This is a genomic window from Mycoplasma sp. 125, assembly GCF_051549845.1.
In the GTDB taxonomy this organism is placed as follows: domain Bacteria; phylum Bacillota_I; class Bacilli_A; order Mycoplasmatales; family Metamycoplasmataceae; genus Metamycoplasma.
Genome location: NZ_CP196079.1, coordinates 576,716 through 634,386, shown reverse-complemented (window position 1 = coordinate 634,386; position 57,671 = coordinate 576,716). Strand labels below are relative to the sequence as shown.

Here is a 57,671-nt window from a genome sequence, read left to right as displayed (position 1 = left end):
TAATTGCTTCAGCAGTCCCCTGCACATCGGTTTTAATAATTATGTTTAAGGTTTTTTGTCCATCTTTTATAGTGAAGGAATTTCTTTCACTTAATTCTTTTTGTTTATTAATAAAAGATTTTTCTTCTGCTAGCTTCTTAGCAAATTTTTCATCACTAATTACAATAAATCTATCACCTGATGAGGGATTCTTATTGAGACCTGTAATTATGCAAGGTGTGCCTGGTAAGACTTTTTGCAATGGTTTTCCCTCGGTTGAGGTTAAGCTTCTAATGTTTCCATATTGACCACCAGCGACAATAAAATCTCGAGGCATAAGAGTACCATTTTCAACAATAACCGTTGACACTACCCCTCTACCTTTATCAATCTTTGATTCAATAATAGTTCCAAAAGGATCGCGATTCAGATTAGCCTTTAGGTCTAGTAAATCAGCTTGAAGAAAAATGGATTCTAATAAAGCATCAATATTATTATTCATCATTGCTGAACCATAAATGAATTGGTTTTCGCCTCCTCATTCTTCACAAATAATATTATGCTCACTTAGTTGGCTTTTAATTTTCTCAGGATCTGCATTTGACTTATCCATCTTATTAACAAAGATAATAATTGGCACATTGGCAGCTTTCGCATGATCGATGGCTTCAATAGTTTGCGGTTTAACTCCGTCATCTGCAGCTACAACAATAATAACAATATCAGTTACCCTAGCCCCTCTCGAACGCATTTCAGTAAACGCTTCGTGTCCAGGGGTGTCAAGAAAGGTAATTTTTCTACCATTATATTCAACTTGATATGCACCAGTATGTTGGGTAATCCCGCCAAATTCTGTTGAAAGAATGTTACTTTTTCTAATTTGGTCAATTAGTGTTGTTTTACCGTGGTCAACATGGCCCATAATTGTCACAATGGGAGGGCGTGTTGAAAGGTCGTTTGGATCATTAATAACTTCAAGTTTATCAAATAAATTTTCAGCATCAACTGATTCTTCTTTTTGAAAATCAAGATTATAATGTAAACATATTTCCGCAATTTCTTCTTCATTTAAAAAGGTGTTAATATTTTTCATTATTCCTTTTTTAAAGAAGTAGGTTAAAATTTGCGCAGCAGTTTGGTTAATTTTTTGGCTAAATTCACAAACTGTTAGTGGGCCTGTAAAAATAAATACACCATTTTTGACTTTTGCCTCTACAACGTTTAATTTTTCTTTAATATTGTCTACATTTGAAATTCTTTTGTTACATTTTTGCTTAGCCATATATTCACCTCATTTCATAATTTTTTATAAATACAATCATCAATATTTTGTCTAAATGCTTTATTTAGTAAATGCTTTTTAAAAAGGGTTTCGATTTGTTCCTCATTATCTAAACAGTATGTTCCTCGACCACCTAGTTCAATGTTTGGATCAAAATAAAATTCATTATTAATTTTTGCAAATCTAACTAAGTTTTTTATAGGATAAATTTTTCCATCAACAATAGATTTACGACTATATTTTTTATCAATCTTCATCATTTAAATCACCTAAATCTAAATTCTCTAAACCAGCACTTAGGTCATCATCTTTTTTGAAGTCCTTCATTTTTGTTTGAGTTATTTTTTCATAGTCGGCTTCGATTTTTGCTTTGTCTTTAATTTCATTTTGTTTAGTGTTACCTGAGTATACATCTAAATCTTCCATTTCTTCGTTTTCTAATTCATTTTGCATATCAATTCATGTTCTTTCTATTTCCTCATCAGAAATAGATTCATATAATTGTTTTTCAAAAATATGATCTGTTTGTTGTGCTTTTTGTCTAAGCTCAGCTAGGTCTTGGTCAAATTCTGATATGTTGAATGTATTATCAAAGAATGATTCATTGGATTTCTTAGAATTTCTATGATTGCTAATTGGTTTTAGATTTAACTTTTGACCTACATATTTTAATTTAGCTTCTTCTTCAGTAATATTTGCATTTTTAAATGAATATTTTATTTGGAGTTGGTCGGCTTGCGCTTGGCTAATTATGTCCAAGCGGCTTCTTGTTAATTCTGAGGCAAGTCGAACATTTTGCCCTTTTTTACCAATTGCTAAAGTATGTTGAGCATTAGGAACAATAACAATAAAACTATTGAACTGTGGAGTCGAATCTTCTTTTTCGACAATATCAATAACTCTTGAAGGACTAACAGCATTCATTACAAATTTCTTTTTGTCCTCATCATATAATACAACATCAATTTTTTCGTGGTTTAGTTGTTTCGAAATAGCTTCAATTCTAGCTGAATCTGTTCCGATTACTGTGCCTAATTCTTCGAGAGCAAAAGGTGCTTTTTCTGTTTTTCTTATAGCAACTTTTGCTCTTTCCCCTGGTATTCTAACAACCTTAATAATTTCAATAAATCCCTCAGCAATTTCTGGTATTTCTTGTTCGAATAATTTATTTATTAATTTAGATTCAACTGAGGATACTAATATTTGTGCATTTTTAGATTCAGGTTTTACTTCTTCAATATAAACATCTAACAAATCGCCGGCTTTTAGATTGGATAATAATCTTAAATTGCTTGTAGATGGTGGCATATAAGCAACAGTTCCATCACGAAATTCCATGAGTGTACCAGTTTTGGTAATATTTGTTATTTTAGCTTTAACTATAGTACCTATTAAGCTACTATATTTATTAAAGGTTAATTGTTTTTCCAATTCTCTAATTTGTTGGTTGAAGATACTTAGAATTTTTTGATAATCACGTTTATGGAATAATTCGAAATCTATTTCCTCGGCAATGATATCGCCCTCCTTAATATCTGCATTAATTTTTTTAGCATCGCTTAAAGCGATTTCAATGCAAGGGCAAAAATTATCTTTGTCTTCATATGTTATAGGGTCATTAGTAACGATTTTTGTATGGTTTATTATTTTAAACTGTTTCTTATCTTTATCAATGATAAATTCTAATTCAGCATCAGGATCATATTGACTAAAAATCACTTGTTCAACAGCTTTTTTAAATAAATCAACTACTGCTTCTTCATCAATATTTTTGATCTGTGAAACATTATATATAGCACTAAAAATTTGTGTTGCTTTTAGTTCCGAATCAAAAGTTTTGGTATTCATTTTTATCTCCTTTTTTATATCTTATAATTACAAAAAGGATCGGCCTATGGCCAACCCTTTTTAATCTTAATTAAAAACAGTATAATAAAATTTTAATACATTAATTTATTTTCAAATAATTTTTCCTTGAATTTTTGAGTTTACTTTATCAATATCAATAATTTTTATATTTATGTTATCGCCAATTGAAACTAGTTCATTAGGATGGTTGATATATTGGGAATTTTCCTTCTTCATATTGCGAATATGAATCAAAACATTTTCCTTTAGGCCAATATAGGCAAATACACCGAAGTTGGTAATATTTTGAACCTGGCCAATAATTTCTTGGCCCAGTTGGATATCACTAAATTTTAAAATTTTGTCATTAACAATATATCCTGGTTTATCATCCCTTATGTCCTTTCCGGGTGCTAATAAAGAATCAATAATTAGGTCAATGTCATATTGATTTGCGCCTAGGTTTTTAGCTAATTCATCTTTATTAGTTGAAAGCAATATTTCCTTATCGATATTTTTTAAATCAATAGCTAATTCTTTTATTATTCTATCGGCAAGTTCATATAAGTCAGGGTGTATATTTGTCTTATCATAAAATACATTAGAATCATAAATTCGTAGAAAACCAACTGATTGTTCATAAGCTTTAGGGCCTAAACCTTTAACCTTTTTAAGATCAGTTCTTGATTTAAATAAGCCGTTCTCATTACGATAATCAACAATATTTTGTGCTAATGATTTCGAAAGGCCAGAAACATACTCTAATATATATTTGGTTGCGGTGTTTAAATCAATTCCAACCATATTGACTGCCTTTCCGACTTTGAATGCTAATTTTAAAGATAATTCTTTTTGATTAACATCATGTTGATACTGACCTACCCCAAGAGATTTTGGTTCAATTTTAATTAGCTCATTCAAAGGATCTTGAAATTTTCTGCCTATATTAATTGCTGATCTAAATTCTAGTTCTAAATCAGGAAATTCCTCTTGCGCAATTTTTGAAGCCGAGTATACAGAAGCGCCTACTTCGCTAACAATGGCAAATTTAGTGTTTTTGTTTAATTCTTTTTCTCTTCTTATTTTTAATAATTTATCAATAAATTCTTCTGTTTCACGGCTAGCGGTTCCATTTCCAATAACAATTAGATCAATCTCATATTTGTTAAGTATTTCATGCATCTTTTTGACTGCATTTAGAAATTCTTCTTTTGAGTTAGTGTGTGGATGGATAACAAAACCTTCTAAATATTTTCCATTACCGTCTAGCATCGCGCATTTGCAGCCGTTAGTATATCCAGGATCGATAGATAAAATATTTTTATTTTTTGTGGCTGGAGAAAGTAATAAATCTTCAAGATTTTGAGCAAAAATTTCAATAGCTTCTTTTTCGGCACGCTCAAATAAATCTGTCTTTATTTCTCTTATTATCGATGGAAATATTAAACGATCTAGTGAATCCTTTATTGCTTCATTAACAATCTTAGCTGTTCTTTTGTTGATGAAAAATTTGTTGTTTAGATAATAAATGATAACTTTTTCATTGAATTCAATTGTATATGAAATGATTTTTTTGTCTTCGCCACGAGTAATAGCTAATACACGATGGTTAGGGATATTTTTAACCTTCTCGCTATAGTCATAATATTGTTTGAATGTTTCTTTTTCGTCATCCACACTTTTCTTTTTTGTTACGATAACACCGTAGTTTATAAGTTGATTTTTAACATATTCGCGAACTGAAATATCTTGTGAAATATTTTGAGCAATTATATATTTAGCTTGTTCTAAAACTTGTTCAACATCTTTTAATGTATCTCCATTAATATATTTCGAAGCTTCTTTAAAAACATTAAATTTTTCATCCTTATTTGTCATAATAAGCTCAGCAAGTGGCCCTAATCCTAATGCAAGAGCTTCGGTGGCTTTTGTTTTTTTGCCTACCTTAAAAGGTTCATATATATTTTCAACTTCCTGCTTAGTTATTGCATCATCAATTTTTTTCGATATTTCAACATCAAGTAGCTTTTTTTCTTCAAGAATTTTTTTAACATATTCTTTCCTTTTTTGAAGTTCTACATCATATTCATAAAATTCGCTAATATTTGCAACTTGTTCTTCATCAAGACCACCGGTCACATCTTTTCTATAACGTGAGATAAAGGGAATTGTAGCACCCTCTTTTAATAATTTAAGGGTTTCACTAACCTGCTCATTACGTATATTCAATCTTTTTGCAACATTTTTTATTGATAAATCAATCATAATTTCTCCAATTTTTATTTATTATCTTTAGTACATTAATTATAAAGAAATTATTTTTTAATAGGTCTTTTTAGATTTTTTTTAAAGCAAATTAATTTATAATTTTTAAGAATTATTGAATTGTAGGAAGAATAAATTTATGTTAAAAATTGGCATTATTGCAGAATATAATCCATTTCATAATGGTCATATATACTTAATTAATAAAATTAAAGAAAGATATCCAAATTCGAAAATTATTGTTGCCTTGTCCTCTAATTTTACCCAACGTGGCGAGATTGCTTGCGCTCCTTTTGCAAAAAGGAAAAAAATATGTATGAAATATGGTGTTGATAAGGTTGTTAAGCTAGATTTTGAAACTTCAACACAGGCAGCACACTTTTTTGCAAAAGGCTCAATTGATATGTTAGATAAACAAAAAATTGATATTCTTTTTTTTGGAACATCCGATAGCGATGAAATAAAAAAATATATAAGTGCTGCCAGGTTATTGGATGAAAATGCGGGTTTATATAACAAAAATGTTAAGTTGCTTTTAAAACAAGGAAAATCCTTTATTTTATCCTGTTATGAATCGTTAAAACTATTCTTAAAAGAAGAAGAAATTCCACAAGATATTTTGGGCTTTGAATACACTAAATACATATTAAAAAATAAACCTCATATTAAACTTGATTGTATTAAAAGGTCAATTTCACATCATTCCGGGGAAACAAGTTCAATTTATGCATCAGGAACAAAATTAAGAGAAATGATAAAAAATAATGAGGATATTTCAAATTTTTCTCCACTAAAAATTAAAAGAGTTAAGAGGATTGAAGATACATATAAAAAATTCCAAAGAATAATAAGACATTGGTCACCACAAAGAATCGCCAAAATTAAACTTGTTAGTGAAGGGATGGAAAATTTATTTAAGAAAAACATTGATGCTTTATCCTACGATGAATTTATTGATTCTTGTACATCAAAAAGATATACAAAATCACGTATTAAGCGAACTTATTTGTATGTCTTAAAGAAGTGATTTGCTAAAAAAAACTAGTATATTTTTAATTTTAAATTAAAGCGCAATTGAGGAAAAAAGTTAATTCTAAATTGGATGCAGCAAGTTATTAATACCTCTAGGTATTATTTTTTCATTATTATTGTTTATCAGGGTAATCATAGGCACTTCAGGCGCTTAGAAGGTAAGAAGATACTGAAATAAAGATCACATTTTTTATAAATCATAATTTAGTTTATTAAGCTAAATATTTGAAAAAATATAATAGGTTATAGATTTGAAATTTAAAGGATTTATTTATGAGTGACTGGCTATTTTGATGAAGCAACATTTGTGCGAAACAAAAAAAGTCTAAACAAGGTCATTTTGTTTCATTTGATCTATCGCCGGCATTGTTTGTTTTTACTTTTATTTTTGTTGTAATGTCAGTATATACATTTGTTGCAATATAGCTAATGTTGGTCCAGGTTTTGCGTTAATTATTTTAATTATAATCTAATATCTATAGACCTACAATTATTATATTATTAATATTTTATGATAATGCTCTTAGTGAAATTAACAATGAAATCGTCACTATTTCTGAATTTCAATAATATAGACATTGAAGCAAAGCATTATGTTTATGTTCGAATATAAACTCTTTATTTTTGTTAATAATTGTTGACTTTATCTTGCTAATATTAACACTTGTAGGTTTTATTATCTTTTTTATTTTGGCTTCAAAAGCTTAAAAAAATTTGATTCAATTTATTTAAAATATTTTTTTGAATCTAATCTAGATGAAAAACTTAAATGAGATTTTGTAAAAAAAACATTCAGGTGTATTTTCTGAATGTTTTTTGCCTTCAAAGTCTATGAATTATTTATTGCAAATTTTTAAATTCTTCTGTAGCATTAACTAGTGCTTCAGCAATCTTTTCTTCTTTCGAGGAATGGCCTGCAATAACAAAATTTAACTTTGATTTGTTTAGATTTTTATGTAAAAGGTAAGCGCCTTCTGGTCTGCAATCCATATCAAATCTACCATGAATAATTATTGTTGGAATATTTCGGATTTTGTCAATATTTTTTAATATATAGTTATCTTCTAAAAAAATATGATTAATAAAATAATGATTTTCAAGTCTAGCTAATTCTAAATTGCTTTTCTTATTAGATAAAATTTCTTCTATTTCTGTTAGTGGATTCATCGTTATAAGCCCGAGTTCTCATTTAGCTCAATGGTATGCTGCATTGTATGCTAATTCAATATTTGGGCTATTTAGATACTTGTGGTATGCCTTGATTAAATTATGTCTTTCTTCAATTGGAATAAAGTTGGAAAATTCTTCATATGCTTCAGGAAAATAGAAAGAAGCACCTTGCTGATAAAGGTGATAATCGTCTTCTTGGCGCCCTAAGAATACACCTCGCAAAATCATACCCAATACATTTTGAGGGTAATTAATGGCATAAATAAGTGACAAACAGGATCCTCATGAACCACCAAAAAGTATCCATTTATCAATATTTAAGTTTTTGCGCAACTCTTCAATATCGCTAATTAAGTTTAGTGTAGTATTTTCTTTTATTTCGGCAGATGGCATAGATTTGCCGCAACCTCTTTGATCGAATAAAATAATTCGGTAATGATTTGGGTCAAAATATTGGCGATTTGATTCAGAAATTCCCCCTCCTGGACCACCATGTATAAATAAAATTGGTTGACCATTTGGGTTACCTACTTCTTCATAATATATAGAGTGAATATCGCTTACTTTTAAAAAACCAGTTTTATATGGTTCAATTGGTTCAAACATAACAATTTCCTTTTAGATAAAATATTAGTACTTAAAATTATATTTTAATATTTTAAAAAGTTAGAGGTTTAATGCGCCCCTAACTCTTATTTTTTATATTAAATAATGTTTGTTTATAAAGTTAATTATTTCTTGCAATTTATTTAAATCCTGTTGAATAAATCCAGATGAGTTTAAGTGCCCACCGCCTAGAAAATAGTTTGCAACTTTTGATACATCATAAGTAGTTTTTGATCTAATTTCACAGCGATAATCACCCTGTTTTCGTTTTAATAATGCTAGTGAAACTTCGGTGTTAGATACTTCTACAAATTTAGCAACAAGAGGTCTTGCGATATCATTTGAAACAATTTGATCAACAATCATATATGTAACTATTCCTTCTTTTTGGGAATTGTTTATTGCATTAAAAATGAATCTGTTTTCTTCCGCATTAAGTTGCATTTTTTTAAGTAAAAGATTATAATCTAGGCCTTCCTTTAATAAAAATTCCATACATTTAAAGGTTTCTTGGGTAACATTTCTCTCTTTGAAAAATTCAGTATCAGTAATGATTGCCACAGCAAGGCCTTCGAGAACTTTTTTGTCTGTTTTTAAATTTAGTTCCATAACAAGTTTGGTCATTACTTGTCCGGTTGCAGGTCAAAAATCACCACCAATTTCAAATAATCATTCGCCTTCCAAAGGATGGTGGTCAATTTTAATTGATTCTTCGGTTTTGACTCTTTGATCAAAGATTCTATTCTTTGTAGATGTATCAACAACCACCTTTAGTGAGTTATTAAAAAAGTCATTATCAACTAATGAAATTTTTTCATCTTCCAAGAACAATAGGTTTCTTGGATAATCGCCGCCAGAAATTCTTACATTCTTATTTTTTAGGTTTATTTTTATAAGATGCTTGAGTGCGACTGCAGATCCTAGGGTATCACCATCTGGTTCAACATGAGTACATAATGTTATATTATTTGCGTTTTTTAGATATTCTCAAAATTTAATAAATTTTTGCTTCATATTTTCCATAATTTAGGCCACCGTTAATGAATAATTGTCAAAATAATGATCAACCGCAATTTTGGCGGATTTTTTAGCTATTTTAGATTTCTTGAATCAGTTTTTCATATTTGCTAGATTTTGAATTGTTCGCATATATGTTGTTTTATAAACATTTTTAACATCATTTTTAATTTTAACTAATATTTTTTTATATTGATTTAAATAGTCTATTTTATTTGTCATTAGCCTTTTATAATTTTTTTCATCTGGAATTAAATCATTTTTTAATCAATAATTGTATATAAATAATTGATCCTTCTTGTGTTTTGCAATCATATATTTTGCATATCTTGTTTCATTTTTGAATTCCTCATTGTTCACAAGAGCGACGGCAAGCGACTTAATAATCATATTTTGCTTAATCAGTTTTTTAAACCAAACATCTTGGCCAAAGAAGTATCCAGTTGTTAGTTTTGAGCGAATGATATTTGAAATTTGTTCAATTGTCAATAATACAATAATGGTAAAAATTAGGTATGATGAAAGCTTGTCTCAGTCTTCAGTTTTGGATGAGTATGTACTGATTTGGAAACCAAAATCACTAGCTCCTACGGCGCCAATTACCACTGTACTTTTGAAGTTAATTTCAACTCTATATAAGAAGTTAGACAGAGATTGCGGTAATATTGATTTAATAACAATAAATTTGACTTTTTGAAATCATGTTGCGCCTAGTGAGTCTAAGGATTGAAACACCTTGTGTGGAATTTTTTCAACTGACTCCATAATTAGTTTTCCAAGCATACCAATTGAATGTATCCCCAGTGCCAAAACCCCGGCAAATAGTTTTGAGTCTTTTGACAAGATTATAAAAAGGATGGCAAAAGTGAACGCTGGTATAGCACGAATAACAATAATAATCAATTTAAATGGGTAAGAAAAATACTTATTAATATTTTTTGCGGCGAGAATTCCTAATATTAGTGCAAAAAACAAACCAATGACTGAGGAAGCTATTGCCACTAGTAGAGCCGAAGCCCCTAATGGTATAACACTTGTTTTTGATGTTTTTCAATTGCCACCAAACAATGATCAATCCGGATTGAAAAGCTTATTAATTCCATCTTTGAATTGGCTAATTTTTATACTATTTCCAATTTTTCATTCAATTTGTGTTAGCGAAGCAAGGATAAGCGCAAACACAAGAATAATGACAAAAATCTTGAATATATATATTTTTGACTTTTGCTTTTTAAGCTGTTCTAATTGTTTTGCAAATGGAAGTTTTTCATCAATTTGAGGGTGCTTTTGAGAATATTCTAAAATGAATTTTTTAATCATATAGTTTAATGCTTCGATTATTATCATCAAGGCAATTAACACTCATAAAACAATTGACATATGCGATAGGTTATCTGTTATGGCGTATTGATCAGAAAGAAGTTGTCCAATTGTTGATATTCCAACAATTGATAAAATAGCTGCAAATCTAACAACCATTTCGAATGAGTAGAATCCATATGATACAATTCTCTTTATTAAATAAGGTAAAATTGCGCTTTTAAAGGCAAGAGTTTTATTATTTCCAATTGCTTGCGCTCCCTGAAATGCACTTGTATCATAGGTGTCTAAGTCTTCATATAATCATTTTGTCATTAATGAGCTAACAAATATAGCAATTGAAAACATTGCCGCTAATGATTTTGAAAATAAGAAGAAAAAGATAAATGCGAATACAACTGGGGGGACTGCTCTAATTATCGACATTATTATTCTAAAGGGAAGATAAATTAATTTATCTTTAATAATATTTTTAGAGCTTAATAATGCTAGCGGTACTGATATAAAAATACCAAGTATAGTGCCTAATATTGAGTATGAAATAGTAGTTCATAAATAGGATAAGCTGCGCAAGAAGGTTGCATAAGGCGTGAACTCTGCAGCTCCGATTTGTGCTTTTTTATTAGTCTCAAAAAAGTGCGAAATATGGTTTCAAAAAGCTTTTCAGTTTTGAAAATCAGGTTTAATAGCAGCGATTATTATTACAACCAAAATAAAGATTAGTGCACCACCCAAGATTTTGAACCAAGGGAACTTTTTAGTTACCTTTTGGCCATTGATGTCAACGAATTTAGGATTAAAGTAATTTGTTACTGATTCACTAAATAATTTTAGTTTGCTTTTATATTCAATAGGACCGCTAGATTTGCTTTGCTGTTTATCCATTTCTAGATTTCCAATTTTTTAATTTTTTCTTTAATTTCATTTTGAATAATTAGTCTTTTTCTACGGTTTTCATTGAATTGTTCTTCATCAAATTGTTCCAATTTTTTTCCATATATTTCTTTTAATTGTTCTAAATTAACTTTATCTCAACTATCATTAAAAATAATTTTGCCTTTTTTTACGCCTATTATTCGATCTGCATATTGTAGGGCTAGATCAACATGATGGAGATTTGCAATTATGGTAATTTTTTCAGATTTGTTAGCTATTAAAAAACCATCCATAACACTTTTAGCCATAATCGGATCAAGTGCCCCTACAGGTTCATCTGCAAGAATAATTTTTGGTTTTTGGGCTAGAGTACGTGCTAAGGCCACACGCTGCATCTGACCGCCTGATAAATCTTTTGCTAAATCATAAGCATTTTCTAGAATATTAACTTTTGCTAAACATTGATATGCTAGTTCAATATCGCTTTTACTATAAATTCCAAAAAACGCTCTAAATAAATTCATTTGTGGTAATCTTGCCGAGAGAACATTTTGTAGTACAGTGATGTTTTCCACTAGATTATAATTTTGAAAGATAATTCCAATTTTTGTTCTAAATTGTCTTAATTTTTTTCCTTTTAATTCATTAACATTGTAAGGCCCAACCGTTAATTTTCCTGAGGTAATGGTATTTATTTTGTTTACTGTTTTAATTAGTGTGGTTTTTCCGGCTCCCGATAGACCAATAATTGCAACAAACTCGCCTTGATTAATTGAAAGATTTACATCAATTAAGCCCTTAGTTCCATTAGGATATGTTTTTGATACATTATCTCAGTTTATATTTCAATTATTATTAGTATTTTGTTGTATGTTGCTAATACTTTTTATTTTTAGATTTTTATTCATAATTAAGTTTTATATTAAATTAAATTTTTATATTATTCTAAGAAAGATTTAAAGCCTTCAAAATGTTTTTTAAATCATTGTTCAGGGTATATATATGAGGCGGCTGATGTTGTTGAAGTATAACCATAAATTACATAATCCCTTACTTCTGATCATTTTAGTTTTCAATTAGAACCTTGTTCTTTTAGGGCTTTAATAACAATTTTGTAAATTTCAGAATCTTTGCGAACATAAATATATGAACGATAGAAGCCAACGGTTGGAAGTTCTTCTCCTGTTGCCAACGAATCAATATGTGTTTTTAATTCATCGTTGTATCCGTTTGTAGTTGAATTTGGATTTTTAGATGGTTCCTTGTTGATATAAAGATTATTTTTATTAAATATTTTGTAGTTATTAAATGCTTCAACTAGTAGTTTTTCATCATTAAATTTAGGTGTTGATGGATTCTGCTTGCTTATATATGGGTCAATAATTTGGACATTTCTACCAGCTTGAATAATAAAGCTAGAATCTCCAGATAGCTTAGCTCATGTATCGACGGGTAGAAAGGCGACATCGATCGATTTAGCTTTCAAAGCTGTCGCAGCACTATTGTAATCACTTGAAACACTAATTTCAATATTTTTGATTCCTTTTTCCTTTATTCATAATTGTAGTTTCTCTGTTGCTTTTTGTACTAATGCGGCATCAGAAGAAGGGATGAATTGAATTTTAAGGTTTTTCTTTTCATCAACAGTTGTGAATTTACTTGTTTTTTCATCAAAGGAAATATATTCACTATCGCCCTTAGGAATAACTTCATAGGCTTTTTTTGAATCTCCATTTATGTTGTAAACGATATTTGCATCAAATCCAACTGGAGCATAGCCATCATGGTTGTATATTTTGAATATACTTTGGATCTTGTTATTTTTATCTAAGTAAGTTAGATTGCTTTCTTTGCTAGAATCTTTATTATCTTTTACTTGTTTGTTTGATTCTTTTATTGCAGCAATTAAAAGTTGTTGAAGAGCCTTAATATCGCCAAGCTTTAAGTCAGATCTCGCCTGAACACCATCATTTGAAATGTGCGATGTAGCCCCAATAACTGCCAGATCATTAGCATGGTCTTTAGCATAAAAACGAGCGTCTGATCATGCCCCGGCAACAGTGATTGATTTGTTAGCTAGTTTTTGCATAGCATCAGCATAGCCCTGGGTTTTTATTGCTTCGACATTGGAATCTGTTGTACATTGTGAAGAAATTAGACCTATAGCCATCGGAAGAATAGAAGCACTAGTTATAACTGAAGGTAGTAAGAACTTTCTGATTGATTTTTTCATTTGTTTTCCTTTTTGTGTGGATTTTCTTTAATATAAAGTATTTAAATTTACAAACGAAATTATATTAAAAACTCAAGGAGCAATAAAAAAACACTTATTAGAAGAGTTTTTTTAAAAAAATTAACAAGTATGAAAAAAAATAAATTTTTTGTGGTGAAAAATTATATTATAAAATTAGTTTTTTTATGAAATTACAATTTTTTTATTTTGCTGCAATTTAACGTAAATGTTAAAAAAAGTTATTTTATAAATTTTGTGTAATCCCATTTGGTTCGAAAATTTAAGATAAAAGTTTAGTGTATTAAAATTGCAATATTAGCAATAGTAAAATCTTCAAATTTTCGCTAAATTTTAATGATAAAAATAAATATTTATATTTGTAATTTATAATAAATATGTTTTTTAGAATGGAGAATTCATGGAAGATAATAAAAAAATTGAGGTTTCATTAGGCCTAGATTTAGGGATTGGTTCAGTAGGCTGGTCACTTGTTAATAATGAAACTAACGAAGTTATTGCGCTAGGTTCTAGATTGTTTGATGAACCTAATTTAGCTGAAGATAGAAGAGCACACAGATCTCTTAGAAGAAGTATAAGAAGAAAAGCTTTAAAGAAAAATACTTATGCAAAATTAGTTATTAAATATAGCAAAATGTTTAATTTAGATTTAAAATCTGTCGAAGATGTTTTAAATATTTATTTAAAATCTTCACAAAAACACCCACATATTATAAATTTAAAATATAAAGCATTATCAAAAGAAATTTTATCAGAAGAATTAATCTGAATATTACACGATTATTTAAAAAATCGTGGTGTATTTTATGAAATAGAAGAAGAAACCAAAGATAATAAAGGCGGCGATAAGAATAACAGTTCATTTGCCGAATTTAAAGACGATTCAAAATATCCAAGCGAAATTGAAAAAAAATACTTTGATAGATTTGGATTTGTCAAAAACATTGAGGCAAACACAGGCAATTTATTTACTAATAAAAGATGAGTTGCCGAACTTGAAAAACTTTTCGAAGTTCAATCTAAAAAATATGATCAAAAATTATTTAAAGAATTTAGTGATAATTATCTAAATTTATTTAAATATATACGTTCATTTGAACAAGGGCCTGGCAATATAAAAAGTCCGAGTGAATACGGAATTTTTCAAAGAGATGAAAATGGTGAAGTTATTCAAAAATATACTGTAATATGAGAAAAAACCACTGGAAAATGTAGCGTGTTTAAAAAAGACAATAGAGCGCCTATTAATACACCAAGTGCAGAAATGTTTAATTTATTACACAATTTAAACAATACAACTTTCTATATTGACGAAAATTCACAAAATAAAATAAATCTAGACAATCAAGTTAAAAAAGATCTAATTTTAAATTGATTTAATTCATTTAAAAACGATAAAAAAGTTAAAAACATAGATAAAAAATCAATTATTAAAGAAATGAAAAAAATTAATAATGATTTAACTACGAATAGTTTTAGCAATGAAGATATCGATTATAATAATCTAAATATAACAAATGAAATTTTAAATATCTTTGTAAAAAATAATTGTATTGCTTCAATGTTTAACAGTGAAAATTTATTCAATGTAATAAGAGACTTAGATAAGCTATATCAACCAATATTTTATAATAGAAGTATTGATAACCGTATCAACAAGTTAAACGATAAAGAATGTATTAAAGTATTCAATAAATATTTATTAAATGACAGTGATATTCAGAACACGATAAAAGATATTGCTCAAAGTTCTAAATTAAAAGGAAATAAAACACATTCACTTTCATACCGTGTTTTTGAACATACGTTGCAGGCATTGTTTGATGAAATTACCAATCTAGAGTCATTAAAATGAAATAAAGAAAGTGATTTATATAAAGCAGTTAGTGAATATAATAAAGAAAATGAAATTAAACTAATTTCAAAAGAACAAACTGGCAAATATTTACAAGCCAATTTTTTAGACGATTTAATTGTTTCTCCAGCAGTTAAAAGTTCAATTAGAGAAAGCGTTAAGGTATTTAACCAAATTATCAAAGAATTTGGAAAAAAATATTTAATCACAAAAGTTGGCCTAGAAATGCCAAGGGATAAAAACGGTGAAGAAGAAGCTAAAAAAATCAGTGCTCAAAATAAACACAATAAAAAAGTTAATGATCTAATTGAAGTGGCAGTAAAAGAAAGAACTATGGATAATTCATTCAGTATTTCAAATTGCTCAGATCATACAAAATTAAAGTTATTGCTATGATTACAACAGGACGGAATTGATTTGTATTCTCTTCAAGATATTGATTTAAGAAAAGTTTATAAAGATCCAGGATATACAGATATTGATCATATTCTTCCTCAAAGCAAAAGTTTTGACGATTCAATCAGAAACAAGGTTTTGGTACTAAAAGAGTCAAATAGGCAAAAGAAAAATAAGGTTCCTAAAGACTTTTTATCAACCGAAAAATTTGAAGAGCTAAAAAAATGGTTATATGTACATTGAAGATCAAAAGCCGATAAATATACTTCTAAAAAAGATAAAATCAAAGATTTACCTTGATTTAAAACATACGATGAATTAATTGCAAAGTGCAACAATTTATTGCATGACACACTTTCTCAAAGCGATGAAATAGAATTTGCTTCTAGAAATTTAAACGACACGCGTTATGCATGTAAAGAATTTTTAAGTATTTTAGCAAACTATGCTAAAAATCATGACAATCAATTCACAATAAAACCTATTAGAGGTAAATTTACAAGCATAATTAGAAAATTAGCGAAGTTGGATAAAAAGAACCGTGATGAATTTGATCACCATGCTATTGATGCTTCAATATTGGCAATTGCAGCAAACAATATGAAAATGAACCATAATAAATGAGCAATTTTGGAAAACTACTACATTGACAAAGACAACAACATTATTGATAAAGAAACTGGTGAATTTATTTGTAAGCGTTCTGATTTAACTGTCAATACCGAGGATATAACAGATAAAGTAAAAAAATCGATAGGTGAAAATAGACAACAAGAAATTAAATCTAAAGTAAGATTTACAAGAAAATTAACGAAAGATCATAATATCGAACTATTTAATGCAACTTTATACTCTTCTATCAAAGATCCAGACGATGAAAATATAATTTATAAAGTTGAACGTAAAAGTATCTATGATATGAAAGATTACTTCGAAAAAGAAGATAAACACGATAATGTATTAATGTTCAGAAGTCACCCTCAAGAGTTTAATAAACTTAAGAATATATATCTAGAATATAAAGGTGAAAAAAGTCCTTTTGAAGTTTATATGAATGATTTACAAAAAGAATATAGTGAATTAATTTCAGAAGAGTATAAAGATTTCTGTAAAAATAATCAAATTTTATTACTCGTTGAAAACAATAAAGTCAAAATGGTTAAAAAATTGAAAATAGTTAGTGATAAAAAAGATATTAACAATGTAGCTTTAAATAAAAATGATAGCAAGTCATTTAAAGAATCATTTAATTGGGTTGCGCTATTGATTTATAAAACAAGAAAAGATAAATATGCTTATATCCCGGTAAATGCAAAAATCTATACATTTGATAACAATAAAAAATCTGATTTTTCTTTAGAAGAAATTTACAATCAAAAAGAATTAAATAGAATTAAAAAAACATTAGACATTCCAGAGGAAAATAAAATAATTGATGTCTGATATAAAAATACGTTGTTTAAGAACGCAATCGATAATCAAGTCTATTATTTATGCGGCGCAGTTTATAGTTCTCAAACTATTGAGGTTAAATACATTTCAAAAAGAAATGTAATAAAAAATGGAGAAAAATTAGAAGAAAAAAGGCTAAGAATTAAAATTTCTTCTTTTTTCTCGAATTCAATAAAAACAAAAAATAGAATAATTTAAATTTAAAGGTACTGTAGATAATTTTGTGTAAAAATCTCCAAACGCAAATATTTTAAGTTTGAATATTTGCGTTTGGAGATTTTTTTAATATGCCAAAAAAGATATTAAAATGCTAAGTGCAAAAGAATTATATGATAAATATAAATTAGCAACTCAGGAAGAGGTTTGCGAAATTATTAAGCAAAATACTAAGGATCTTATTCAAACAATGCTAGAAGAAGAGATGAAAAAACACCTTGGTTACGATAGATATGAGCATGGAAAAGCGATAAAAGATAACTATCGAAATGGTAGTTATTCTAAAAATCTAAGATTAAATTTAGGTGAAATTTAACTTCAAGTTCCGAGGGATAGAAACTCTGAATTTGAACCAACAATAGTTCCAAAATACCAGTATGATATTTCCAAGATTGAAAGCCAAATTATGGTCTTTATTCAAAAGGAATTTCAACGAGAGATATCTTTCAAACTCTTAAGGAAATGTACGGAGTTGAAGTTGATGCTACTTTCGTTAGCAGAGTAACTAATAAGATAATTCCACACATAACAGAGCGAAGAAATAGACCTTTAGAAAAAAACTTATGCCATGGTTTTTATTTATGGAATAAGGTTAAAGTTAAAGAAGAAAATAAACTTGTTAAAAAGTCAGTTTACATAGTTATGAGATACTCTTTGGAAGGAAATAAGGATGTTTTGGGGTTCTCTGAATCGGGGAATCTGAAAGTGAAAAATATTGAATTCAAGTACTAAATGACCTAGTCCAATTTAATGAATTTTTTAAATAATATTTAAAATTGCAATGTAATTTTTTTGCTTAGTATATAAGCAGAAAGAAGAATATGAAGAAAATAATCGATGTTACGGAAAGTGAATATTTATCACTTTTTTTAGGAAATTTAATTATTAAAAAAGAACAAGGTAAAATTACAATACCAACTAATGATATTGATAGTATTATTTTCGAAAATAATAAAACAACAATATCAATACCACTAATTAATAAATTTATAAAAGAAAAAGTTAACATAATTATATGCAACGAAAAACATCTGCCTCAGGCGCAAATTATTCCGTTTGATAATTATTATAATAACAAAGTATTTTTATCTCAATTAACTTGAGATGAGAATTACAAAGCCATAACCTGAAAAAATATTATTAAATTAAAGATTTCTAATCAACTTAATTTGTTAGTAAATTTTAATTTAGTTAATGATGAAGATTATCAAAAATTTAAAAATTATATTTTAGATGTCAAAATTGGTGATTTATCTAACCGCGAGGCTCATGCGGCTAAACTTTATTATAAAAATATTTTTGGAGCTGATTTTAAAAGAGAAAGAAATAACTTTGATGATGATATTAATGCGATGCTAAATTATGGGTATACGATTTTACTATCATTTTATAGTCGGGCAATTAATGGGCGTGGCTTTGATAATCGCATTGGCGTTTTTCATAAAAGCTTTAATAACCCTTATAGTTTAGCATGCGATCTAATGGAAATAGCTAGAGTGTTTATTGACTATGTTGTATATCAGTATTTAATCAAGAAAGCTAATTATCAAGAAGTGAATTGAAAAATTTTTAAGCAAATGCTATATGAATTTTTTGATGAGCACATTAATGTCAACAATAAGCATATAAGAATTCGCGATTATATTGATTATTCAGTTAAAAAAATATTAGAAAATTGTTCATTAGAAGAGTTAATCATTGATTGAAATTCAAAGTAGATTTATGCGAATAATTGTTATGTATGATATTTCGATGGACGATGATAATATCGCTTATTATAATAAATTTAGAAATGAACTAATCAAATTAGGTTATAGCATGATTCAATATTCAATCTATGTTAAATGTATATCAGCTCACACTCAATATCCTTATGAAAAGGATAAACTAATAAAAATCGTTCCAAAAAAATCAAATGTGAGAATTTTATTAGTAACAGAAAGTCAATATCAAAATATTGAAATCATTAATGGCGAAAAATCACTAAATGAATATTACTTGGATAAAAAAATATATTTAGAGGTATAAATTATGTTAGAAATAATAAAATTTAGTCATCTTTTAGATTATGACTATCAAGGAATTAGAGTTATTGAAAGCAGTAACTCTTTAGCTTTTTTAGCTATGTTAATTAATCATGAAAATCAAAATAATCAACCAAGTCTTTTAATTAATAATAAAGGCTATTTTGTTAATGAAAGTATTATTATTAATCCATTATCAAAAGTTATTAATATCCTTAACTTTAGCAGTAAAAATAGTTTATATAAAATGTTTATAAAAGACAGTAGAATTGATCAAGAAAATTTAATCAAAAGTGATTTATTATCTGAAGTATTAAATTTTTATACAAATTTAGTTGCTGAAGATTTTATTTATCTTAATTTAGATAAATCAAAGTTAGTTAAATTTTTATTCCAACTAAATGATCAGAAATTGATTAATAAAGATATTTTATTTAAGTTTTTTGATTTAACAAATCAATTAGATAAGCAACTTGTAATTATCACTAATTTTGATAATATCAATATTAGCGAGTTGGTTACTTTTACTAATAAATTTAACTTTATTATATTAACTAACAATATTTGAGATATTTGTAATAGCTTTGAAGAGTTGGAAGTTTGTTCAATTTTTGATAATAAAACATTTATCAATATTGATAATGTATCTCTAATTAAAGAAATACTTATGCAAAAATTCAATATTGATGACATTGAAAAAATCAAAGAAAGTAAAACATTGCAAAATGCTATAAAATCAATCATTTTAGATTAATTTTTAATCAAATTTGAACGTTTTTATACAAGAATTCATTAAATTGTAACAAGAATGAGCCACCTAACATATATAGTAAAATGTTATAGGTGGTTTTATTATGCGCAAAATAGAATTAAACTATTTTCAATTAAATAGAAAACGAAAATTATTAGATGTTATAACTACATATTCTGATTTAACAAATAAGCAATTATCCTTAAGGGCAAAATGTTCAATATCAATCAAAAAAAGATTAAAACAAAAATTAAAAAATGCTAAATTATGCAAAAAAGAGGTTAACTTAGCACATAGCAATCAATGAGGCGATAGAAAAAAGATTTACAATAATGATTTAATTATCAATTATGAAAAAAATATGAAAGCAAAAAATTAATTACTGGAACAAAAATAGTTCTTGTAATTAATATATGTCTTAGTGTTTGTTTTATGAGAGAATAACTAATGTAAAAATATCATATAGCCAATTAACAAGAAGACTTACACAAAGCGGATTTCTAAGTGCTTTTGCTCATAAGAATACAATAAAAAGACAAAGAACTTTTGCAAAAAATATATACCTTATAAGCCAAATATTTTGCCTAAAAAAGATTGCAAAACTAAACATAACCTCAAAAAGAAAATTAGTAAATATAGGTGAATATGTTGAACTTGATGGATCTATTCATTTTTATGTTGATCGAACCTCATGAGCAATTGCTGCATGTAACGATGTTTCAACTCCAAAAGTTTTATCACTTTATTTTGATAAAAAAAGCGTAAATCAGTAAAAGGTTATCAAATTATTATTCAAGATATGATTAATGAATATGTGATACTAAAGATAATGATTAGTGATAATAGAATGAATTTTCATAATAGCCTCGAATCTAGCGCTATTTTGTATGATGCAGTCACAAAATTAGGTACTGAATTTATAACAACATCAGTATCTAATGAAAAACCACATATATAAAGTTTTTGAAGAATTGCACATAATTGAATTCCAATATTCTTAAAAGATAGAAATATTAAAACAAACCAAGACGCTAATAAATATAGATACAAAATTATTGCAATGCTTAATGATATAAAAACAAGAAAATCAATTACCGATTCTGAAAAAAATGAATTTAGAAAACCAAACAGTGCAACTCTTGAAGCTTATTTTGATTTGCCAATTAAAAGACAAATTTTTAATGGAATTGTAACATTTAAAAATAAAAAATATATTCCTAAAAATGAAAAAAATCAAAAAATAAAAGTCACATCAAAAAAATGATGCAACTTTTATGATCGAGCAGATCAACAATACTATTTTCACATAAACAATAAAAGACATAAAGCTTTTGAATTGAATGAAAACGACATTCAAATGTATGAGAAAATACCATATAGTAAAAAGCTTCCTCTTGGAATATCGGTGGTTAAAAAAAATGTGAAACATCAAGAAGCCGGATATTACTACAATCAAATGTTATCTAAAAAAACAGAAATTTTAGAATCTTTTGTTAAAACTGGTCTTATTTCATAAAGAGAAATAGATTTAATGCGATCAATTAATGAAGATTTATAAAAAAATAAGAAGAGACATAAATTTTATAAATTATTCTATTCCTAGTAGAGCTTTTTTATATTTTTTATTAGAAATTATTCAAAATGTATACTTAAATAAGTTCAAAATATTTGTGGCTCATTTTTCATGCTAATTAATGAAATTTAAACGTTTTTACACAAAAATGACATTTTAGTACTATACTATTTTTAAGCAAGGTTAGACCTCTGCTCACTTAAATCTACAAACTTTCTAAATTTTAGTACTATACTATTTTTAAGCAAGGTTAGACTAATGCCCTCAATTCTACCAAATGGTTGTGATTTTAGTACTATACTATTTTTAAGCAAGGTTAGACTCATACCAATCAATCAATCGAAAAAAGTGCATTTTAGTACTATACTATTTTTAAGCAAGGTTAGACAATAAATATAACATCACAACCTAAAAGAAAATTTTAGTACTATACTATTTTTAAGCAGGGTTAGACAGATTGGCAAAGCTTTTTATAAATTATATAATTTTAGTACTATACTATTTTTAAGCAAGGTTAGACCTCAACTTATATTATGAAAATAAATTACTGATTTTAGTACTATACTATTTTTAAGCAAGGTTAGACTCAACTACAACAAGTCAAAATAATACATCTATTTTAGTACTATACTATTTTTAAGCAAGGTTAGACATAGAAGTTGTAACATTATTAAAAATATTTATTTTAGTACTATACTATTTTTAAGCAAGGTTAGACATTATTCTTACAGGATCGAGAATGTTGGGTATTTTAGTACTATACTATTTTTAAGCAAGGTTAGACTTTTTTATTAATATTAATTGTCTTCACATAATTTTAGTACTATACTATTTTTAAGCAAGGTTAGACCTAATTTATCTGTTTTGTCAATTTTTATCTCATTTTAGTACTATACTATTTTTAAGCAAGGTTAGACATAAAAGTTGTAACATTATTAGAACTGTTTATTTTAGTACTATACTATTTTTAAGCAAGGTTAGACATAAAAGTTGTAACATTATTAAAAGTGTTTATTTTAGTACTATACTATTTTTAAGCAAGGTTAGACTGAAAGGGAAGTGGAAAGGGGATTTAGTCTATTTTAGTACTATACTATTTTTAAGCAAGGTTAGACTTTTTACTATCATCTAATGTCAGTGCTCTAATTTTAGTACTATACTATTTTTAAGCAAGGTTAGACTTTCAGTTATTGCTAATCCAACTGGTTATGATTTTAGTACTATACTATTTTTAAGCAAGGTTAGACCATTAACTCTGTAGTCTGTTGGTTTGCTATATTTTAGTACTATACTATTTTTAAGTAAGGTTAGAATTAACTAATCAATCTTTTACTGATTTACGCTTTTTTTTATCAAAATAAAGTGATAAAACTTTTGAGGTTAAAACAGCGATACATGCAACAATTGCTCATGAGGTTCGATCAACATAAAAATGAATAAAGCCACCAAGTTCAACACATTCGCCTATATTTACTAATTTTCTTTTTGAGGTTATGTTTAGTTTTGCAATCTTTTTAGGCAAAATATTTGGCTTATAATATATATATTTTTTACAAAAGTTTTTTGTCTTTTTATTATATTTTTATGAGCAAAAGCACTTAGAAATCCGCTTTGTGTAAGTCTTTTTGTTAATTGGCTATATGATATTTTTTCTCTCATAAAACAAACGCTAAGACATATATGAATTACAAGAACTATTTTTTGTTCCAGCAATTAATTTTTTGCATAATTCAGCATTTCTTAATTTTTGTTTTAATCTTTTTTGGTTGATATTGAACATTTTGCTTTCAAGGATAATTGCTTATTTGTTAAATTGGAATATGTAGTTATAACATCTAATTTTTTGTTTTCTATTTCATGAATAATAAAACCACCTATAACATTTTACTATATATGTTAGGTGGCTCATTTTTGGTACAATTTAACGCTTTTTTTATGAAATTACAATTTTTTTAAAGAAATTAGCTACCATTGTTTTAAAAACTTCTTCTAAATCATTTTCATTATCTTTTGAATAATAATATGTAGTTAGTAATTTTGTGTTTTTACTCAAAAGATCCTTTGTTGAAGAAATAATAATTGGTGATTTTTTTTGTATACGCGTTTCAAATATGTTAATTAATAAGTCAAAAAATCATTGGGATTTCAAACCTAAACTAAGATTTGCAATGAATAATACATCAACATTATTCAAGTAATAACATATTGATTGTTTTTCTTCTTTATTTGATGATAGAAAATTATATAGTTCATTAGCATTTAAAAAGGCTACTGTCTTGCCTTGGCTAATTACATTCATTAGAGCTATATATTTAATAATATCATTGCTTATTGTAAAATCGGTTCCTCATAATCAAATGTTAAAATCAAAAACGCCTTTTCCGGTGATCATTGTTCTAAATTTAGCTCTAATATCTTCACTAGCAATAGTTTTAGGTAATGAGTCGATAAAAATTTTTGTTGTTTTTTTTAAAGCAACAACATCAGACGAATTGTTATTTTTTTGAAAATATTTCTTAAATATTGGATCTAACTCTGTGATTGATGTTAATCAGAATTTTTCTAGTTGTTGGCTTCTTATTATCTCCTTATCATTACTATAATCTTCAGCCAAAAAACCATAAATATCAACAAACAGCTTATAGTCAGGCTTTTTATGATTTTTGATAACTGAATCATGATATCTTTGTAAGATACCCATACCCTTTTTTATTTGTTTTTCATTAAGGTTTAATCTTTTAATTTCTGTTTGAATAAAATCCTTTGAAAGAACTTCATTCCTTAATTCATCAATATTTATTTTTTCATTAGGTGATAATATTGAATCAAAAATCTTTTTCTCCATTATTTATTCCTTTTAGTCATCTCATGTTAGTACATCGTTTAAATCATCATTAATATTATTATATTTTTTACTAAATAAAGAATAGCTATTATTTCTATTTAGAGAAGCTTGACATAATTCATTATCGATTAAATATGCATCATATAAGTTTCTTCTTGCAAAGTCATTGGCTATTTTTAGGATGTAATTGCATATAATGGCATTATTTATAGAAATTGAATATTTTATTATATTGTTAATAGCATTATCCTTAAAATTTAATGACTTTATTTTTTTTAGCATCAAAATTTGCGATGGACTGAGTTCTTTTCTTGTGTGGTAACTAATATATTCTTCTGAAGTGAGATCTTCAATTAATTCATGTTCATTAATAATTTTAAAATCAAAGCAATCTTCCTGCTGCAAAGAAATTTTTTCACTAGAAAAGACCTCAAAAAAGTTTTTTGAAACATTATTAAATTCTGTTTCATCATAATAATAAAATGCATTATTCTTAATTAAATTATTATATAAAACTTCACCTAATTTATTTTTTAACAAATTAGCGATAAGGGAATTTTTTACAATTCCATTGGCACATAGTGGTTTTATTAATTTAAATAATAAAGTGCCATCTTTGTCTTGCAGGGTTTTAATTAGACCTAAACCCTCTAATTTATTTTTAGCATCTTTTATTTGGTTTATCGACATAACTAGAAATTCTGAAGTTTTGGCTAAATCATATTTCTTTAGTCTATTTATATTATATAAATCATATAAATGTTGATAAAAAGCAACACCCAGACTTCCAATAATAGGAGAATAGAAGGTTCTTAAATTAATTAAATCTTTTGAAGAAATATCAGCTGAATTATCAACCAAAAATTTAATTTGATCCATTTTTATCCCCCTCTTGTTTATATATTTGTTTTTGCATAAAATTAATTTATGTTAAAACGCATTTTTACTTGATAGCAAAATTATTTTATGGGACTAAGAGAATGTTTTGTCTTATTTTTATTAGTTTTTTTGGGGCTAAGTATTTTTAGTGTAATTTATAGACATCGTTAATAGCCTTTATCATCTAAATTTAAGAAAAATTTATAAAAAAAATTCAGTTTTCTACATGAAAATGTTTAAAAAAATAACTGTTTTTGGGTTAAAAATGGCTAGTTTTGATTACTTATAAAAATATCTTTTTGATTTAAGTTGAATTCTATTATTTTTATTTAAAAATCATCATTATAGAATTTTTATTTAATATTTTTTTATATCCTTTCAACGTCTCTAATTTAAAATTAAACTTAATATTATTTTATAATTAAACTATGAAATTAAATAACCTACATCTTAATACGACGTTTTCTTTTTTAGAAAGTACAATAACTGTTGATGAAGCAATAAAACAAGCTCTTAATAGTGGTATAAATTATCTTGCATTTACAGAAAAGAATCATTTTTTTAGCTTAGCTGAAGCTAATAAAAAATGCATGGAGAATAACATTAAGGCTAATTTCGGGCTTGATGTAAAACTAATGATTGATGACCAATGATACCAATTTATCTTGTTTGCTAAGCATCAAAAAGGTTTTGAGATCCTTAAAAAGCTATCTTATCAATTATTAAATAATGAAATAATTTATCTTAATGATATTCTTGATTTTGAAGATGATATTGTTATTATAGAAAACCCTATTTTAAGCTACTTTAAATTAACTAAAAATGTTATAAACAAATCGAATTATTATATAGGATTCACAATCATAGATATTGAAAAAAATAAAGAATTTTGTTCTTATTTTCAGAATATTTTGGTTGTAAATAATTTTAACACAGTCGATTTTCAGGATTTTATGATTATAGAATTACTGAATAAAATGAATAATAAGACAAATAATATATTGTTTGATGGTACTTTGTTTTTTGATGTTGATGATGGAGATGGCTTGATGAATAAATTAGTAAATAGAACTAATGCATTTGTTGAGTCAATATATTTTGAACATCAAAAAAATAAATATAATTTGCCCTTTTTTAAAAACGAACAAAACCTTGATTCAAAAGGTTATCTAAAATTTTTAATATGAGAAAAAATTAAAAATAATAATAAAATCAAGGCACTTTTTGAAAACCAAGCTTATAAGGATAGACTATTAAAAGAATTTCAAATTATTTCACAATTAAGATTTGAGGATTATTTTTTAATTATTCAAGATTGAATCAATTGGGCTAGAAAAAAAGGGATTTCAATTGGCCCTGGAAGAGGTTCTGCAGCTGGTTCGTTGGTTTCATATATTCTTGGAATTACAGAAATTGATCCAATAAAATACAATCTTATTTTTGAGAGATTTCTTAATCCTAAAAGAATTTCAATGCCCGATATTGATGTCGATGTTCAGGATGACCAAAGACATGAAATTATTAATTATCTTGTACAAAAATATGGGTATGAATGTGTTGCTAATATTGTAACTTTTTCTGTTCTAGGTAAAAAATCTGCGATTAGAGATGTTTTGAGAACTTATAAAGATGTATCTTCCGATAAAATAAATCAAGTTTCAAAATTAATTTCGTCTGATGACAGAAGTTTATTTGAAGAAGCAAATAAAAATACGGCATTTATTAGTGCTTTGCAGCAAATTAAACCAACAGATAATTCTTTTGCTAAGAACGTTATCAACCAAACGTCGCGAATTTCTGGTTTCTATCGCCAAACAGGAACACATGCCGCTGGAATTGTAATATCATCAAGGCCAATAATGGAGCTTGTGCCGACTTTTAAAAATATTGATAATTTTCAACAAACGCAGTTTAGCATGGAATACCTTGACTATTTTGGTTTAATAAAGATGGATATTTTAGGCCTTAGAACCCTATCGACAATTAAGCAAATTGAAGATGAAGTTAAAAAGAAAACAAAAAAGGATATCAATTGAGACATTATTGATTATAATGATCAAAAAACATTTGATCTTCTTTCACAAGGAAATACTTCCGGTATTTTTCAAGTGGAAAGTCCTATAATGATTAAGGCCTTAAAGCAAATTAAGGTAAGCACGTTTGAGGATATTAGTGCTATTATATCATTGAATAGGCCAGGACCAATGGCTTATGTATCAAGCTATGCAAAGAGAAAAGCAGGTATAGAACCAATACCAAGCATCTCGTTGGAATATGATGAAATTGTTAAGGATACATATGGAATTATAATTTACCAAGAACAAATTATGCAAATAGTTCAGAAAGTAGCAAATATGACTTTCGAAGAGGCTGATTTGTTTAGAAAAATTATTTCAAAAAAGAAAGCTGATGAAATGAATGAGATTAAGGATTCATTTATTGGGCAAGCAACTAAAAATGGATATAGTTTAGAAGTGGCTAATAAAATTTTTAGTAATATTGAAAAGTTCGCTGATTATGGATTTAATAAATCGCATGCTGTCGCTTATTCAATGCTAACATTTAAAATGGCTTATTTAAAGGCAAATTTTCCATTAGAGTTCTATAGTTCGTGCATTACAAGTTCAAATGGAGCCCAAGCGACGATTTCAAAATATGCAAATGAAGCAAAAACCATGGGCATTCAAATTGTTAGTCCAGAAATAAATCTTTCAACAAACAAGGCAATAATTTCGGATAATAAAATAATTTTACCATTAGGTTTAATCAAAGGCATTGGTCCCGAGATAATAAGGATAATTATTAATGATCGCAAAGTAAATGGCCAATATAAAAATTTCTTACATTGTTATTTTAGCTTGTTTAAAATTAAAACATTTGGTAAATCGACATTAGAGACATTGATTAAGGCTAATGCATTGCGAAATTTTAAATTAAGTCAAAAAACAATGCTTGAAGAGATTGATTCATCTTCGAATTCTAGTGTTTTTGTACAACAAAATTTATTTAAAAATACAGTTGATATTGTTGATAAAATCATTAATTGTGAACCACAAAATGTTTATGAAGATGAAACTCAAATAGTTGAAAAAAATGAAATTGAATTGCTTGGCCAAATATACAATTATTCAACAACACAAAACTACGAGATTGATGGTAATAGATTAATAGATACAAGACCTAATAATGAGTATGTAATGATTGTACAATGCGTTAATGTAGTAGTTGGAAATGATAAAAATGGTAGACAATATCAAAGAATTGATTTTCAAGATTCAAGTTTTAAAGTAGTTGCTTTTATGTTTAGAGTTGATCCTGAGCTATCCAAACTTAAACGCAGGCTTGTAAAAATTAAATTTATAAGAAAATTAGATAATAAAATTATTTTAAGAAATTACGAGGTAATTAAATAATGAAACAAAAAATATTAATTATTGATGGTACTTATTTAACGTATCGTTCTTATTTTGCAATAAATAAGAATAATACTTATTTAACAAACGCAGAAGGCGTTTCAACAAGTACAATATTATTATTTTTTAGAACATTGTTTAATCTTATTGATGAATATTCGCCATCGCATATTTTTATAGCATTTGATGCAGTGGGAAAAACTTTTCGTCATAATTTATATGAGCATTATAAGGAAGGCCGAGCAAAAATGCCGAATGAATTTTATAATCAAATGACTATAATAAGAGAATTACTTACATCTTTAAATATTGTAAATATAGAAAAAACAGGGGTTGAAGCAGATGATTTAATTGCCAAGGTATGTTTTGAATATCCCTTGATTGAAAAGATAATTTTTTCAGCTGATCAGGATCTTAATCAATTAATTAATGAATATACTTCAATAATTAAAAAAACAAAAGAAGGAATTGTTATTTTAACGCCAAAAAATTTTAAATCAATTTATGGTATTAACCCTAATCAAGTAGTTGATTATAAGGCCATAGTCGGTGATTCAAGCGATAACTTTTTTGGTGTTAAGGGTGTCGGGTCTAAGACAGCTATAAAACTTCTTGATCAATATCAAACCCTCGATAACATTTATGAAAATCTAGAAAATTTATCATCTTCTAGGCTTGCGCAAAAATTCATTGATTATAAATCTATTGCATTCAGAGATCAACATATTGCTAAATTAGTTACTAATTTTGAATTAGAAGGTATTAAATTAAATTTATTAGATATAGCGAATGTTGAGCTAACCCTTGACGCCGTAAAAATTATTGACGAGTTTCAACTTAATTCAATAAGAAGAGCATTTTTTAATAAAATAAAAATTATTAATTAAAGCCCTATTTCAGTAAGAAAAAACGCACAAACAAGGTGCGTTTTTAAAGTTATTATGAGTTATCCTTCTTGGTTAATTCTTCTTCATATACTTCTAAATTTCTTTGGTGTAGTGATAGTTTTTCTTGTTTTTCTTTAATTTTATCCTCACTAGCATTTTTCATAAAGTTTGGGTTATTAATAAAAGTTTTATTAAATTCTATTTCTTTTTTCGTTTTTTCAATTAACTTTTTAAGTTCAATAATTTCGTTTTCCTTGTCTTCTTTGCTTTGTTTAATGAAAACCTTGGCAAAGGAGGTTTGGATAGACAAGTCATTATTTTCGCCAATAACAAAATTTGACAATTTAAAGATTATTAGTTGTTGATTTTCAGAAATATCGAAGTTTTCGATAAAGTAGTTTAATGTAATGTTTTTAGATATTTGTTTTTCTTCACGATATTTTCTAAACGTGGTAATTAGTTCGATTAGGTTGTTTATTTCATTTGAATTAAATGTATCTTCAATCGTGTAGTTGGCAAGTGCATTATCTCAAAGCTCCTCGTTGTATATTTCTTGAAACAAATAATCTGTAACAAAAGGCATATATGGTTGAAGCATTATTAAGATTTCTCTAAATAAATAATGAATAAAATAATCATTTTTTTTGAATTTTAAAAACTCTAAATATCATGATGAAAATTTATTGATCATAAATTCTTGAATATGTTTATAAACAACGGTGAATTCATAGTTTTTCATTGCTTCATCAATTTTAGATGTCATTTTTAAAAATTCTAGTAATATTCATTTATCGAAATTGTCTAATTTTTCATATTGCAACTCGCTTTTAATATTAATAGGAATATTTTTTATTAGGCGACCAATGTTTCAAATTTTATTAATAAATAACCTTGCGCTTTGAATTTTTTCATCTCCAAAATTAATATCTAATCCAGGTGTGCAATTAAATATTAAAGACATTCTCAAAACATCTGATCCATATTCGTCAATAACCTTAATTGGGTCAATACCATTGCCAAGTGATTTAGACATTTTGCGTCCGTGCGAATCCCTTACTAACCCATGTAATAAAACCTCTTTAAATGGTATCTTGTCCATAAATTCTAAGCTTTGAAAATACATTCTTGATACTCAAAAGAAGATAATATCATATCCTGTTACTAATAAACTTGTAGGAAAGTATCTTTTTAATTTTTCTGATGATTGTGGTCAGCCCAAAAATACAAAAGGCGCTAATGCTGAGCTAAATCAAGTGTCTAAAACATCGCTATCTTGAATTCATTCATTACCAGGTTTTTCAGTTTGTACTTTAATTTCGTTGCCTTTGTATCATACCGGAATTCTATGACCTCACCAAATTTGTCTGCTAATTGTTCAATCATGAACATTTTCCATTCATTTGACTAGATTATCCTTAAATCGTTTAGGTATTATTTTTACACCTTCCATAGAATCTAGATTTTTTAGAAGTTGTTCTGAAAGTGAATTCATTTTCACAAATCATTGTGGTTTTACTAATATTTCGATTGGTTCTTTGGTTCTTTCACTATAACCAATATTTGAAATAATATTTTCTGTCTTGTAAATAAAACCTTTTGTTTCAAGATATTGTGCAATTTTTATTCTTGCTTCGAAACGGTCTAACCCCTGAAACTCCTTCGCTAATGAGTTCATTAAACCATCATCGTTAATACACTCGTTGATGCTAAGACCATAGTTTTTGATAATTTCAATGTCATCAATAGCATGAGCTGAAACTTTCATCGCCCCTGTCCCAAAATTGGGATCAATATTTTCTGAACTAATAATTGGAATTTCTTTTTTGGTTAATGGATGAATTACTGTTTTATTTTTTAGTGAATTAAAACGTTCATCATTTGGATTTAAAGCAATTGCAACATCGGAAAACATTGTTTCAACACGGGTAGTAGCTACAAGCAAGTAATTATTCTTATCATTTTTAAATGGATATTTAATGTAATACATTTTTTGATTAGTTTCAGTGGGTATTACCTCAATATTAGATAATGCGGTTTTTAGCTTTGGATCCCACAGAATTGCTTTTGTATCACGATAAATCAATCCTTTATTATACATATCAATAAAGACTTTTGCAACCGCTTCCGATGCATCCTTATCAAGAGTAAATCGTTCGCTATTATAATCAAGTGCTAATCCAAGTTTTGCTCATTGGTCGTTAATGTTTTGCGAATATTCATCTTTTCATTTTCAAATCTCTTTAATAAATTTTTCTCGTCCTAGTTGATATTTATTTCTTCCGCTCTCTGATAATCTTTTTTCAACAACGGCTTGTGTTGCGATGCCTGCATGGTCTTTACCAGCCACTCACATAACATCAAATCCCTTTATTTTTTTATATCTAATAATTGTATCTTGAATATATGTATCTAAGGCGTGCCCGATATGAAGCTTTCCAGTTACATTTGGAGGCGGCAAAATTATTGTAAAAGGAGGTTTTTTGATATCATGTGTTGAAAAGGTTTTCATATCTATTCACTTTTGATGGCGTCCTTGTTCAACGAGTTTGTGATTAAAATTCTTATCCATGTTATCTCCTAAATTTGTAGCAATGTTTTGTATACTGAAATCAATAATTTTCTCCTCATCGTAATTTCTTTTATCCTTAATAGCTTTTTCATTCTTATTTAATGAGCGATCAAATGAAAAAATATCTCTTATTTTTTTATTCTGAGTGTTATCTTTGTTTATTCATTTAGATAATTGATTTCACTTGCAACTTATATAATGATCTGGTTCAATTTCATATTCAAAAATATTTTCAATTTCATTAATATTATCAATAAATTCTTCATAGTTAGATAATAGGTAATCATCTTTTTTGTCTAACATTTTTTTAACAACTGGATTTATCGGGTTGTCTACAACAATGTTTGTTTTACCTCTCTCAATAATTCGCGAGTTTATCATTATTTGCAAATCTGTTGTTAACTTGCTGGCCGTTTTTATATCACTTAATAAGTAAATCCCGATAGCTTCATTTTCAAGAATGTATTCATTTATTTTATTAAGTACTTCGATTTGGTTTTTAGCATCAATTTTATCAATGTTGTTTCCGATTACAATTAAGCTTGGATTGTTGATTAAAATTTTACTTAGCTCAAGAGCAATTTTTTCATCCTTAGAAAGATAAGACAATTTCATAGTAAGTTTGTCCAACGAAAGGTTTGCATTTAAAAGGATTCTATAAATATTGGATTTAAAAATAATTCTTTTCATTGCTTCTTCAGCGTCGCTTGTTTCAAAAATTCTTTTATAGATTAGAAACTGATTAAAAAGATTATTAAGTAAGAAGTTTAATTCTTTTAGATTAAAAAATGCTCTTAAAAAAGGATTCAAAAAGGTTAATTCTTGATTAAAATCTTCTTCAAATTCAATTTTATTTAATGAGTGGAGGTTGGTTAATAATTCTTTTATATTTTTAAATATTTTTTTAGCATTTTCTATATTATTTTGAAAAACATTTGCTAATTTCGAATTGTAATTTTTTGTTTCATCCCTAATACTTTTACCGATATTTTCAACATTTCAATGAAATTCTGCCTGTTTTTCTTCAAACTTATACTCGTATTCCTTGATTGTTGAAATATCAATATAATCACTAGTTTTCTCATTATTGTCTTCTTTGCCTACAAGTAATAAGCTTGGGGAGTGATTTTTTTTATTCTTTAGCGATTTAAATCTTTCGATAAATGAACTAAAATTGTTGGTTATCATTGAATTAGCAATTAATTTTATTTGCTTTTTTAATTGTGTTCTAGTTCAGTAAGTTCCTAATAAACTAATTTCATTGATTATATTTTTTCTCAAATCATATAAATCATCAATAAACGAAAGTAGGGAAGTGCGATTTAGAAGCGAAATTAGAAAGAAATGTTTTGTTAAAAAACGCTGTATTATTTTATTAATATAATATCTACCATAATAGTGATTAAAAGAATCAATTTTAAGATTTGTTTTTAAATGAAATTTATTTAAAAGAATTTCACTGCTGAAGCTTTTTCTTAATCTAGAAAAATATTTATTATTTTCCTTTTTAACTTGTTTTTTTTCTTTTAATTTGTCTATTATTTTTTTTATCTTAGTTAGTAATTTACTTTTAAAACCATGATTTGAGTTTATGTCTTTTTTGGAACATATTTCAAGATAATTAGTTTTGGCTTCTTTATATTCATTATATTGCATTAACGACTTTCCAGAAACATAGTTCTTTATTGTTTGCTCTATATATGTAAAGAAAGATTGCTCATGATTTTGTATATTTTTTGCGATATTATGAATAATGCCTGAGAGATTTTGCATTAGTAAAATTTGGTCATTTTGATTTAATTTATTAAGATTTTGCGCATTATTTTTTGAGAGTATTAATTTTAATTCATTTACTAATGGTTCTAATGAGTATTGAAGTTGGTAATTTGTTTTAGAGTATTCTAATCTAAAATGGTATCTCGAATCTTGGTAGACATCTTTTCAACTATTTTTAAAGATATTATTAAATGAGCTAGTAACTTTATTTTCTTTTATATAGTTTTTTAGATAAGCAAAAACAGTTTCTTCTGATTTTGTTTCAAATAGCTCATCGCTTTCAAAGCCATATGCAAGATTATCACGGAAATTTTGGTTTGAATCTATCATATAGAAATTTTCATCATCTTGTTTAAATTCGATAAATCCTTGAAAATCCTTGATTTTATTATCTCTATCTATCAAGAGATTGAAAATGTTTTTTTTAGATTGAATATTATCAGCAATAATGCCTAAAATACTGCTTTTAGAAAGCTTAAAATTTAAATCATTAATAAGATATTCGAATGAGTAATAATTGTTTTTTTTGATCTTATTTATTTTTTTTAGTTCTTGAACTCTAAAACCAGTAATTTTTTTCTTATTCATTAGAATCTGTCACCTTCCTTTGTTTTAACTAGTGATGCAACAACTCTATATGTTGCAAGTATGACAGCTAGATTAAAGAAAATCTTAACAGGACCCGTTAATGTTTGACCAGTAAAATTAACTCAAAAATCAGTTTTTAATGTTTGAGTATCGGCTCATGCGAGTAACACGGTGTTTGCCAGTTCTAGTAGAGCACTAAATGAAATAATAGCCATAACCTCAAGGAACGTTTGGTATTTTTTTCTCACAAAAAGGCGATATATAACAACAAATAAAATCATTCCAATAAAACCAGATGTCGTTAGTAGAATATAAAATGTTTTATTTTTAACAAAACGATTGTGTTCGAATATTGAATTGTCAAGTTTAGAAAATATAGTTACAATGATTAAAATTTGCAAGGATAATAGCACTAAAGTAGAAATAAATGAGAAATTCATCATTGCCGTAGGTCTTGGCTTGTTCTCTAAAATAATGATTTTAACTTCATAGAATGCAATTTTTTCTGAAAAATATTGTAAATCTTCAGAATTTCCTTTTGCAAGTGCTTCAGCAAACTGAATTTTAAAAAATTCTACAATTTGTTTATATTTATATATTCGGTAGTTTCTTGAAAAGAAAAGTTCATTTATGTTAAAAAAGTAATATGATGCTATTCCTGGAATAAATCCGGCAATAGCCACTGCAATAGTATATAAGAAACTATAATATGTAGGAACTAGAGCAAATGAAATGAAATCTGCCAATACTCCTGTGATCATTCCGACAAACGGTCCGAAAATAAAACCTGTAATTTTTATTGGTAGTCCTATAAAACCAAATTTAAATGATGGTAGGGCGCTAATTGGTAAAATTCTTACTGAAATTAGAAAGAAAACAACAGAGATGGCAATTAAAACACCCACAAAGGCAATTCTCTTTGGGTTTCATTTTTTGAATGAAATATTTGTTTGTGATCTTAGCCATCTAATATAATGACTCAAGCCGCCTGGTAACTTTGAATTCATGCTTTTCCTTCGCTATCTTTTTAATAATAATTATATTATTATATTCTGAAACTACTTATAAAGTATGGTTATGCTTTGCTAATATTTTCTTGAAAATCACTTATTTTTCTCGAGAATGGGTAAATTAATAAAAGTTTTATAAAAGCTAGAATTAACTATTACGCCAGTGTAGATAAAATACGACATAACACTTAGTAATAAAATGATATACATAAATGATGCGACAACACCAAATTTCTTATAATCAAATACTGAGGTTAGAGATCCAAAAATTAAAATGTATAGGGTAGTTGGCACTGTTACTATTAGTGCGCCGGGATTTACATGTGAAAATTTTAGTTTAAAGTTAGGTGCAAATTTAAAGAAAAATAAAAATGCTACATATGTTATTATGGGTAAAAATAAAACTGTTGGAATTCAAAAAATAAGTTGAAATTCTCAGGGTAACATTTTAAGTGTTGTTGTGTGATCAACATTAATACTAAACACATTCTTTAATATAAAGTTAAGAAAAGCTGATGTAACTAATAAAAAAACTACGAGTAATACTGTGATAATTATGCTTGTTATAAATCCCTTGATTCGTGTTCTCCACATTGAGGATGAAGTTTTTTGTTCGTATAGAGCATCAAATGATCAAATAAATTTGCTATAGCCCTTTGATGATATTCACAATATAGATATGGTAAGAAAAATAAATGCAGCAATTCCGCCTGGGCTACTTCAAATTTCTGAAAATGCCGGAATAACGTTTTCAATACCGGGAATTAGCTGGCCTAGAATTGTGACTTTGATAACAATCTCTAACTGAGAATTTATTGCTCCAATAATTCCTATAACTAAACCTAGAGTCGGTATAAATGAAAGAAAAAGGTACATTGCGTATCCTGTTGGAACAAAGGCAAATTCATTTGAGTTTATTTTAGCATATGTCGATCTAACTATTTCTTTTCCTTTTACTTTCGAACTTCGCAAGTAATTTGGAATAGCAACAAAGAGAATCCCGTATATAATCGCCTTTAAAGCCTTTTCAAAAAAGTTTTGTTTATTTTTATTTTTTATTACTTGTTTTGCTGAAATAGAATTAGCATTATTATTTAGTTTTTTTTCTTGGTTTTTATCATTATTTCAACCGGTCTGGAGTAAGTTTTTATTCCTTTTTTTCATAAAGATCCTTAATTATTTGGCTTAGCTCAATTGCATTTGCTTTCCCAGCAGTTTTTTTCATTACTTGGCCAAGCATAAATTTTGAAGCTCTGTTGAAATTTATTTCAAATTCTTTGTTTAAAGTTGGGAATTCATTTAAAATTTCTTTAATAATATCTGTTAATGAAATTTCCTTGTGTTCAATGAAAAGGTTATTTTGTTTAATTATTTCATCAATATCATTGTTTTCGTTTTGATTAATTAAAATACTTAGGATGGTTTTTATGCTGGTCTTTTGTATTTTTTCATCTATTGCATATTGAATGATTTTTGACATAACATCAATATTTAGTTTTAGCTTTGATAATGACAAATTATTCTGATTTAGAAATGAAACGATTTCGGCAAAGAAAATATTCACGCTCTTCTTAAAATCTGTTGTGTTGAGCATATCAATGAAACTTGCATATTCCATATTTTCAATTAATTGCATAATTTGAACATTATTTAACCCATATTTTAGATAACGCATTTCTCTTTCATATGGTAGTTCTTCAATGGTAATGCTATCAACAAATTCTGGTTTTAGTTCGATACAAGGGATATTGGGGTCTGGAAAATATTTATAATCAATTGAGTCAGATTTTGAACGCATTGTTATAGTTTTTAGTTTAGATTCATCAAATCTTTTTGTTTGTTGCGAGAAAGTTTGGCCGCTTTCATAACATGATGTTTGCCAATTATATTCATATTCTATTGCTCTTTCAATATTAGAAATTGAGTTTAAATTTTTTACTTCAACTCTTGTGTTTAGGTCATTAGTTCCTTTTTTTCTAACAGAAATATTTAAGTCAACTCTTAAGCTGCCTTCATTCATTTTGGCATCGGAAATGTCAAGAGCTAGCACGATTTTTCTTATTGCATCAACATATGCAACCGCTTCTTTAGCACTATGAAGAACTGGATTAGAGACAATCTCGATTAACGGAACACCTGAACGATTGTAGTTTAGTAAGGTTTGATTGCCTTCATGAAGAGATTTAGCTGTATCTTCCTCTAGGTGAATTCTCTCAATCTCAATATCTTTTCATTCATTATTGACTTTAATTTTTATTTTTCCATTTTTGCCAATTGGATTAAATTGTTGTGTAATTTGGTAGCCTTTTGTTAAATCTGGATAAAAATAGTTTTTTCTATCAAAACGAATATTATGGTCGATTTCCATATTTAAAGCTTTTGCTAATTTTATTGCCTTCATGATGGCTTGTTTATTTACGATCGGTAATGAACCAGGATATGCTAAATCAATGTGCGATACATAAATATTAGGGTTGGATGTATAAAGATTAGGTTGTGATGAAAACATTTTAGTTTTTGTATTAAGTTCAATATGTATTTCAATACCAATAACTAATTCTCAATTTTTATCCATTTATTTCTCCTAGTTTTTTTTCAAAATATAATGCTTGGCTAAATAACTTTTTGTCATTATTTCTTTTTGTATCAAAAGCAATATTGAATGGTAAATGGTTTTTTAAATCAATACCAAGTTTCATTGTTAATGATGGATTCCCAACTAGATTTGCATAAGTTAAAATAAAATCTAAATATGATTTATATTTTGATCCATTTTTAATATTGGGAGCAACATCATTAGAGGCAGGATAAACAAAAACATCAGCTGTGTTATGAATATTTTCAAAATATTCAACCAAGACTCTTCGCATCTTTTTGGCTTTTACAAAGTATCTAATTTGATTATTGGCTTTGAGAAAAAAAGATCCTAGAATTAGACGTGATTGAACCATTTTGCCCAGATATTTTGATCTGGTTTTTTTGAATGTATCAATCCAATCCTTGCCTTCTTCTCTTAATCCGAAGGAAACACCAGTAAGATTGGCGAGATTTGAAGATGCTTCTGAAAAGGCGATTATTTTGTAAACTACATCTATTGAGTTAAGAAGCTTTATATTTTCTTTAATTTTAATTAGTTTAATTCCATCTTTTTCCATCACATTAAGAAAGTTTTTGTATGATTTAGCAATTTCTGGATTAAGTTTATCAAAACAATCTAAATAGGCAATAGATTTTGGCTTTTCTTCCTTAATCTCATCATATTTAAAGCTAAGATCAATTGAAGTTAAATCATTTTTTAGATCTTGCTTGTACAATATTGATGATAATTTTATTAGGTCCTTAATGTTGTGTGTAAAATAAGCCACAGTATCTAATGAAGAGGCAAATGCAAAAAGTCCATATCTACTTATTGCTCCATATGACGGTTTAAATCCAATCTCGCCGATATTTGAAGCAGGTTTTCTTACGGAGTCTCCGGTATCTGAGCCAATTGCAAAGTCAATATCTTTACTAAAAGTGGCAGCAGCACCTGACGATGATCCACCAACTAGATATTCTTTATTTAAAGGATTTTTTATTAAACCAAAGGCAGAATACTCCCCCGATCCCCCGAGACCGAATTCATCAAGATTTGTTCTAGCAACACATGTTGACCCATTTTCTTCGAGCAATTTAATAACACTAGCTTTATATCCAGGTCTGAAATTGCACAAAAACAAGCTCGAGGCTTTACATTCAACATTTATGTCAGCATAGTTATCCTTTATTGTGTATATTGTATTGGATAGTGGAAGACTACTATCATTTAATTTAGCATCTTTGAAAATGTAGGATATAGCATTATTATCATCTTGTAATAATTTATCAATTATATTTTGAATATTTTTATTCTTCATGAACAACTCTTTTCATAATAACTAGATCTTCATTGCTATTATATGCGTTTTTAAGAAGTTTTTCTTTGTCGATTTTAGTGCAATCGCATATTTCGTCGTCTCTTAAGTCATTAAAAGAAATTTTAGATTCATTGATATGCGATAACGGTTTTATATTGACTAGATTTATTTCATCAAGATCAGTTAGCGATTGGTTAATTGAGTCTAATAATTTTTTGGCCATATTAATAACTTCATCAGATGGGTCTAGTAATAAATTATTTGCTATTGTTTTTAGTTCTTCATCGTTCATTTTTGGTCCTTTTTATCAACGCGGTTGAGATATAAAAATTTGATTATTATATTCATTAAATTCATCAGGTAAATTTTGAAATTTTATTGAATATGAATGCAAATATAATCTTTTTGCTTTTTTTCCACCATATTTAGTATCTCCCAAAATTGGAGATTTTAGATATTCAAGAGTAGCCCTGATTTGGTGCTTTTTTCCTGTAACAATTTGAGCGTAACTACGGTTTCCTTCCTTGAAGAAGATGGTTCTAGCTTTTATTCCAAAATCTGGATTTACTCGCATTTTTTCATTTTTAATATCTTTTTCAAGGCGTACAGTTATGTCAAGCTTTTCTTCGTTAAAGTCTGCAACAAATTGATAAATTTTTTCAAAATATTTTTGATACTCATCAAAAACTACTAAGGTTTTATAGTTCTTTGCATATACCACTAAACCACTAGTTTTTTTATCAATTCTGCCGATTGATGCCGGTACAAAAGAAGAAGTTTTTTTAAAATTTAGATATTTATGAACTTGGTCATCTAGGCAATTTTCTTCTGAATGCATTGCGATGTTTATTGCTTTATCAACAATTAAAATATTTTTATCCTCATATATAACTTTAAAATTAATATTTGCAGTATTTCTCTTTTTTGGTTTTTGAATTTCAGAAATTCCATAAACAATAATTTCATCGTCTAACTGTAATTTATATTGCTTATCGTTAGTTTTAACTCCATTTACTCTTATGTCTTTTTCACGGAAAATTTTTTCAATTCGTGATTTCGGGATATTGTCACATACTTTTAATATGTATTTATAAAGAATACGATCCACATCATCTTTTTTTGCTCTAAATTTATTCATTATATGTTTCCTCTACAAATAATTCATTATTGGATGCGTCGACTCTTTGAGAATCAAATAAGTCAAAATTTTCATCAGCCATTTCTTCTTCGATATTCGAGTAGCGGCTAAATTCAGGAAAAGGAGGAAGTTCAGCTAGTGTTTTAATTTTAAAATAATCATAAAATTTGTTAGTTATTCCATAAATGATGGGATTACCTGGGGTTTGAGCTACACCTACCTCCTCAATAATTCCTTTTTCTAATAAACTCGCAACAATTCCGTCACTAACAACACCTCTAATGTTTGAAATCATTGAACGAGTTACTGGTTGTTTATATGCAACAATTCCAGCTACTTCAATAGCTGCATTTGAAAGTCTTTGTTTCTTGACAATTGTAACTAGTTCAGATATATATTCCTTTACAGCCTCAACTGTAAGAAATTTATAAACATCATTGAATTCATAAACCTTAATACCATGATCTTGGTTATTAAAAAAAGTCTTGAAATCTCTTAATATTTTTCTGCCTTCTTGGATGGTGTTTAATTTAAAAATATCTTTCACTTGTTCCGAACTTAATCCTTCACTTCCTTGAACGAATAGTAGTGCTTCAATTATTTTATTCTTCATATTCTATTCCTTTTTTAAATTTGATAATACCTTCATCAACATCTTGCTCTAAAATAACAATTTGTTGTCTTGCAAGATCCAAAACGGCCAACATTGTTATGACAAAATGGCCTATTGTTGGTACATTAAAAATCTCATTAAACATAACCTCATTTTTATTAACAAAAAGACTGATTATTCTCTTTTTTTGTTCCTCAGGATTTACAGCAACTGTTGATATAGTAATATTTCTAATTAATTCCGAATATGTTCGTTCAAACATTTTTCTTAATGTTATAACTAACTTCGAGCTATTAGAATGTCCATCAAGAATTGTTGAATCAACTTCTTTAACAAATCCCTCGGTTTCTTCTGGTTCTTTTGAAAACAAGTTTTGTCTTTGTTCTTCTTGTTTTTTTAATATTGAGGAAATTTCCTTAAACTTTTCATATTCCGCAATTTGTTCAAGCAATCTTTTCTTTTCTTGTTTGATTTCTTCTTCTGCTTCTGGGTCTTGTAATAACATCCTTGCTTTTAATTGAACTAGTGTTGCAGCCATAACTAAATATTCTGATGCAAGATCAATTTCATAACTTTCTATGTGTTTAATAATTTCCAAATATTGAGCAGTCAATTCAATTAAATCTACCTCAAAAATACTAATATTCTTTTCTCTTATTAGTGTTACTAAAAGGTCAAGTGGACCATCAAAATTAGAAAGTTTAAAAATATGTTTATCGCTTTCGGTACTTGTGTTTATTTTTTTGTCATCTTCTGAAGATAACTTACCTGATTTTGGTGTGTTTGTATGGTTCATAATATTGGTTATTCTCTATTTTCTTTTCGTAAAAGTATTTTTTATGGTTTCATCTGATGAGATATTTTGATCTTGATATTTGCTTGAAACAATATTTTTAACTCAGTTAGCAAAATCTTTTTTATCTAGTGTTTGAAATTGCTGAGGTTTTATTGAAGGGTGAAAAATTACCTTAACAACAAGCTTTCCTTGTCTTTTATTATCAAGAGCATTAGCTGCATTATTTATTGTTACTGGTACAAGGGGAATGTAGGTTGATTGAGCTGTTAGAAATACACCACTATTAAAATGAGCTATCTTGCCATCTCTTGTTCTAGTTCCTTCAGGGAAAATAACACCACAAGTTTGGTGTTTTTTAACATATTGCCCAAAATCTCTTAGAATTGCTAACGCTTCCTTTGGCTTTTGTGTATTTATGTAAAAGGTGCTAATTAGTTGACTAATTTTGTAAATTGATTTCTTTTGTTTAGCTTCCTCTCTAGCAACAAATGTCATTGGTTTTGATTTTCTTTCGCCATTACCATGGTTTCATAAAGCTGAAGCAATAATTAAAGGATCTAGATAAGTTGAATGATTAGGCGTTAAGAAACAAGGCCCACTTGGAATATTTTCAAATCCTTCAACTTCAACCTCGACATTCAGGTGTCGCAAAATATTTGAACTATATTTGTGGATAAAATGTTGTTTTTCCACGTCTTTATAATAATCTGGCATTGCTCTATTTCTTTTTGCTTTTGCCAAAAGTCTCACAAAGTTGTGTAGTAAAGGAATAAATCTAAGAAATTTTCTTGTTTTTAGTGTCATAAGTTTTTCTCCTTGTTTTATTTTTTAGGATTTAAATGCAACAGCAACAACATAACCATCTTCACTAGTTGTAGATAATTGGTAATTGGCATATGTATATCTTCCAGCATTCGTTTTTTTGATTAGTATGTTTTTAAAACTAAATATTGAATTGTCAATTTTGAATATGCACTCTTTTAATGCTCATCTGGTTGCTAAAAATATTGGTTTTTTAGAGTCGCTGATTTTTAAATATTCTTCAATTTCAATTGGGTGTAAAATTTTTTTAATGGCGTTGGTGGATATATTTATAAACCTATTAATTTTAGCCATATCAATTGAAATCATAAAACTCCTTAATAAATAATTATTAATTATAATTTAATTAATAAATATTATGATTATAAAAGGAAAAAAATACCAAGCTATTAAACTGGTATTTTGCTATTAATTATTCATCACATAGTGGATCAAATGGAGAAATCGTAAAAATAGGTTTATTAAATGATTCAATTATTTCTTTATCTAAATATTTCTTATCAACAATAGCCATGTAATTATAATCAGTAAATCATTGGTCACTCATTGATCAAAAACCTTTTGATCCTCGATCGCTTCCTCAACTATTTTCTACCTTTCAATTAATTGCTTTTCCTTGGGAATCTAGGTTTACTCCTACCATATTCATTGCATGAGCAATTACTGAAGCTCTTGATTCGAATTTTTCAGCTTTTGAGAAGTCTGGCGTTTTTGTTAGTGTTAGATCAAAATTGTAAAGTTCGGAATCTAGGATGCCCTCTCTATTTCCAAATGTAGAAACATCGCATCCAAATCATACTGGGTCCCCTGCTTTAATTTGATTAATCATAACTTTTTTCATTATCTCGATATCAATATTAATCATTGTTAAGGGAGTACCGCCAACCATATTATTGCATAGAGGGGCTTGGATGACAGAATTATGTGGAAACTTATTTCTCGGATCAGATACAAGAGTGATTTTTGTTTCAATATGTTTGCTTAGGTATTTTTGATAAAACTCAACTGGCGTCATTTTATCTAATGATACATATTTTTTATCCTTATTCATATATTCGAATTTGAATTCCTTTGGTGGTTTACCTAATGATTTTACTAAAATGTTATAAACATCTTCTAGTGCTTTTTCTTTTAGTAAAGAAACTTTATTTAAATCATTTGTTTGCAAAAATGTTTGTCTAATCTTAGCAGTATAAGCCTTTAATCTTCAATTAATTTGTTCTACCATTTCACTCGTGGCTTCAGAACTGAATGATTCATTCATTGCATCTTTTGTTACAATTCCATATTTCTTAATAAGATTTGTAAAGAAATCTCAATAGCCACCATCTGAAACTGGGTTAGTATTAAAATATCTAAATAGGCGATCTTCATTCTCTAATTTTAGTCCTTCATTTTCAATTCAATTTAAGTAGAAATTTGCCTTTTCTAATTTATCAAAGAAATGAATATAGTTTTGTGAAAGTTCTAATGATTCAACATTAAATTCTTCCATTAGTTTAGTTCTAATAGAGTTTAAGCCAGCAAAAATTCAACATCTTCCTGATGCTTTTTGATTAGTAATATTCCCTACTTTTGTTTCATGAGAAAAAACAAAATTATGTTTTTTTATTGCCTCATTGTTTATTGAGCTTTGTTTTAATCCATTTTTAAAAATGGCTGATTCAATAATTTTGTTATTTATATTATTTTCATAATTTTCTTCAAACTTGTTAATTAATTCAAAATTAATTTCTGACATATTTTTATATTTTCTCCTTATTTTATTTAGATTATTTTGATTTGGTACAAAATTCCGTCACTCTTATAATATCTTCAAGTTTACCAATAAACGTAATTAGGTCACCATTTTCTATTTCAAAGTCGCCGCTAGGAAGAAATCAACTTTCGCCTCTTTGAATTAATGAAACTGATACGGAGTATTTGCTTCTAAATTCTGTTTCTCTAATTTTCTTGCCAATTATTTCATGATTTTTAATCCCGACTTTTGAGCTAACAAACCCATCTTGAATTTCAGTAATACATTCCGAAAAATTTGTCAAAGCATTATCTGAAACTAGGATAGCTGTTTTTGTTCCTGCTTCTTCTTCTGGAGAAACGATTCACTTGACACCAATTTGTTTTAAAACACGTGAATGACGAGAATTTGATGCTCTTGCAATTACTGTTTGCACACCTATTTCTGCTAGCGCTGCAACAATTTCAATGTTGTCTGATGTCGCAACGATAACGACATCAAATTCCTTAACATTAATTGATTCAAGAGTTTTTTTATCAGCACAATCAGCGACGTAAATGTTTTCAACTTCATCTTTAAATGGTAGAAGGTGTTTTTCATCTTGGTCAATTAGTACTAATCGAATATTGTTCGTTCTATCTAAAAGAAGTTTTCTTACAACCGCTTGACCAAAACGGCCAATGCCGATTACACAAATTTCCCTTGCCTTTTTAAAAAGTTTCATATTTTCTCCTAAACTATTTTGATGATTACAAAATCATATACTAATAAATTTTAAGACTTTTATATTTAAATAAAGTAAAGTAATTTCAAAAAGATAACCCTAGCAAATGATTGAACTATTCAATCTAGTTGTCTGCAGATATAAATTATTAAATTTTTCTTTTAAATTTAAGTTGCCTTTTTAAATTTTAACATTTAAATTTTTTTAGTCAATTTCACCAAAAATATATTTTTTTACCTTTTGCTATATAATATAGCAATGATAAAAAAGCATCATATACCTAAAAAAACTAATATTTTCCTAAGATTTTTACGTAAGCTTGGGGTGGTAAGATATATTTTTATAATATATATCTTATTTACTATTCTTATGTCACTTTTGTTATTCTGAAACATATCCCATAAGGCCGATATAAAGGAACCAGTTAAATATATAGATGCACTTTTCGTATCTTCATCAGCATTTAGCGACACCGGGCTAACGCCATTAGTCACATCCGATACATTTAATACCTTTGGCCAGTTTTTGATTGCCTTAAGTATGGTTGTTGGCGGAATTGGAATATTTACATTTAAGATTTACATTTTTCAATCTATATTGGGTTTGAGATCTAACATCTTTAGCAATATGGTTTCTCAAACAGAAAGAGGTTCTATAACTGTTAGTGAAACAAGAAAGATGATTAAGATAGCAATTTCGTTCTTAATTATTACAACTGCTGTTGCTTCATTTATCTTTACAATGCTTTTATATTTGAGACCAAATTCAAATTTTATAACACAAGAGTTAAAAGAAACTAGCCCTTTATTGTTTAATAATAAAGTCGTTTTGAAGGCTAATGAGATACCATATAATAACTTTCTTCAATCATTAAAGTATGGAATTTTTCATGCGATTAGCTCAATAAATAATGCGGGATTTGACTTGTTTGGAAATAAGAGTTTACAACCTTTTTATAATGATTATGCTTTTCAAATAGTGACAATAATAACCTTTTTGATTGGCGGAATAGGCTTCCCGGTGATCTATGATATATGAAAAAAAATTCAATCAGTCAAGTTAGACCAACCACATCATAGATTTAATTTATTCACTAAATTTACAATAATAACTTATCTAATTACTACTGTATTAGGTTTTAGCATAAGTGTTATATTGGAATATAGTTCTAAATCAGAAACTACTTTTTGATATCAAAAGGAATATGGAACTGTGGGCGACAAACTATTCGCTATATACTTTCAAGTTAGTTCAACTAGATCTGCTGGTTTTTCAACTGTAAATTACTATAATTTTACACACTCAACCGTTTTATTACATAGCATCCTTATGTTTATCGGCTTTTCACCAGTTTCAACTGCAGGTGGTATTCGAAATACAACAATAGCAGTTATTTTTCTAAGCATAGTTACAATGATGACTGGTCGCAGTAGAATTAACGCCTTTAAGAGACAAATTGGTAAGGAAACTCTTATTAAAGCAGTCAATGTTTTTACTCTATCTATTGTCTTGATATTTATTGTATCAATTGTTAGTTATTCAACTCTTCCGACTCAAACTAAACAAATTGGTGATGTTAATTATCCAATTATTTTTGCAACATTTGAAGCATGCTCAGCTTTTGGCAATACTGGTTTGACAACAGGACTATCTTCAAATTCACACAACTTGCATATTGCTGGCAAATTAAGTCTTATTTTTATCATGATAATTGGACAATTTGGTATTCCTCAGACTATCAAAATATTTGGTCGAGGAAGAAAAGCACCAGAATACTATCAATATATCTATGAAGATGTATCGATTGGTTAGGAGGTTTCGCATGAAAACGAAAGAAATGATTAAAAAAGTTACTAAAATAACTGCTGGTTTATCACTTGGATTAGTAATCCCAATTACTTCTATTTCTTGTGATAATAAAAAAGCACCAGATCAAGCAAAACCTAAAATTCAAAAGAAAAATATTCAAAAACCAGTTAGCGGAAAAATAAATTATGTTGCCATCGGTGATGATTATGCGGCTGGAAATAATAATAGTTTTAATGCTCATAGTAATAACTTTTTTAGCAAAGAAGATAATGAAGTATACGGAATTTCATATGCCTCATATTTAGCTAATTCAATCTCGCTAATCAATGATGATGAAACAATATTAAATAGATATGAAAATCTGGGTTTATCTTATTCTACTACTGATGCTTGATTGCATTTATTAAAACCAACCAATACTAGCAATTTAAATGAATTTAATGAGGTAATAAATCTAAATAAAAAATTAGGTTTGTATAATGCTAATTTGAATAGTGAAAAGGTTATTAGTAATATTAAAGAATCAAATTTTATAACCATTTCATTAGGATTTAATGATATCTTTAAGAAAGATGAAATTTTGTCATTAGTATTAAGACAATTTAAAGATAAAAAAGAAGAAAATCAATTTATTGTAGGCTATAATAAAATTATTTCAGCAAGAATTGCACAATTGTCAAAAAATTATACAGAGATAGTTAGGGAAATAAAGCAAATAAATCCTAATATAAATATCAATCTAATTGGATATAGTGCGCCTTTAATTCATACTATCAATATTCAAGGTAATTTTCAAAATAACGTTTTGAAAACAACAACAGATTTATTGAATAAAACAATTAGCAATATCGCCGACAGTGAGAGTTTAAACTATTATAGTTTTTCATCTGAAAATAGCATTTATGAAAATGCTGAACAATTTTCGACTGATTATTTAAGTATCTTTCCAAGTGTCAACGGTTATAAAAAACTTGCGCAAGACATATTTGCAAAAATGTCTACAAATATTACAGAATATAATTCATTATTCAACAACAATGAATTTTCAAATCACAATAAAGCAATTTCATTTATAAAAAAAGCAACAACAATTAAATCATTAATTTTTGGAGTAGTTGGAAATAATGTAGATACATTTAAGAAACCGTATCCATTTGAAAAAAATTCAAAAAATAGTAGTCTTATTGCTTCTGAATCAAGCAATGTTTTTGCTCAAACTGTTTTGGCTGAATTTAGTAGTAAAATAAAAATGCTAAATAATGAACAACTTAAAACTTTTATTGATAACGTTCTTTCAATTATTGGCATTAATGATAAAGAGGCAAAAACATGATTTAATGAATTAATAAATTCATTGATATCTAAGCATAAAAATAAATTAATAGTTTCATTATTTGAACAGCTGTTTGATTCAGTTTATGTTCAACACTTTCTTAATAAGGCAAATATCAAGGTTTCGCAATTATTGGCAAAAAAATCCCCTCAAAATACTTTAACATCTGAAATTAGGAAAATTCTTACGCAAGAATTTCAAGATAAAAACAGCATATACTTAATCTTAAAATCAGTATTAAATTCTAACTATTTATCTAAAATCGAAAATAAGGTTTTTATTAGACAAAATTTAGCTTCATTAATTAAAATATTATTTTCAAACAAATCTATTAAGCAACTATTTCCACAAGAGCTATTGCCATTATGAGATAAGAAAACAATGGATAAAAATATAGTTGTAAAATTTGATAATCTTGTTAATAAGGCAGTGGATAATTTATTAAGCAAAAGCGAATTATATTTTGCTAATACTAATTTTGATGGTTTTATAAATGATATTTTGAGGGACTCTAAGAAAGAAATTATTTCTCTATTTCAAGCAATTGTTGATTGATTAACCAAAGATAAGGGATCTCTAAAAAAGATTATTGATAAGATTGCAACCTCCTTAAAAAATGTTTATAGAGTGCCACAAGAAAGACTTGATGACATTAAATATTTCATTCAAACAACAGTGGAAAATCTAAAGGATTTTAAGTATTCATACGAACTTCTTGATCTTTTTGTAGAAACTACACTCGATTCATACAAAGATAATAAGTTGTTAGATACACATTCATTTATTAAAGCATTTGTTAAGGGGTTGCTATTTAATACAAAGGATGCCAATAAAAATAATCGTGTCTTTTTTGCTCTAATTAGCAATGTTCCTAGAACGCCTAATATTGATCTTAATAAATACTATAATGGAATAAAATATCTCGGAGTTGGATTAGCGCAAGCGGAAAATATAATAAATTCAAATAATATAAGTAACCTGCTTGATGATCAAACAAGAGAAGCTATGCTTACATTGCTTAGAAATATTGCAAATAATTCTGATAACATTTTGAATATAACAGGTAAGAACTATATAAAAGACTTATTTTCATTATTGATTGACGATATCACTGCAAAGGGTAGCTTATTTAACCAAATTTTAGATAGACTTGGGGACTATGTTGTTATACATCCATTAATTAATTTCATTAAAAAACAAGGTTATGAGAAACAAATACTATCAGCAAATCCCGAATTTAATAATATAGAAGAGTTTGTAAAGTCTAGTTATTCTTCATTATATAAATCAGTTAATAATAAGATAATTATTGATAAGCTAAAATTTTTGGTAAATGACATTGTTGATAATGGTAAGCTATATGACAAAAGTTCACTATTTGCTTTTGTTGTTTCAACCTTAAAAAGAGTACAAGAAAATGGATTGATAACATTAGTAGAGACTTTATTGCAACAAATATCGAGTAAGGAAAATACTAAATTATTAGTGAATGTTCTTACCTCATACATTAATTCATCGTTAAATGTAAAACTAACCAATGTTGAAAAAGAGCTGATCGAAACTTATATACAAAGCATTTTAAGAAACATTAAGGATTCAAACTTATTTAAACACTTTATTGATAATTTTAAGAAGATAACTAAAAAAATTGATATATCAAAAATCGACACTTTTGATAAGCTGGGTTTATATCTAAAAGAAGAATTAAGCAATCTTTTGATTGAATCAACAAACCCCGGTGCAATACAAATGTTTCTTGATTTTTTAAGCCTAAAGAATACAAAAGAAAAAGATGGATTTAACAAATTTATTAATGTTTTATCAATATTTTTAAAAAATGAAAATAATGTTGATTTTATTCTTGACAAGCTAAATCTTAAAAAAATTGTTGCGGATATCCCTAAAAAGATTGATTTTGCAAAGCTGCCCCAAAATGTTAGAGATGATGTTAAAGGGTTATTAAATAATGTATTGGCATTAATAATTAAAAAATGAGATGACAAGATAAATCCAAAAATTAAGGAATTAATTAAAAATTCAGTTTCAAATGAAAAAATTAAAAATGTAAAAAATTTAAATGAATTATTTTTCTTATTAATTAATGAAAATAAGGAATTTTTGAAGGAATTTATTTTAGACATAATAAACAATGTTATTTTGGTTAATCAACAAAGCGAGCAAAAAACTGTTGATATAGTTGTTTATTTAATTTCTACTCAAATTAATTACACAAAATTAAGTGTTAATGAACAAGGAAACATCAAATCGATAGTCAAAAAAGCAATTGCCTTTGTTAAGGATAAAAAAATATTTGGCCCATTGGTCGAAAGTTTATTAAATACAATGACTTCAAATATCAAGAAATTTGGTATTGATTTTAATAAATATGACTGAGCAAAAATTGTTGACTTTATTGATGATTTAGATATTATAAAAATTGTTGAAGCATCTGAGGATTTCTTTATTAACAAGATATCAAAAGATGAGCTAAAAACATTATTAAAAACTCTTCTTCTGAATGCTGTGCATCTTTTTGCTTTGAACGAGAAGTCAACAAATGATGAATCTACAGCATCTTCATTGCAAGAACCAACTAAAAAAACTATTCCAAACATTAATGTTGAAAAAATTTTAGGTATAGTTCAAAAGATCTTGAACAAACTTTCTTCTGAAAATAAGAAGGAATTAATACCTTATTTAGTTGATGCTATCTACGATCTAAAAGAAAATGAAGGTTTTAAGAAATTCTTATCTGATTTACTATCTAAATCTCTTAAAAATGGCAATCAGACAGTTATTAAGGAAATATTAAATAATAAAGGAGATTATTCACTATTAGCTAGTCTACTTATTAACAAGTCATATAGCCTTTTATTAAACGAAGAAAATAAACAAGGTTTAGTTTTAATTTTAAATAGTTTATTTGCCGATGACAAACCGATAGTTTTAGATGCAAATAAACTTGTGATTAAATTATTTAAAAATGTTAAAACAAATAATTTATTAAATTTCATTAAAACCAATTTAGACCGTATATTGGGTGATGAGGAATTGTTGGATGTGATTGCCAGATATCTAATTAGTTTAGTAAAACAACAAGTAAACATAAAATTTAGTGGCAATGAAGATCTAATAGTACTTAATTACCTAAAATCATTATTAAAATCTATTCCAAATAATCCTTTAATCCATAAATTAAAGAAGAATTTGGAAGAAAAACTCAGCGAATTAGCAGATACATCAAGTTATATTGATTTTCAAAAAAAATTGAGCGACGCCCTTAAACAAACATTTAGTTTTAATAAGAAAAATATAGAACAAATTTTTGATCTTTTAATTATAAAACAAGACAAGAAAGCACTAGGTGAAAAAAAACTTGTAGAAACTTTAAAAGTATTGTTAGGCAAAAAAGAGTTTTTAGAATTTATTTTAAAAAATATTAATCCTAAACAATTGATTAATAATATGTTTGATAATATAAATTTATCTAATTTAAATTTAGGAGAACATTCAAAAGGAGCTCTTACTTCAATAATTAAAGACACGAAAGATCTTATTAATCTAAAATATAATGATCTTGTTTCGCAAAATATCAATGAAATTATTGAAAAATTATTGCTTGAGGATGTCCTAAAGAATGTAGATTCTTTTGAAGGCTGATTTAAGAATTTCTTCATAGTTAACGAGGATTGGATAATTAAAAAGGTAGACTTAATTCTAAATGATATTTTATTATCAAAAGAAAGCGAACAATTAAAGCAATCAATTGCTAATTTCTTAGTTGAATTTGTTGCCGAAAAACTTAATGGCATTGAATTTAAAAACGGCCAAAAAGAATCGCTAAAAGCAATATTTAACAAGGCAATTAATTTCCTCCCAGATCTTAATATAAGCAACGCTATAACTAAATCTGTTATTAAATTATTAGTTAAAAATATTAACCAATATCAATTCAATTTTGAGAAATATAACTTTAATAGTGCGTTCGACCTTATTAGCATATTTAATAAAATAAACATAGATAAGTTAGACCAATTCTTATCAGGATTAGACTCGCATGACTTAGCTAATATTATTCTTTTAGTTATAAATAATTTTGATAAGCTAGAGTTGCTTTTTACTACTCCATCTGTTACTTTGCAGGAAAAATCAAAGAATAAAACAATTGTTGAGTTCAATAAAAAAGAGGGAATTAAGATAAATATAAATGATATTTTTAGATTAATTAAAGTTGGATTTTCAATTTTAAATGCCTCTGATCGCGAGTCTATCAAAAAAGAAATTCCTAGTCTAGTTCAAAAGATACGTAAATCTCCAAAAATAAAAGAGTATGTAAAAACTAAATTAGACTTTTTAACAAATCTTATTTTAAAAGTTGACTCAAACGCTCAAGATTTTGCTGACAAAACAAAAGAAAAGATTATTGAATTTATCTTTGATAAGGAAGATACTAAGGACCTTATAACTAACTTTATTAATACACTAATTTCCTTAGACCAAAAATCATTAGAGAATATTCATAATATAAATGAATTAATTAAGAAACTTTTGAACCTAAATAAGTCTTCGATCAGTGACTTTATTAAAAAAATTGTTTCTAATGCCACTTCTGATGAAGCGTATATTAATAGTTTAGTTAAATTTGTGTTGAATGCAATTCATTCAGAATTAAAATTTGATTCAACTAGCGACGAGTTTGAAAATATTGCTAACTTGGGTACCAGAATTATTAAAAATCTAGGTAATAAAAATATTGTATCAGACATAATAAGTAAGCTTTTTGTGAGTCTTGTTGACATTGATATTATTGACCCAAAGGGCCATTTTGATCAAAATATATTGATATCAAAAATAATTTCAGGGTTAAAGAAAATCGATTGAAAGGCTTTATTTACATCCCGAAATATAGAGGATATGTTTAAATCACTTATTGGAAATAACATATCAAAAGAACAGTTAGTTAAAGAATTTAGTTCTTTATATCATTATTTGGAAAGAAATATACCAAAATTGACTAATCAAATAAACAACCAACATACAATATCTAATAACACTCAAAATGTGCTAAATCCAGTTATTTCTGATGAACAAAAAGAGTTTTTAAAGAATATTGAAGGCACAATATTCAATGTATTAACTGGCTTGAATGGTTCTCTTGATTCTAGCGAAGCTGTTGGCAAGGAAGCAATAATCGAGGTTGTTCATACAATCTTTAAAGACCAAATTAAAAAGATAAAATGGCAAGAAATAAAACAAGATTTAATACCTAAGTCCGAATTGCAAACTATAGTTGATAAATTTGCAGACAAACCAATTTTAAAAACGTTAATTAGCGATGTTATATCTGATTTTCTAACAAAACCAAAAGTCCAAGCAACAAATATTGGCGAAATAGTAACTAAAACATTAGAAAAAGTTTCACAAAAATTAAAAGATAATGTAACAAAAGTGCTGGAAGCAGTTGTTGAAGACGATGATTTAATGAAGATTGTTATTGGTCATGTATTAAATTATTTAAAATTGGAAAATGTTACAGCCGAAGACATTTCATTTATCAAAGAATTAATTAGCGCTATTTTTAAAGAATTAATCGAAACTGATTTTTATAAACGAAAAGTTGTTAAGAGAACTATCGATCATATTGTTGGCTATAGTAAAAATTTTTCAATATTTGAACCAGTCAAATGACTCCTTGATGCCATTGAAAAAATTAAGGCCGGATTTTCATTTAATGATCTTAAGATTATTGCTTCTTTTGTTGGTGAAACTAAGGCTATTAATGGTGCTCGCTTGATTAAGCTTATAAATCTATTATTTGGAAAAAGTAATTTAAAGGATTCGGTTTTATATAATGGTTTGCGAAACATTAATATGAATCCCGATCCAACAAAGCGTACTAATATTAATACTCTACTTGATTTTGTAAGTATTGGACAATTAAGCAATTCGACTTCAACGAGCAACATTCAAAATGATGATCCAGATAATATTTCTCCCGACCTTGATGCACTGTCATTGATTAATGAAATCTTTAAAATGTTAAGTATTGAATATTATAAGAATCAAAAAACTCAAGATAGTAGTTTTAAAGTCAGATCTAAGACACCTGAATGGCAGGCGTTATATCGTTTTAAGGTGGCGATTGATTATATTCTTTTTGAAACATTTGGGCGTGAAACAGATATTGCTCAACGTGATGTGAGTCAAAGAAAAATTAATTTATATACAGGTGTTCGTTCGTTATTATGAGAGATTCAGGAAGGAACTAATATTTCGGCCATTCCGTTTTTAAGCTCTAAATTTTCAGGTATGCAAAGCTATTTTACAAAAGATATTGATCGTCGTCAATTTACTAATTATGCAGTAAGCGAATCTGGTTTTTGATTTGTCAAGTCATGAGCTTACTTTGATGATAGTAATTATGGTCCTGAATCAATTACTTATTTAATTACTAGTTCTGGTTATAATGATAAAGAAAAGGGCAATTTAACTAGATTTAAATATAAAATTAGCGAGGCCGGACAAGCATATGAGATTTCTAAAAAAGAATATATCTTACTAACTTTAAAAGAAGGCGGTTATGGTAAATTTATGAAATTAAATAATAAACGTTCGAATTCATCGTGGTCTGGACTTGATAAAATTGATCCTGAAGATTTCTATTAGGATTTAGCTAAAAAAATAAAAATAGAGTAAAATAATTATGCACAGCCAACTGCTGCATAATTATTTTATGTAGAGGAAAATCCGCTCTAGCACTTGCTGCGATGCAAGTAGTGATCATGCTAGGCCAAATAAGCCTAGGCAGTTATTTAAATAATTGACGACTAGTGCAACAGAGACGAGCTTATTTAGTTAAGGTGCAACGATGTAAACTCCATGAGTTAGAAACCCAAATTTTGGTAGGGGAACCTGATTAATATAAATGAATAAAGATCGGGAAGCATATTATTTTAATATGTTTAGATAAATAGTTGGCGCTGTTAATTTACAGAACAAAAAGCGGTTTATCGTGCAAAAAGGCATTTTGTGCCTTTTTATTTTTTTATGCACAGCATTTTTAGGCGTTGATAAATTTAGTCTAATTTTAAGAACTATATAAAAATTAAATTTATAGAGATAAAAGCGAAAACTAAAGCCTTTTATCTTTTTTAACAAAAAATAAGTCACTAATTTTCATTATTTGGTGAATTGGGTATCTACATTATATTTTGGAATAAAATTAAATATGTAGGGATGTTAAAAAGGAACAATTATGAAAAGAATGAAATTATTATTACCTATACTAACTATAACGCCTTGTTACTGGAGATTATAATTTTGTAATAAATAATAAGAAAAGAGATAAATTAGAAAGAAATGTTTAACTATAATGGAGTTAAACATGATGGGAATGAAATGAATTTTTTACTAAAAGAAAAGGGGTATATTAAATAATGAGTAAAAAGAAGAAAATAATTATTGCTATTGTAACTATTTTGGTTATTGCTTACATTATATTTGTAATATTTGGTTTTGCTTCATCATTAGAAAGAAGATATACAGAATATAAATAATGGAAAATAAAAACAATTCTAAATCAAAATGAATAGCAATACTAACCATTTATACAATATTTGTAGTTTTATTTTTTATTATAACACTTCTATATACGCAGTATTTTTTGGATTATGAAGCCCGGCAATCTTATCCTCAAGTCATTAAACATGAGGAAGCAGTAGCAATATTTTGATATAGTGGATTTAGAGCCACAATTTTAGTTTTAGGGATAATATTAATCACATTTTCCGTTATCTTATATATATGTTTTAAATCAAAAATAAAAACTATATCTAAAACGAACACAATAATAATTAATATATTATTTGCAATTAACATAATTTTATTATCGATATCAGTTATACTAGATGCAACCTTACTCAATGCAATTGATGTTCTTTTATGAAAACTAAAAAGCAATAAACCGACTGAATTCTTAAATCCAAAGCACAAAGCCATTTCGATAATTTATTATGAAAATCTAGAAGTATTAGAAGCATTTCTATTTCTATCATCATCATTATTTGTAATTTTATCGTTCCTTAAAATTTACTATTTCGCAAGCGTAATTCATAAAAATTATTTATTAAAACAACATTAGAATAGAGACTACAAAAAAGATTTGAAATACACTAGAATAGGCAAATATAAATATTATAACGTCATTTAAGTATACTTTTTGTTGTGTTATTAGCGAAATTTTAGATAAAAATTGGAGATGTATTTTATATAGCATATGGAATTTCATCTTTTTATAAAAAGGCATTTTTGTGTCTTTTTATTTTCACTGTTTTTTCCCAATTTGGTTGAAGAAATCATCTTCTTAGCATATTATGTTTATATGTGGAGGACGAATGAACGAAATACTATTATATTTTATATTTAAATACAAAGGTGATTGAAATGATGTTTATAAGGCAATAAAAAATAAGGAAGAAATTAAAGAAGAAGAATTTGATACATTTAAATTTAAAATTCATGAGAAAAATAAAAAATTTATAACTATTTTAGATGATGAATACCCTAAACAACTTTTAAATATAACTAAGCCACCATTTGTATTATTTTATGAAGGAAATCTTAATATCTTAAAACAAAGCAATAGGCAACAATGCATCTACTTAACAGGATCATATGAAACTAAAAATATAATTGAATATATAGAAAAATACAAAAATGACAATGATAGCGTGTTTATTAATTTATATTGGACTGGATTAGAGCAAAAAATCCTAAAAACATTTTTGAAGCGTAATTTTAAGGTTATTATATTGCTTCCATGTGGAATTGAATATGCTAAAAACAATTTAAATTTAAAAGAATTTTTAAATGATAACTGTTTAATTATATCCGAATATCCTAGTGAATATCACATAACTAAAA

Annotated in this window: 41 protein-coding genes, 1 other RNA gene and 1 CRISPR repeat array (2 of these 43 running past the window's edge); of the genes, 17 read left to right on the top strand and 25 right to left on the bottom strand. The window is 27.2% G+C overall.

Annotated features, from left to right (window positions below; genetic code table 4):
• The 4 genes from infB to ACSH4Z_RS02645 form a co-directional block, all read right to left on the bottom strand.
• Positions 1-1,261 carry the 5' portion of a translation initiation factor IF-2 gene (gene infB / locus ACSH4Z_RS02660; RefSeq protein WP_438340441.1) on the bottom strand. The gene continues 545 nt to the left of window position 1, outside the view, so 1,261 of the gene's 1,806 nt are visible here — the first part of the coding sequence; it begins with the start codon at positions 1,259-1,261; its stop codon lies beyond the left edge, outside the window.
• Positions 1,222-1,521, bottom strand: a complete 300-nt coding sequence (locus ACSH4Z_RS02655; protein ID WP_438340440.1) for a YlxR family protein — start codon at positions 1,519-1,521, stop codon at positions 1,222-1,224. The genes infB and ACSH4Z_RS02655 overlap by 40 nt, the downstream gene beginning before the upstream one ends.
• Positions 1,505-3,109 (bottom strand): transcription termination factor NusA, encoded by a 1,605-nt coding sequence (nusA, locus tag ACSH4Z_RS02650; RefSeq protein ID WP_438340439.1) that lies wholly within the window; start codon positions 3,107-3,109, stop codon positions 1,505-1,507. Before nusA ends, ACSH4Z_RS02655 begins: the two co-directional genes overlap by 17 nt.
• 105 nt (positions 3,110-3,214) lie before the next feature.
• Positions 3,215-5,374, bottom strand: coding sequence for a helix-hairpin-helix domain-containing protein (locus ACSH4Z_RS02645; RefSeq protein WP_438340438.1), 2,160 nt, complete (start codon positions 5,372-5,374; stop codon positions 3,215-3,217).
• Positions 5,375-5,513: 139 nt separating this feature from the next.
• Here ACSH4Z_RS02645 and ACSH4Z_RS02640 point away from each other — a divergent pair, with 139 nt between their 5' ends.
• Positions 5,514-6,419 (top strand): nucleotidyltransferase, encoded by a 906-nt coding sequence (locus ACSH4Z_RS02640; RefSeq protein ID WP_438340437.1) that lies wholly within the window; start codon positions 5,514-5,516, stop codon positions 6,417-6,419.
• Positions 6,420-7,246: 827 nt separating this feature from the next.
• Here ACSH4Z_RS02640 and pip read toward each other — a convergent pair.
• From pip to ACSH4Z_RS02615, 5 genes are all read right to left on the bottom strand, one after another.
• The gene (gene pip / locus ACSH4Z_RS02635) at positions 7,247-8,182 is read right to left on the bottom strand and encodes a prolyl aminopeptidase (RefSeq protein ID WP_438340436.1); all 936 of its coding nucleotides are present in this window, start codon (positions 8,180-8,182) and stop codon (positions 7,247-7,249) included.
• 93 nt (positions 8,183-8,275) lie between these two features.
• On the bottom strand, positions 8,276-9,196 hold the full coding sequence (locus ACSH4Z_RS02630) for a DHH family phosphoesterase (RefSeq protein ID WP_438340435.1): 921 nt from the start codon (positions 9,194-9,196) through the stop codon (positions 8,276-8,278).
• 12 nt (positions 9,197-9,208) lie between these two features.
• Positions 9,209-11,404, bottom strand: a complete 2,196-nt coding sequence (locus ACSH4Z_RS02625; RefSeq protein ID WP_438340434.1) for a PhnE/PtxC family ABC transporter permease — start codon at positions 11,402-11,404, stop codon at positions 9,209-9,211.
• Positions 11,405-11,406: 2 nt separating this feature from the next.
• On the bottom strand, positions 11,407-12,303 hold the full coding sequence (gene phnC / locus ACSH4Z_RS02620) for a phosphonate ABC transporter ATP-binding protein (RefSeq protein ID WP_438340433.1): 897 nt from the start codon (positions 12,301-12,303) through the stop codon (positions 11,407-11,409).
• Positions 12,304-12,335: 32 nt separating this feature from the next.
• On the bottom strand, positions 12,336-13,628 hold the full coding sequence (locus tag ACSH4Z_RS02615; RefSeq protein ID WP_438340432.1) for a hypothetical protein: 1,293 nt from the start codon (positions 13,626-13,628) through the stop codon (positions 12,336-12,338).
• A 418-nt stretch (positions 13,629-14,046) separates the two neighbouring features.
• Here ACSH4Z_RS02615 and cas9 point away from each other — a divergent pair, with 418 nt between their 5' ends.
• From cas9 to ACSH4Z_RS02565, 10 genes are all read left to right on the top strand, one after another.
• A complete protein-coding gene (cas9, locus tag ACSH4Z_RS02610) occupies positions 14,047-17,547 on the top strand; it encodes a type II CRISPR RNA-guided endonuclease Cas9 (protein ID WP_438340431.1) in 3,501 nt (1,166 codons plus the stop codon).
• 109 nt (positions 17,548-17,656) lie between these two features.
• Positions 17,657-17,881, top strand: a complete 225-nt coding sequence (locus ACSH4Z_RS02605) for a transposase (RefSeq protein ID WP_438340430.1) — start codon at positions 17,657-17,659, stop codon at positions 17,879-17,881.
• Positions 17,882-17,910: 29 nt separating this feature from the next.
• The gene (locus tag ACSH4Z_RS02600; protein WP_438340914.1) at positions 17,911-18,297 is read left to right on the top strand and encodes a transposase; all 387 of its coding nucleotides are present in this window, start codon (positions 17,911-17,913) and stop codon (positions 18,295-18,297) included.
• Positions 18,298-18,386: 89 nt separating this feature from the next.
• On the top strand, positions 18,387-19,283 hold the full coding sequence (gene cas1, locus ACSH4Z_RS02595; RefSeq protein WP_438340429.1) for a type II CRISPR-associated endonuclease Cas1: 897 nt from the start codon (positions 18,387-18,389) through the stop codon (positions 19,281-19,283).
• A gap of 4 nt (positions 19,284-19,287) precedes the next feature.
• The gene (gene cas2, locus ACSH4Z_RS02590; RefSeq protein ID WP_438340428.1) at positions 19,288-19,593 is read left to right on the top strand and encodes a CRISPR-associated endonuclease Cas2; all 306 of its coding nucleotides are present in this window, start codon (positions 19,288-19,290) and stop codon (positions 19,591-19,593) included.
• Positions 19,594-19,596: 3 nt separating this feature from the next.
• On the top strand, positions 19,597-20,343 hold the full coding sequence (locus tag ACSH4Z_RS02585) for a hypothetical protein (protein ID WP_438340427.1): 747 nt from the start codon (positions 19,597-19,599) through the stop codon (positions 20,341-20,343).
• Between the two features lie 100 nt (positions 20,344-20,443).
• Complete coding sequence (locus tag ACSH4Z_RS02580) at positions 20,444-20,719, top strand: hypothetical protein (protein WP_438340426.1); 276 nt, start codon at positions 20,444-20,446, stop codon at positions 20,717-20,719.
• Positions 20,720-20,765: 46 nt separating this feature from the next.
• Entirely contained in the window at positions 20,766-21,113 is a 348-nt protein-coding gene (locus ACSH4Z_RS02575) for a hypothetical protein (protein ID WP_438340425.1), read from the top strand.
• A gap of 26 nt (positions 21,114-21,139) precedes the next feature.
• Complete coding sequence (locus ACSH4Z_RS02570) at positions 21,140-21,298, top strand: hypothetical protein (protein WP_438340424.1); 159 nt, start codon at positions 21,140-21,142, stop codon at positions 21,296-21,298.
• Positions 21,299-21,400: 102 nt separating this feature from the next.
• Positions 21,401-21,856: a hypothetical protein gene (locus ACSH4Z_RS02565; protein WP_438340423.1), complete on the top strand. Its 456-nt coding sequence runs from the start codon at positions 21,401-21,403 to the stop codon at positions 21,854-21,856.
• 210 nt (positions 21,857-22,066) lie between these two features.
• Positions 22,067-23,226: a CRISPR direct-repeat array (repeat unit 36 nt; unit sequence ATTTTAGTACTATACTATTTTTAAGCAAGGTTAGAC).
• 620 nt (positions 23,227-23,846) lie between these two features.
• On the opposite strand, the gene ACSH4Z_RS02560 is transcribed toward ACSH4Z_RS02565, so the two are convergent.
• Both ACSH4Z_RS02560 and ACSH4Z_RS02555 read right to left on the bottom strand, forming a co-directional pair.
• The gene (locus tag ACSH4Z_RS02560; protein WP_438340422.1) at positions 23,847-24,758 is read right to left on the bottom strand and encodes a hypothetical protein; all 912 of its coding nucleotides are present in this window, start codon (positions 24,756-24,758) and stop codon (positions 23,847-23,849) included.
• A 12-nt stretch (positions 24,759-24,770) separates the two neighbouring features.
• Positions 24,771-25,637, bottom strand: coding sequence for a hypothetical protein (locus ACSH4Z_RS02555; protein WP_438340421.1), 867 nt, complete (start codon positions 25,635-25,637; stop codon positions 24,771-24,773).
• 428 nt (positions 25,638-26,065) lie between these two features.
• Here ACSH4Z_RS02555 and dnaE point away from each other — a divergent pair, with 428 nt between their 5' ends.
• Both dnaE and ACSH4Z_RS02545 read left to right on the top strand, forming a co-directional pair.
• Positions 26,066-29,050, top strand: coding sequence for a DNA polymerase III subunit alpha (gene dnaE / locus ACSH4Z_RS02550; RefSeq protein ID WP_438340420.1), 2,985 nt, complete (start codon positions 26,066-26,068; stop codon positions 29,048-29,050).
• Positions 29,050-29,937, top strand: coding sequence for a 5'-3' exonuclease (locus ACSH4Z_RS02545; RefSeq protein WP_438340419.1), 888 nt, complete (start codon positions 29,050-29,052; stop codon positions 29,935-29,937). Before dnaE ends, ACSH4Z_RS02545 begins: the two co-directional genes overlap by 1 nt.
• 52 nt (positions 29,938-29,989) lie before the next feature.
• On the opposite strand, the gene ACSH4Z_RS02540 is transcribed toward ACSH4Z_RS02545, so the two are convergent.
• From ACSH4Z_RS02540 to ACSH4Z_RS02480, 13 genes are all read right to left on the bottom strand, one after another.
• Entirely contained in the window at positions 29,990-34,870 is a 4,881-nt protein-coding gene (locus ACSH4Z_RS02540; RefSeq protein ID WP_438340418.1) for a valine--tRNA ligase, read from the bottom strand.
• A complete protein-coding gene (locus tag ACSH4Z_RS02535; protein WP_438340417.1) occupies positions 34,870-35,877 on the bottom strand; it encodes a hypothetical protein in 1,008 nt (335 codons plus the stop codon). The genes ACSH4Z_RS02540 and ACSH4Z_RS02535 overlap by 1 nt, the downstream gene beginning before the upstream one ends.
• Before the next feature lie 78 nt (positions 35,878-35,955).
• A complete protein-coding gene (locus ACSH4Z_RS02530; protein ID WP_438340416.1) occupies positions 35,956-37,044 on the bottom strand; it encodes a YihY/virulence factor BrkB family protein in 1,089 nt (362 codons plus the stop codon).
• Positions 37,028-38,455: an Asp-tRNA(Asn)/Glu-tRNA(Gln) amidotransferase subunit GatB gene (gene gatB / locus ACSH4Z_RS02525; protein WP_438340415.1), complete on the bottom strand. Its 1,428-nt coding sequence runs from the start codon at positions 38,453-38,455 to the stop codon at positions 37,028-37,030. Before gatB ends, ACSH4Z_RS02530 begins: the two co-directional genes overlap by 17 nt.
• The gene (locus ACSH4Z_RS02520) at positions 38,448-39,776 is read right to left on the bottom strand and encodes an amidase family protein (RefSeq protein WP_438340414.1); all 1,329 of its coding nucleotides are present in this window, start codon (positions 39,774-39,776) and stop codon (positions 38,448-38,450) included. Before ACSH4Z_RS02520 ends, gatB begins: the two co-directional genes overlap by 8 nt.
• Positions 39,766-40,068 (bottom strand): Asp-tRNA(Asn)/Glu-tRNA(Gln) amidotransferase subunit GatC, encoded by a 303-nt coding sequence (locus ACSH4Z_RS02515; protein WP_438340413.1) that lies wholly within the window; start codon positions 40,066-40,068, stop codon positions 39,766-39,768. Before ACSH4Z_RS02515 ends, ACSH4Z_RS02520 begins: the two co-directional genes overlap by 11 nt.
• A 12-nt stretch (positions 40,069-40,080) precedes the next feature.
• A complete protein-coding gene (locus ACSH4Z_RS02510) occupies positions 40,081-40,914 on the bottom strand; it encodes a pseudouridine synthase family protein (RefSeq protein WP_438340412.1) in 834 nt (277 codons plus the stop codon).
• Positions 40,907-41,527: an SMC-Scp complex subunit ScpB gene (gene scpB, locus ACSH4Z_RS02505; RefSeq protein ID WP_438340411.1), complete on the bottom strand. Its 621-nt coding sequence runs from the start codon at positions 41,525-41,527 to the stop codon at positions 40,907-40,909. The genes ACSH4Z_RS02510 and scpB overlap by 8 nt, the downstream gene beginning before the upstream one ends.
• Positions 41,517-42,323, bottom strand: coding sequence for a segregation/condensation protein A (locus ACSH4Z_RS02500; protein WP_438340410.1), 807 nt, complete (start codon positions 42,321-42,323; stop codon positions 41,517-41,519). Before ACSH4Z_RS02500 ends, scpB begins: the two co-directional genes overlap by 11 nt.
• Positions 42,324-42,338: 15 nt before the next feature.
• On the bottom strand, positions 42,339-43,127 hold the full coding sequence (locus ACSH4Z_RS02495) for a lysophospholipid acyltransferase family protein (protein WP_438340409.1): 789 nt from the start codon (positions 43,125-43,127) through the stop codon (positions 42,339-42,341).
• A 24-nt stretch (positions 43,128-43,151) separates the two neighbouring features.
• Entirely contained in the window at positions 43,152-43,454 is a 303-nt protein-coding gene (locus ACSH4Z_RS02490; protein ID WP_438340408.1) for a 4'-phosphopantetheinyl transferase superfamily protein, read from the bottom strand.
• Positions 43,455-43,557: 103 nt separating this feature from the next.
• A complete protein-coding gene (locus tag ACSH4Z_RS02485) occupies positions 43,558-44,886 on the bottom strand; it encodes a C1 family peptidase (protein ID WP_438340407.1) in 1,329 nt (442 codons plus the stop codon).
• Between the two features lie 31 nt (positions 44,887-44,917).
• Complete coding sequence (locus tag ACSH4Z_RS02480; protein ID WP_438340406.1) at positions 44,918-45,607, bottom strand: potassium channel family protein; 690 nt, start codon at positions 45,605-45,607, stop codon at positions 44,918-44,920.
• Between the two features lie 369 nt (positions 45,608-45,976).
• On the opposite strand from ACSH4Z_RS02480, the gene ACSH4Z_RS02475 reads away from it, so the two are divergent.
• The 3 genes from ACSH4Z_RS02475 to rnpB all read left to right on the top strand — a co-directional run bounded on the left by ACSH4Z_RS02475 (position 45,977) and on the right by rnpB (position 55,764).
• Positions 45,977-47,419 (top strand): TrkH family potassium uptake protein, encoded by a 1,443-nt coding sequence (locus ACSH4Z_RS02475; RefSeq protein WP_438340405.1) that lies wholly within the window; start codon positions 45,977-45,979, stop codon positions 47,417-47,419.
• Positions 47,420-47,429: 10 nt separating this feature from the next.
• A complete protein-coding gene (locus ACSH4Z_RS02470; protein ID WP_438340404.1) occupies positions 47,430-55,415 on the top strand; it encodes a hypothetical protein in 7,986 nt (2,661 codons plus the stop codon).
• A 37-nt stretch (positions 55,416-55,452) separates the two neighbouring features.
• Positions 55,453-55,764, top strand: an RNA gene (gene rnpB, locus ACSH4Z_RS02465) — RNase P RNA component class B.
• A gap of 671 nt (positions 55,765-56,435) precedes the next feature.
• Here rnpB and ACSH4Z_RS02460 read toward each other — a convergent pair.
• Entirely contained in the window at positions 56,436-56,747 is a 312-nt protein-coding gene (locus ACSH4Z_RS02460; RefSeq protein ID WP_438340403.1) for a hypothetical protein, read from the bottom strand.
• A 395-nt stretch (positions 56,748-57,142) separates the two neighbouring features.
• Between ACSH4Z_RS02460 and ACSH4Z_RS02455 the strand changes: the two genes are divergently transcribed.
• On the top strand, positions 57,143-57,671 hold the 5' portion of the coding sequence (locus tag ACSH4Z_RS02455; RefSeq protein WP_438340402.1) for a DNA-processing protein DprA. 221 nt of this gene lie beyond the right edge of the window; 529 of the gene's 750 nt are visible here — the first part of the coding sequence; the start codon lies at positions 57,143-57,145; its stop codon lies off the right edge, out of view.